Here is a 55,761-nt window from a genome sequence, read left to right as displayed (position 1 = left end):
GGGACGTGCTCATGCTCGTCTGCGACGGCCTGAAGGGCCTGCCCGAGGCGGTCAACACCGTCTTCCCGCAGACGGTGGTCCAGCTCTGCATCGTTCACCTCATCCGCACCACGCTGAAGTACATCTCGCGCGCCGACTGGGACAAGGCCGCCCGCGACCTGCGGCCCGTCTACACCGCCGCCAACGAGGACGAGGCCCTCGCCCGGCTCGCCGAGTTCAGCGAGAAATGGCAGGCCAAGTACCCGGCCGCGGTCCGTGCCTGGGAAAGGTCCTGGAGCGAGGTGGTGCCCTTCCTGGGCTTCCCACCGCCGATCCGGAAGATCATCTCGACCACGAACGCGATCGAGAGCCTGAACGCGCGCTACCGGCGCTCGGTCAACGCCTGCGGGCATTTCCCGAACGAGACCGCCGCCCTCAAGCGTCTCTACCTCACCACCCTCGCCCTCGACCCGACCGGGAAGGGCCGCAAGCGGTGGACCAGCCGCTGGAAAGAGGCCATGAACGCCTTCGACATCGCCTTCGACGGCCGCCTCTCGGCCGAACGTGTGTGAGCCAACCAGACCAACGAGAAACCTCTACGCCAACCGAGTGGTGAACACCGCTTTCGTGATACTCCCCGACCCCGGATGCGTCGATGACGGCAGGCAAGCCGTTCGGTCCGGCCTGTGCCGGGGTTCCCGCCGAGGGCGCCGGCTCCTTCGACGGCATGGCCAAGGACCCGGTCGCCACAGCTGCGTCCAACAACCCGGCGCTGTCCACGCTGGTCGCCGCAGTCAAGCAGGCCGGGCTCGTCGACACCCTCAACAACGCCAAGAACATCACGGTCTTCGCACCGACCAACGACGCCTTCGCGAAGATCCCGAAGACCGACCTCGACAAGGTCCTCGCCGACAAGGCCATGCTGACCAAGATCCTCACCTACCACGTCGTCGGCGAGAAGCTCACGCCGAAGCAGCTGGAGAGCGGCTCCTTCGAGACCCTGGAGAAGACCAGGCTCACCACGCGTGGCTCGGGTGAGTCCTACAAGGTCAACGACACCTCGAAGGTCGTGTGCGGAAACGTCAAGACCGCCAACGCCGACGTCTACATCGTCGACACCGTCCTGATGCCGAAGTAACTCTTCCTTTGTGACGTCCGGTCAGTGCTTCGTGAGCCGGACCCCCCGTCCCCCGGGGGGTCCGGCTCACGGGCCTGTTCCGTCCGCTGCGGACAGGCCCGCGCCAGACGCCCCTGGCGCTCCAGCGCTGTCTTCCCGGTGGACCCGTCTCCTCGCTCACGGAACCCCGCCCATGCGACTGGCACCCTGACTGGGTGTGAGAACGTCCCGAGGCCTTCACCCAGGGAGCGGCTCCTGGGCCGGAGCCGATTCGGATGCGCGCCGCCCTGGCCGCCCGACCGCGGGCACCGGTTGCGATGCCAGTAGCGTCCCTTCCATGATCGCCCTCGATGCCCTCGATGCCCTCGTCCGCCTTTGCCCGCCGCCCGCCGACTTTCCACCCGGTGTGGACTGGGCACAGGCCGAGCGCGCCCTGGGTGCGGCTCTGCCCGCTGACTACAAGCAGCTCGTCGAGACATACGGCGACGGCATCTTCGACGACACGATCTGGCTACTCGTCCCCGATTCCGCCTTCAGCGAGTGCGACCTGCACGCGCAGACGACGGAACGGGACGAGATCTTGGCCGACCTGTGGGAGTTCGAGGCGAAGCCTGCCGGCCTGCTGGAGGCGGGGGCCCGGGTCCTTCCGTGGGCATTCGAGGAGGGCACGGGGGCCTTCCTGTACTGGCTGGCGAGGCCCGGCCAGCAGCCCGATGAATGGACCGTGCTCTACAACGAGGGGCGCGGCCCACTGTGGGAGCACCACGACATGGGGTGCTTGGCCTTCTTGCTGGCAGTGCTCACAGGAACGGCGGAGACGGAGTACTTCGGCTACCTCCACGACGTGCCGAAGCCGACGGAGCACCGCTTCGCGACGGCCGACCAGACTCTCGGAACGTCCCGCCGCTGACGCCGTCCGAGCGCCACAGTTGGTTCGACCGCGCTTCCGTGACGAGTGGGCCAGAAAGAAGGCCCGTGTCCAGGGGCGGCCAGCCTGAGCGTCTCCCCGCTCGACGCTACGGCCTGCTGCGGGCCTGTCACTGCTCCTGGTAAGCTCACCGATCTCGATCCGCAGCCTTGGTTCTGCGTCCACGCTGCACGGCAGAGGCCGTCCGTGCCCGGGCCAGGTGCAAGATCCACGCTCACGCGTTGAAAGGTCTTGCTGTGAAAGGGTTCGAGCAGAATTCAGACGGTGCCGAAAACCGAAGGTGTCTACCTGCTGACCGCCGTCAGCCCGCGTAGGGACGAAGGCAACAGCCCGACCGGGATCGTCGGCCGGCGCCTGGCACGGCAACTGCTTACCTCGGGCCGGCATGTGCGGGTGATCGCCGAGCCGGACCAGTGCGGCGGCTGGCCCGACACGGTCGAAGTCGTCGAAGGCTCCATCACCCGGCCGCTGGAGTGCGCCCGAGCCTTCGACGGTGTCGAGGCCGTGTTCCTTGCCGGCGCCCATCCGTCCACGGTCCAGGACGCCCTGACCCTGGCGCGGAACGCCGCCGTGAGGAAGATCGTCCTGTTGTCGTCTCATGGACCGGAGTACGAGGAGGCGAATCCGCCGGAGACCTGGTTCTGGCTGGCGATCGAGAAGGCGGTGGAACGCTCGGACATCGCCTGGACGCACATCCGGCCGTCGGCCGTGATGGGTGCCGTCATCGAGGGGACCTACCCGGCGACAGGGTCGGACTGGCCTGATACCGTCCGCGCCGACGGGGTGGTCCGAGAGGCTTTCCTCAACCAGGGCCACTATCCCTTCATCCACGAGGAGGACCTCGCCGCCGTAGCGGCTGCGGCCCTGATCGGCGATGACTACGCGGGGACGGTCATCGAGGCGGTGGGCCCGCCGCTGAGCACACGATCACGCGTACGGAGCATCGCCGCCGCTCTCGGCCGCGACATCGGTACCGTCGAGCTGACGCCAGACGAGAGCCGGACCATCTGGCAGCATCTCGGCTGGCCCGGCGGTGCGGTCGACGTGACGCTGTTCGCTCTTGAAGAGTACGGTGCCCGATTCGCCGAACTCGCTCAGTGGACAGCCGACCAACAGCCGTCCGTGCAGGACATCACCGGCCGTCCGCTGCGCACCTACGACGACTGGGTATGCGAGAACATCGACTCATTTCGCTGACCTCGGCGAGTCGCAGTATCCGCCTGCCGGGGCTTCAGACCCTGGTCGACTTCTCGCGAAGACCCGGCAGTTCAGTGAGTCCACTTACCTCAGCCCGCTCCTGCAACCCGGCGGCCGGCCGTGGCGGTGGCGGCCCGCCTCCAGCAGCTCGGCGACCTCGTCCAGCGTGAACCCGAGCCGCTGCGCGGCCTTGATCACCCGCAGCGCGGTCACCGCCTCCTCGCCGTACAGGCGGTGGCCGCCGTTGCTGCGTTCCGGCTCCGCCAGCAGGCCACGCCGCTCGTAGTACCGCAGCGTCTGGATGTTCACCCCGGCCGCCTCCGCGACCTGCCCACTGCGCAGCGCCGTACTCACCGCTGCTCCCCACTGCCAGCCGTGGTCCGTGCGGCGAGGGCATCCAGGACCGCCTCATGCAACTGGTCCACCGAGATGTCCAGACGGACCAGGCCCTTGCCGGGGGTGGTGGTGAAGGTGAAGAACGAGCAGCATCTGCTCTCACGCGCCACCAGGTCCCGCACCCGTTCCTCGGCACACGGTCCGCCGGTCAGGTCAAGGCGCAGCCGCAGAGGCTCGGGCCTCGACAGCGAGATCAGCCGCTCGGAGAGCAGCGCATCCCACTCCGCGACCCGCAGCGGCCGCTCCTCGGTGGGCAACGCACAGGACTGTGTGACTGAGTGCTGTAGTTGGCCGGACCGGCCAACTACGGCGCTCAGCTCCCGTGGGGCGTGCACTGCACGGCTTTGTGCGGCCCCGCCGGTCAGGCCGCGGGGCCGAGGTCTCCCGCGAGGAGCGTTTGTACGATCTCGGGCCGGTCCCAGAGGGCAAGGATCTCGTTGGCGAGGGCCACGACGGGCAGGTGGTCTTGATCCCGCACCGTGATGGCTGCGGCTTTCAGGGTGCGCGGGACAGCTCCGGCGTCCAGGAGGACGCGCCATTCCTGCGCGCCGAGTTCCAGAAACTCCAGTGCGGTGAGCCCAGCGACCTCCAGGGGGTCGGCCAGTGTGCCGGGCGCGGCGGTAAGAGTGCGCAGTCGGGGCAGTCCCGTGACAGGTGCGAGGCTGAACGGTGTGCCGTCCCAGGCCCCGATGGTCAGGACTTCCAGGGCGGGATGGGCGGCGGCCTGGATGCTCTCGAGGCACCCGGTGCCGACTCTGGCCACGGCCGGAAGCTCGTCTCCGCGGCGGTCACGGCGTTCCTCCCGCATCCGGCCCATGACGAAATCGGTGAGGGAATCGGCCACGAGCTCGGCACCGAGGCTCTGCTCGTGATCGACCAGGATGACCTGCCCGAAGTGTCCTGCGGGGCCGGGAGTCAGGTCGACGGCGAACTCGTCGCCGCCGTTGCTCCCGAAGCCGATCCAGCCCGGTGAGCCGGCCAGGCTCTGCACCGCCGCGTCGGGCGCGCTGCTGACCGCACGCTTGGCGCCGAGGCCCCAGCCCGTGTGACGTACCGCCCCGTCGACGCTGCACAGGTGTTCCAGTCCGGAGAGCTCGCAGCCGACCGCCTCGCCGGCGCGGTCCGCCTCGTCGAGGTCGAAGTCGTCGCCCGCGTACACACGTGTCACCCGGTAGAGCACCTTGATCTCCTCGGACAGCGTGACACCGAGGCGTGCTTCAGCGGCAGCGATCTCCTCTTCCGTCGCGCCGATGGCGCCCGGCAGCCGCTCGCGCAATGTCCGCTCCAGCAACTCCGGGTTCGCCGAAGGCGCCGGTACCGCCCGGAACGCGGGATCGGGGCGGCGGAGCCAGGGCTCGGGAAGGAAGCCGTCGGCCAGGATGAGCACTCCCAGGTCCGGGTAGCCAAGTGCCGGTTCCACGACTGGGGTCGGCCAGACCAGCCCGAGCGTGGTCCTTCCGTCTGGGTGGACCTCTGCCCTGAATGCGATCTCCTGGACTCTGCCGCGCGCGAGCGCCCGCTGTATGTCCTCCACCGCGGTCCGCGCCGTCGGCGACATGGATCCTCGATGCGCAAGGCTCGTGCCGTATTGGCTGATGCGTCCTGCGACCCGCGCCGACCGGGCGGCACGCCGATCCCTGTCGTCGGCCAGCATGAGCCGCAGAACGGGCTCCCAGGTCGCGAAGTCGGATACCGATGACAAGGGGGGTCTCTGATCAACCATGCGTAGACCGTACGAGGAGGCAATGACAGTGGAGGCGGCCGGGCTGCCTTGCCGACAGGTCACCTGACCATCCATCAGCATCAACCTCAGGAGCCACACGATGCGCCCCATCAGAGCAGCTTGTCCCGGCACGGCCAGTGCGCTGGACCGGCGGCACTGCACCACCACCCGGGTCGAAGACGGCGGAGCGGAGGAGTGCGTCGTGACCTGTACCCTCCCGGGCGGCCGGCTCTCCGTGCACGGATGGTCTTCGGCATTCTCAACCCGGCCCTCCCCCTTCGTTCGACAACGGGATCACCGGCGGCACCGGGGTACTCGACCGGGCTCGCGGATCGGTCCATGCACAAGGCCGCCGCACCGGCGTCGGCGAGAAGGTCGAGCGCCGGCCACGCCGCCGTCTTCCCGCCTGCGGCGGATCCGAGCGGAGCGGCGGCGAAGACCGGCAGCAGCAGGCTCCGTACGACCCACACGTCGTCCGCTGGTCATCAGGTGCAGCGGAGCTGGACACGCGCCAGTTTCCATGGAGCGGGAGCCGGGCCTGGCGCTCTGCGGGAGGGCAGTTGCCGGGGCGGGCGTGACGCCTCAGCCGGGGTAGCCGATCTCCGAGATGTCTTCGGCCAGATCGGCGAGCCCGACCTCCGGGTTGAGCACGGCGACGAGCTCCGGCGTCAGCGGGCGCTGGGCCAGCAGGGCACGGACGGCCTCGACGTTGACGGGTGTCTCGTAATACTCCGACGCCCACGCCGCGTAGGCATCCGGGGAGCGGTCGACGAGGAGCTCGAAGAGAATGTTCGCACCGTCGGGGTCGCCGTCGCCCTCCTCGGGAAAGGTGATGCTTCCAGTCCTCCAAGCGGTGTCGATGGCCTCGCTGCGTCGGCCGTGACGGGCCAGGAGCTCGGAGAGGTGAAGCGCCACGTGGGGATTGCCTGAAACGTCAGCCGCGCGAAGGGTGTCAACGGCATCGTCGATCCTTTGCCGCTCCTCCAAGTGGTCGGCCAGGGCCGCCAAGGCGTACTCCTCGCCTCCGTCTGCGGCGAACTCCCGCAGTTCGGCCTCGCGGCCGTGGCGGGCGAGGAGGCAGGCGAGCTGCTGTGCGTGGTCGGCATACATCACGCCGTCGACGTATACGTGACCGTGCAGGAGGCTGACAGCCTCGTCGACGCGGCCCTGGCGTTCCAGCAGGGTGGCGTGCAGAGGGACAGTGTCCCAATCGTCCGACCGCCACGGCTCGAAGGGATCCGGCGGCCCGACGCTCACGGCAGGGAGCAGCGCAGCGATCTCCTCGTCGCGGCCGTGGTCGGCCGTCAGCTCCACCAGACTCTCGGCCAGCACCAGGTCGGTGGCGCGCGGTCCCAGGAGGGCGATGACCTCGTCGATACGGCCTTGCCGGGCAAGCAGGGTCGCCAGCTGGCGGAGGGCCTGCCGGTGTCCGGAGTCGGCGGGCCGGCGGAGCAAGGCGATGGCCTCGTCGAGGCGGTCCCATTCGGCGAGCAGTCCGACGACCGTACTGACCGCCTTCATCCAGCCCGTGGCAACGAACGGTTCGAGGAGCGCAAGCGCCGTCTGCCGGCCTGGGGGCTCAGGGTCGTCCTCAAGCGTGGCCTGCGCGAGGCGATGCGCGCAGAACCAGTCGCCTGCCGCGGCCTGGCTGTGCAGGATGCCGAAGTGGCCCCGCTCCATGAGCAACGAGGCCACGGTCGGAGGTAACCGCAGACGACCTGGCCGTTGGCTCTGGGCCGAGGCGGTCATCGTCCCCGGCTGTTTGGGGGAACCGCGGTCCACCCCGGCTCTTCTCCCACCCGGCGCGGGGCATCCATGGGGGAAAACGAAAGAGAGACACGATGACGCTCTATCTATCGAGGTTCAGCTACACGCCGGAGACCTGGGCGAGGCTGATCGGCCACCCCGAGGACCGCGCAAAGGCCGCTCAGTCGTACATCGAATCCGTCGGTGGAAAGCTCCACGGCTTCTGGTACGCCTTCGGCACGCACGACGGCTATAACCTCTGGGAAGCTCCGGACAACGTGTCCATGGCCGCGGTTGCGCTGGCGATCAGCGGAGGTGGCGCGCTCAGCTCCTTTGAGACGACCGTTCTCCTGAGCGTCGATGAAACGCTGGATGCGCTGCGCAGGGCGGAGCAAATCCAGTATCGGGCTCCTGGCGAGTAGGGCCCGCAAGCGGGCCTGCCAGTCCTGCGCAGGATCACCGCCGCCGACGGACCGCAGGCCCAGTAGCCGACCGGTCCGGCCGGCGCCGGTTTGGCGACCAGCGTGCGGTCCAGGGCGTTTTCGGGCCAGAGCCCAGGCGGCGGGCTGCCTGGCGGTCACTCTCGTCGAGGAAGGCGTGGGGTGCGTATGGCGCGCGTGATGGTCCCGGCCCCGGCCACCAGGGTCGCGGAGGCGAGGACGGCGAGGACCGGGTTCACACAGGCGGGGACGAGGTCGTTGTCGGCGTTGCAGGTGTTTGACAGCGGGAGCAGCGTCGAGACGTGTTCGTCGGGGTCGAAGCGGGTGTGCACGGTGAGCTCGCACATCTCGCGGACGTCCAGGACCAGGAGGTGGGTCAGGCCCACCAGGTAGTGGACGCCGGTCACGGCGGCCAGCAGGAGGGCCCCGAGGGCCCACCGGTCGCCGCGGGCCGCACGCCTGACGGCCGCCACGAAGCACCAGAGCACGCCTACGAAGGCGCCCACCTGCAGGAATTCACTCAGCATGTCGGCACAGTATGCGGATGGTGTGAGCATCATTCGGACATACCGTTAGTTCTCATCCGTCAGTGAGTGATCGGTGACCGAACCAGTACACGGAGCGGCGCGCGGGGAGCGTCGAGCCGGCGAGTCGGAATCGCCGTTGATGGCGCGCTGGCGGGTCTTGCATTGCCCAGGCCGCGGTATCCCGCTCGAAGGCCCCGGAGGCGCTCTTGGGGGCCGCGGCAGGGGCGCGGCGCCGAGCCGCCCCAGGCGTTCGCGTTGCCCGGTCGGCCCGGACATCTCCGGTGGCACCGTCCCTGGCCGTGACCGAGCCGCTTTCCGTATGCGCCTCGCCCATCACCCGGATCCCTGTCTCCACCGGTCCCGTGGTGCGCTCGCAGACGGTGTGCGCATGCTGTGAGCAGACGCTTGGCGGACGCCCCGTAGCCGCGCCCCGGCACGGGTAATTCGGAGGCTGCCGCGGCCCGCGGACGCATAGGCTCCACCCATGCCCGGATCAGAACTGCAGCGGATCAACACCTTCTTGTCGGCCTTCGCCCGCCGCCAAGCCGCGCGCTCCGTCGACCTGCCCGGCGGGTTCGCCGTGTACGACGACGCCCTCGCACACTCCCGTGCGAACAACCAGGTCGTCATCGACGTGCCCGCCGTCGACATCGACCCCGAGGCGGTGCCCGCCCTCGTGGAGGAGGTACTGGGGCACCTGCCGCACCGGCTGATCTCCGTCCTGGACGACGAAGCCGGAACAGTGTGTGCGGAGCCGCTGATCCGCGCCGGATACACGCACTCCACCTACCTGGTCATGCTGCACACCGGCCCGGCGCCGGTAGGCGGCGGAACCGCGGAGGAAGTGGACCTCGACGCCCTGCGCGCCCCGCTCACCCGACGCTGGCAGGGCTTCCTCCCGACCGTCGAGGACGAGGTCCTGCGCCACCTCGTCGACCGGCGCGAGGTCCGCCGCCGCGGGGCCGACGGCGTCCACTTCATCGGCGCCCGCACGGCGCGGGGCGAGGTCGCCTCATGGGCCGACCTCTACCTCGACCCGACGACCGGCACCGCCCAGATCGAGGACCTGATGACCTCGGAGGCCCACCTCAGGCACGGTTACGCCGACGCCGTCCTGAACACCGCCCTGCGCCTGGCCGCCGCCCAGGGCTGCGATACCCGCTTCTTGACCGCCGATGCGGCGGACTGGCCGCGCCACTGGTACGAGCGCCGGGGCTTCTCCGTGATCGGCCAATCGCACTGCTTCGAACGCGGCTGATCGCGCAACAGCCCGGGTCGGAATTCGTGCTTGAGTCGAAACGCGCGCCACGGTCCGGCCGTGGTGTGGCCGGAATGTCGAGCCCCTGTCTCGGAAGTGGCGAGCTGGAACGCGCCACGGAGTTCCGCCACCGAAACCGATTCCCCTTTGTCAGCAAGACGGGTGCGGGTGTCAACAAGGCGTGATCGGGCCATTGGTGGGTCGACCGCTTGGCGGTGCCACGTACCCCCTGGAGAATCCTTTGCATGACAATTCTGCGTAGCACTACACGCGTCGCCGCCGTGGCTGCAGCAGCCGTCGGCATGTTCGTCTTCGCGGCATCGCCCGCGAGTGCGTTCTCGCAGTCATGGGGATCGGGTTCCTATCACGCCAGCGGGGATTTCGTGCCCTCCTCCGGCAGCATCCGGATCGGTGGCAGCGGCTGCTCGGGCGGCGCCGCCCGAAGCTTCTACACCCAGCTCGTCAAGACCAGCGGAAGCTCGAAGGTGTTCTCCAGCTACAGCTACGCGGCGGACGGGCAGTACCAGACCGACCCCCGCGGCATCGGTGTGAGCACCAGCACGTCCTACTACCTGCGGTGGTACGGCAAGAACAACAGTGGCGGCGACGCCTCCGCTCCCTGCGCGTCGGCGCACACCGCCTGACCAGGCCAGTCGGGCAGCAGGCCGCCCCCGGCCCCGGGTCGTAGCCCAGGGGCGGGGCCGGGGCCGGACGTGCTCCACGGATGCGGGAGGGAATGCAGTGACTTCGCGCGGGCGCCGCCTCGCCGGCTCGCTCTGTCTCCTGTCGGCTCTTACGGGTTGCACGGAGGCGGGTTCGGCGTACATGCCGCCCGCTGCCCGTACCGGCCCGGGGCAGACGCATGTCGCCGTGATCAGCCAGGGCGCCATGGAGGGCACCACCTGGCGCGTGGACTTCGTCTCCGTCGACGGGAAACTCTGCACACAGGCCACCGTCGGGGGAAAACCGGCGGGCAGCGGATGTGAACCCCCGGTTTCGAAGGAAATTCCGGTGAACATTGCGCTGGACGGGCTGGATCCCACGGTGCTCCTGATTTATGGAGCGGCGGATCCCGGCGTCGCTCGCCTTGTGGCACGATCCGCGTCCGGAGAATCGCAGGCCGTCGCCATCACCGCACACCAGGGAAAAGCGTTCTTCGCCTACGCGTTGAAGCCCGGGACCGCAGAGGATCTGATGGCTTTCGAAGCGGGCGGGCAACAGGTATTCTCCGCCGCCGACAAGATCCGGGAGTTCGAAACCCCGGCCGGGTGACGTGTACGGGCGCCTTGAACGCGGACCGCACCCGACTGCCGGGCGTCGAACCGCCCCCCCGCTCCTCAGGCTGAGGGCACCTGGGGGCAGCGCACCTGGGGGGTTAGCCCCACCTGGGGCCCGGCGGGTAGCAGGATCGATGCGCGCGGCCGAACGCGGGCAAGCTGGGACCGGCACATACCGCTGGTTTCCCAACGATTCCGTAGGAGTTGACGCGTGCGCGAGCAACAGGCATGGCGAAGGTCTGGTTCGTCCCGGCGACAGCGGAGGGACCATGGCCGGCGCAGAGCCGTGCCGGCCACGGTCGTCGTTGCGGCCGTAGGCGCCATGACGATGGGTGTGCTGGCGCCGCCGGCGGCGTCCGCCTCCGCCAGGCCCGACACCGTCCAGCAGGGCCTGAACGCGCTGGTGCACTCCGACGGCCTGCCCGCAGCGCTGGCGAGCGTCAAGGACCGTGAAGGCCGCACCCGTACCTACACCGCAGGGGTGGGCGACCTGGCCACCGGTTCGAAGGTGCCCAGGGACGGCCAGGTGCGGATCGGCAGCAGCACCAAGACGTTCACCGCCGTGGTCGCGCTGCAACTGGCCGGTGAAGGGAAGATCGACCTCGACGCCACGGTCGACACCTACCTTCCGGGGCTCGTCCGAGGGGAAGGTTTCGACGGGCGTCACATCACCGTCCGCCAGCTCCTCCAGCACACCAGCGGACTTCCCGAATACGAAGACCTCGTCGAGGACGACATCCTTCAGCACCGGTACTTCGAACCCCGCGACCTCCTCGACATCGCCTTCCAGCGCAAGGCCGTCTTCGTCGCCGGGAAGGACTGGGGGTACAGCAACACGAACTACGTGGTGGCGGGCCTGATCATCCAGAAGGTCACCGGCCGGCCCCTTGCCGAGGACGTGGACCGGCGCGTCATCAAGCGCATCGGGCTGCGCCACACCTACTTCCCCGCCACCGGTGACATGGCCGTCCGAGAAGCCCATCCCCGGGGGTACCACCGGGATTCGGCAGGCGCTCCACTGCGTGACGTCACGGAAATCGACCCCTCCGCTGCCTGGGCGGCAGGTCAGATGGTCTCCACCAACTCCGACGTCAACCGGTTCTACGCCGCGCTCCTGGACGGCCGCCTCCTCCCGGACGCCCAGCTCGCCCAGATGCGTACCACCGTCCCCATCGGGGACACCGGCGCCGGCTACGGACTGGGGCTCATGAGCAGGCCGCTGTCGTGCGGCGGTGTCTACTGGGGCCACGGCGGCGACATCACGGGATACGAGACCCGGGGCGGAGTCACCGAAGACGGCCGCGCCGCCAACATCGCGGTGACCAGCATCCCGACCGACGGGGCTGCCACTAAGCACCTCGAAAGCCTCGTGGACACGGCCCTCTGCCGCTGAGCCTCGCCTCCCGCGCTGCTTGGGGACCGTCCCTCGGGCCGGGGCGCGCTCACCGGGCCGGGTGGAGGGCGAGGGTCCAGGTGTGGAGGGTGCGCCGGGCGGGGTGGTCGGGGTGCCGCTCGGTGAGGGAGACCGTGACCTCGTCACCGGCGCGGTGGAGGTGGCCGTGGTAGCGCCAGGCCTCGCCGGGGTCCACGGGAAGCAGTTCGGCGAGGACGGTGTCCTCCAGCCGGCGGCCGACGGCCCGTAGCATTCCGGCGTCGAGGACCAGGATGGTGCCGTCCGCCAGGACGAGCGGCCGCGGGGCCTGCGGGTCGGTGAGCAGCGGTCCGCGTTCGATGGTGCCGCCCGGAAGCAGCCGTACCACCCGGCTGCGGGTGGGGAGGTTGCGGTCGGTCTCGACGACGCGGATGCCCGTACCGATGACGTAGTGACCGTAGCTGCGCCAGGAGTCGACGAGGGTGCCGTCGCGGTCGTACTCCCAGGTGTCGAAGGCGTCGTAGCCCTCCAGCCCGAGGAGGAAACGGCCGCCGCCCAAGGCCGCCCCGCGTTCCCCGCGCAGCTCGGTGATCAGGGTGCCGTCCGTCAGGTCGAGGAGCAGGGCGGGGCCGAGGTTGCCCCAGGCGGTGTACGCGAGGGAGTCCGTCGTGACCAGGACCCGGCCGCGGGATACGTGGGCGGCGTTGGGCTTGCCCGAACAGGGCGCGGTCCAGAGGGTGCGGCCCGAGGGGTCGATGCAGCTGATCTTCCCGGCGGTGCCGTGGACCCGGAGGCCGTCCCGCCGGGCGAGCGGCTGACCCTGGCGGTGCGATGGCTCGTGCGGCGGCGGGCCGGCCTTGCGTCGCCCCTGCTTCAGCACGGTGACGCGCCAGGCGCCGGAAGCCGCCCCTGGGGTACGGCCGTTCTCCTCGGGTCTCACCATGGACGCAGATGCTAGCCCGCGCCGCCCTCGCCGCCGAGGGCCCTTGGCCGACCGCGTCCGGCGGGTGGCGCGCCGAGTCCTTCGTGGTGGACTCGGGAAGACACCGTCACCAAGCTGTGAAGCTTCTGCGGGACGCTGGTGCTCAGCACAACCCCGGCACCACCCCTGGCACACCGGCTCACCCCCGGGACAGCCCCAGCTCGCCCCAGCTCAGCCCAGCCCGGCGCACCTTGCGCTTCTCATTGGGGGACCAACGCCATGAGCACCGTACGCAGAGCCGCAGTCGTCCTCGCCGCCGTATCCGCACTGGCCCTGACTGCCTGTGGGCCCACCGATGACGACGCGGGCGGCGGGGCCGGAGGGTCGACCGCGAGCCCGACGAAGTCCGCGACGCCGTCGGCCGAGCCGTCCGCCTCCTCCAAGCCGTCGACGACTGCGAAGCCGTCGAAGTCGTCGACCGACCCCGACTTCGACGTCTTTCCGTGCAGCACCTTCGACGTGAAGTTCACCGCGACCCTGGCGGAGCCCACGACCAGCAGCTACCTGCTGAAGATCACCAACAAGGGCACCAAGGCGTGCAGGGTGCTGGGGCATCCGGTCGTGACCTTCGGCGGCCTGGACGGCCAGGCCACCGAGCGCGGTACGGCTCCCGGCATCGAGGACGCGATCAGGCTCGACCCGGGGGAGTCGGCGTACGCCGGGCTGATGGGCGGCGCCAACGACGGCAAGGGGAAGACCGTCGCCTCGATCGAGATGACCATGAACACGGAGTCGGATCTGAAGCAGACTCCGCTCAAGGCGTCGACTCCCGGCCTGTACGTCTCGCCCGACAAGAATTCCGTGACGGCCTGGGTGGACAACGCGGAGGACGCCCTCAGCCTCTAGGCGCCCGCCCCGTCCTTCCCCGCTCGGCGCCGAACCTCAGGCGAAGCGCCAGCGGGTCTGGCTGTACGGGGCCTTGCCGAAGCCGAAGACCGTGCGCGGGGAGACCGTGAAGACCACGGCTTCCCCGGCCTCGGGGTTGACGAAGACGCCGTCGCCGACGTCGAAGTGCCATTGCGAGCCGTACTTCGTCTCCCACGCCGTGGCGAGCGCGCGCAACCGCCCGGAGTCGGTCACGCGCGTCGCCTCGCCCTCGACGACCAGGTCGAGGCCCTTGTGGAGGGAGTTGCTGCCGGTGGTGAGCACGACGTTCGGATTGGCGCGGAGGTTCTCGGCCTTGCGCTCGTGCGGACCCGTGCAGAAGTGCAGCGCGCCGTCCGCCCAGACCCCGATCAGCGGCGTGACGTGCGGGCGGGCGTCGGGTCGTACGGTCGTCAGCCAGTACAGCTCGGCCTCGGTCAGCTGCGTCACGGCCGTCGGCCACGGGACGGCCACCGCCTCCTTGTCGCTGTAACGCTCGTCCAACTGGGTGTGGGGCATGCGTGATGTGCTCATGGATGGTGTGCTCACATCGAGTTCCGGTCCGGGCAGTGCCTCCAGCCTCGACGGTGGGGGCCGGGTGCGCACGGCCGACATGCCCTTGCCCTCGGACGTCACCCGATCGGTTGCGCGGCACCCCGCGGGGTAGGTTCGGCGGGTGATCAGCCTGTGAACGCACGCCACCGCCTCGCCCCCGTCCAGTGCGGCGGAGCCCAATGCGAAGGCGGCCGTCTCCTCGTACGACCCGAGGCGGTGGCCCCCTGAACCGGCCCACTCACGGCACGTTGCACCACGTCGAGCTGTGGGTCCCTGACCTCGACCGCGCGGTCGCCTCGTTCGGCTGGCTCCTGGAGGCATTGGGGTACGCCCTCTTCCAGCACTGGGACAACGGGCGCAGCTGGCGGCTCGGGCCGACCTACCTGGTCCTCGAACAGTCCCCGGCCCTCACCGCCGACCGGCACGACCGCTGCAGGCCGGGGCTGAACCACCTGGCCTTCCACGTCGAAGACGACACGGAGGTCGACAGGCTGGCCCGTGAAGCGACCGGGCACGGCTGGCATCTGCTGTTCCCCGACCGGCATCCGCACGCGGGCGGAGCGCAGCACTATGCCGCGTACCTGGAGAACGAGGACGGCTTCGAGGTCGAACTCGTTTCGATCGACCCCGGGCGCCCGGCCACCACTCCCTGAGCGGGGCGTGCCCCAGGGCACGCCGGTGGCGCAGTGGGGGCCGACCGAGCGCGGCGAGTCGATCACTGGGCTCCACACCATGACCAGTGATCTCGGAATCACCTGCTCGTGCTGCGGCGCCCACCACCCTGACCTGCCCATGAACTGCACCGCCGAGGCCCCGGCCGTGTGGGATCCGGCCTTCGCCGACGCCGAGGACCGCCTGCTCTCGTCCGACCAGTGCGTGGTCCGTGCGCAGCACTACTTCGTCAAGGGTCTGATCGAGATACCGGTCATCGGCAGCGACGAGGTCGAGATCGGTCAGATCCGTTCCGTGGGAGGACGGGCGCCACGTGCGGACCGTGGGCCGCCGCAGCCGGTCGGTGAGCGGCGCGCGCGCCCCGGTCGTCCCCTTCGTGACCCCCTACGCCACTTCCTCGGCGACGCCGATCCCGACCTCCGGCATACGCCGACGGACGCGACGGCGGTGCTGGGCTGCTCCTGCGGCATCTGGGATTGCCGGCGCCTGTTCACCCGCATCACCCCCACCCCCCAGACGGTCACGTGGTCCGTCTTCCGCCAACCCCACCGCCCGGCCTGGGGCGATCTGGCCATGGGGCCGTACGTCTTCCCGCGCCCCGTCTACGAGGAGGCGCTCACGCACGTCGTCCACCTCGCCGAGGACCCCCTGACGGCCCTGCCTCCGTCCGGCGCGGTCAGGGGGACGTGACCACGGTTCCGGTGCCGGTTCTGGTTCCGGTTCCGGCCCCCGTGATGCGCCCCACCCGCGCCCTTCTATATCCAATCTGTGTTGTTTCTAGAATGGTCGGATGAAGGATATCGACGCGATTGCCGTGCTGCAGGATCCGGTGCGCCGCCGCCTGTACGAGTACGTGGTGGCACAGGGCCGTGAGGTCGGCCGCAACGAGGCTGCGGAGGCGGCCGGGGTGGCGCGCACGCTCGCCGCGCACCATCTGGACCGGCTGACCGAGGCCGGGCTGCTGGAGAGTGGTAGCCGCCGCCTGACGGGACGCTCGGGGCCGGGGGCGGGCCGTCCTGCCAAGGTGTACACGCGGGCGCGGGTCGAGCGGTCGGTGTCGCTGCCCGCCCGTGACTACCGCACTGCCGCCGAGTTGCTTGCCGAGGCCGCCGAGCAGGCCGGACTGGACGCCGGGCTCTGCGCTGCCGCGCGCCGCAGGGGCGAGGCCCTGCGCGGCTCGGCGGGGCCCTGTGGCGGCCTCGAAGAGGTCATGGAGATGCTTGCCGCCCGCGGCTATGAACCGCACCTGGAAGCCGTCGAGGGCGTCCAGGGTGCTGAAGGTGCTGAAGGTGCTGAAGGGGCTGACGGCGCCGAGGGGATGACCGGAGGAGCCGCACGCGTCGTCCGTATGCGCAACTGCCCCTTCCATACCGTCGCCGAACGCTTCCCGCCCCTCGTCTGCGGCATGAACCTCGCCCTGCTGGAGGGCCTGTTGGGGGCCGGCGGTCCCGTCCGCGCCCGGATGGACGCCCGGCCGGGGGAGTGCTGCGTGGTGGTCGAGGCTTCTAAAAACAATGGTGATTGACATAGAAACGGGGGTCGTGCTGGGATGAGGCCATGACCGCATCCACGCACGCCGCCCACCTCGCCCAGCTCAACGTCGCCACGCTCAGCCACCCCTTCGACGACCCGCGGATGGCGCCGTTCGTCGAGATGCTCGATCCGGTCAACGCCGCCGCCGACGCCGCGCCCGGCTTCGTGTGGCGGCTCGTGGAGGAGGGGGAGGCCGACGCCACCGGCCTGCGCCCGGCGGGCGAGGACGTCATCGTCAACCTGTCGGTGTGGGAGACCCAGGAGGCTCTGTGGGACTTCGCCTACCGCAGCGGGCACCTGGAGGTGGTGCGGCGGCGCCGCGAATGGTTCCAACGGCACGTCGAGGCGCACCTGGTGCTCTGGTGGGTCCCCGCCGGGCACGTCCCGACCGTCGGCGAGGCCCTGGAGCGGCTGGCGGATCTGCGGGCGCACGGGGCGTCCCCCCGCGCGTTCACCTTCGCCTCCGCCTACACCGCCGCCGAGGCCGCCCAGCACCCTCGGGCCGTGCGGCCGGCGCAGACCGCGGAGGTCGCCCGGACACCTTAGTACTGCAACCGCATGCGTGGGTCGTGGCCTCGGCGTTGGTAATGGCAGCGGCGGGCTCGGGCCTGGCTGCGGCGCCGGAAGCGTGACCAGTGCAGACGGTGCTCGTTGCTGTGGCAGCGGGGCGTGACGACGACGTGCCCGATCATCCGGCGGATCTCCGGGACGCTGAGGGGTATGAGGTCTTGCTCGTCATCTCCGCTGCCCCTTTTGCGGCTTCTGCGGCACGGATGGCCGTGAGGTAGGCCAGGACGGCCATGGCCAGGGTGATGTGCCGGTACCAGGCCCGGTAGAGCCGCACCTGGTAGTGATCGAGCCCGCATTCACCCTTCGCGGTCTGGAAGCACTCCTCCACCGCCCACCTGGCTCCGGCGGTCCTGACCAGGTCTTTCAGCCGGGAAGTGACGGGGCCGTAGCAGACGTAGTAGGCGATGTCGGTGGGGTCGGACAGGTTGCGGCGGGCGAGCACCCAGTGCCCGGATCCGCCCTCCCAGGCGGGCCGGATCGCGACGCGGGCCCAGTGGTAGATCCGCTGGCCGTGGGCGCCTGCTCCGGCGGAGATCCGCTTCCATGCCTGCTTCGGCAGGGCCGCGATCAGCTCGTCGACGCGGGCGTCCCGGCCGTCGGCGGTGATCACGGTGTCGTTGACCTTGGTGGCCAGCACATACGCGGCCTGGCGTTCTTCCAGCCAGGCGCGGAAGTGCTTGACCTGCCCGTATGCCTCGTCCGCGGTCACCCAGGCGAAGGGAACAGCCGCGTCGATGGCGCGTTGCAGCATCCACTTGAGGTGCTCGATCTTCGTGGCGAACGGCACGGTGTCGTCGATCCCGGCTGCCCGGCAGCGGTCGCGGTCGTCCGTCCAGGACTTCGGGACGTAGAGTTCCCGGTCGATCAGCGCCCGCCCTTTGGCGGATGCGTAGGCGAGGAAGGTGCCGATCTGGCAGTTCTCGGTGCGGCCAGCGGTGCCGGAATACTGCCGCTGGACCCCTGCTGACCTGGTGCCCTTCTTCAGGAACCCGGTGTCGTCCCCGATGAGCACGCCATCCTTGGCGCCGATGGTCTCCACGACGAAGTCCCGGACATCGTCGCGGACCGCGTTCTCGTCCCATTCGGAGTGGTTGAGCAGGCGTTGCACACCGTCCGGGCGGAGCTGGCCGACCTGCTCGGCCAGCGTCCACCCGTTCTTCTTCTCTAGCGGCGCAAGCAGGCCCGTCATGTAGTCCAGAGCCCGATCACGTGGCTCCGACCTGCCAAAACGATGCCCGAACCGGGCATGCAACCCCGCTACACCCTCGGACCACGACTCGATCTGCTCAACCGTCAGCGATTCATCACACAGTCACAACAACGAGCAACCTCACCGACCGTCACGCCACATGCGGTTGCAGTATTAGAGGGGCCCGGGATTCCACGTGCCGCTTCCGGGCGAGGCTTCCAGGCGGGCGGAGCGCCCGGCCGCCGCCCCGCCGCGGGGCCGAACGGCCCAAGGGCGGAGGTCTGCGACAGGCCCGACCTCCCTGGTCGCACCTATCGTGGGAGCAGACACATGACGGTAGGGACGCGCGCGGACAGGTGGATCGTGAACGGATCCGGGATCGACTACGAGGCGGTCTTCCAAGCCCTGCCGGGCGCCGTCGCGCTGCTGACCCCCGATCTGGTCTACGTGGACGCCAACGACGCGTTCCTGATCGTGTCCGGCCGTACCCGCGAGCAGCTCATCGGCCGCTACCTGTTCGATGTCTTCCCCGACAACCCCAGTGATCCGGACGCCAGCGGCATGCGGAACCTGCGCGCCTCTCTGGAAAGGGTCGCGGCGACCGGGGAGCGGGACACCATGGCCCTGCAGCGCTACGACGTGGAGCACCGCGGTCGGCCCGGGGTGTGGGACGAGCGGTACTGGAGCCCCGTCAACGTCCCCGTCCTCGCTCCCGACGGCAGCGTGGCGCTGCTGCTCCACCGCGTGGAGGAGGTCACCGAACTCATCCGGGCCCGCGGTGGCACCCGTACGGGTACGGACCGTGCCCAGGAGCTGGAAGCGGATCTCTACACCCGCGGCCGGGAGCTGCAGGAGGTCAACGCACGCCTGCGGCAGGCCCACGCCCGCGAGCGCGAGGTGGCCCTCCACCTCCAGGAGGCGATGCTGCCCGCGCCCCAGCCCCTCGGACACCACGAGGCCGCCGTCCGCTACCGGCCCGCCACCGAGGCCTTGAACGTGTGCGGCGACTGGTACGACCTCGTCGACATGCCCGGCCGCACCGCGGTCGCCGTGGGGGACGTCGTCGGCCACGGGCTCCGGGCGGCCGGCGTCATGGGCCAGCTCCGCAGCGCCCTGTCGGCCGCCTCCCGCGTCGTCGGCGGTCCCGCCCAGGCCCTCGAAGTCCTCGGGCTGTACGCCCGAGCCGTCGAAGACGCCGAATCCACCACGGTGGTGTCGGTCTTCATCGACTGGAGCGACCGCACCCTCACCTACAGCAGCGCCGGTCACCCCCCGCCCGCACTCTGCCGCCCCGACGGCACGGTCAGCTTTCTCGACCAGGCGACCGACCCCCCGCTCGGCGCCCGGCCCGAACACACGCGCCGCCCCCAGGCCCGGACCCCCTTCACCGACGGATCCGTCCTCGTCCTCTACACCGACGGCCTCATCGAACGCCGCCGCGAGGACATCGACGTCGGCCTCCAACGGCTCGCCGACGCGCTCGCACGACACCGCGCCGCCGACCCCGACGCCCTCGCCTACGCGCTGCTGACCGACCTCGTCCCGCCCGTCGGCGTCACCGACGACGCGGCCCTGGTCGTCCTCCGCCTGTGACGGCCGGGCCCCACCCCGCGCACCGGCGCGACGCCCCCGCCGGTCAGCGCGGGAGCTCGACCGACACGTACGGGGACAGCGCCCGGAGGAAGTCCGCAGCGTCGAACATCGCGCCGGCCGAGGCCACGCCCGCCGTTCGTGTGTGCCCGGCCAGGATGCGCTCGACGGCCTCCACCGCCAGCGGTGCGGTGACCGCGTAGATGTCCTGGCCGCGGGCCGAGGCGCGACGCTCGACGCCGCCCGCGCACACCACGACGTCGACGACGAAGGTCTGGTTCGACCGCCCGAGGGCGTCGACCGGCTCCGGCGCGGGCGTGTCCTCCCCGGCGAGGTCCTTCGCGGCTTCGACCGTCATGTACGTGCGCACCTCCGGTACGGACACGTGGCTGGGAACGGTGACGACATCGGCCATCGTGAACTCCGCGATCACCGCCCGTCGGCCCACGGGCTCCGGGAAGAGCCAGTCCTGCTCCCACGGCTTGTCGTCGTGGTACTGCAGTGCACCCTCCGCGAACCGCACCCGGCGGCCGGCGCGACGCTCGTGGGACACCCGGCCCGCCACCCGGGTGCCGGGCGTGGGGTGCCAGCCGTTCAGCCCGTACGCGACGTGCACCTCGTCCGCGGCGGTCCATTCCCCCATCGCCGCGGTCACCAACAGGTCGCCGAGCCCACCGTAGAACGCCATCGCCGGCACCACGGGCACGTCCGCCTTCCGGGCTGCTTCCGCGTGGTCGGCGAACATCGAGACGTTCGCCTCGATCTCCGCCGCGACGTCGACGTACGGGATCCCCGCGCGCAGGGCCGCTTCCACGACCGGGCCCGCGGTCAGCGCGAAAGGTCCCGCGCAGTTGACGACGGCCGCCGCGCCGGCGAGGGCCCGGTCCAGCGAGCTCGCGTCGTCCACGGTGGCCGGCCGCACCTCCACGTCTCCCCACTCGGCGGCCAGCGCCTCCAACCGGTCCGCGTCACGGCCGGAGATGACGGTGGCGAAGCCACGCCTTCGTAGTTCGGCGACGACGAACCGCCCCGTGTGCCCGGTCGCCCCGTAAACCACCACTGCCGCTGTCGTGCTCATCGTTCCCCGCTCTCGATGTCCTGGTGGATTCAGTCTCGGTGCGGGCGGCGTCCGACGGTGATGGTCTGGAACGACAACATGCGTACACTTTCGGACATGCCCACTGTCGCACTGCTGGCCGCCGGTCACCTGCTGCACTTCGAACTGGCGGTGGCCTACGAGATCTTCGGCAACCCCCCGCGCGAGGCCACGGAGGGCTGGTACGACGTACTGCTCTGCGGGCCCGGGCCGGTGCAGGTCGGCCCTTTCATGGTCGAGCCCGACCACGGGTTGGAGCGCGTGGCCGGCGCCGACACGGTGATCGTGCCCGCGTGCGCCGACATCGACGATCCGCCGCCGGCGGAGCTGATCGAGGCCGTGCGCGCGGCCCACGCGGCGGGGGCCCGGGTCGCCTCCTTGTGCACCGGAGCGTTCGTACTCGGCGCCGCGGGCCTGCTGGACGGGCGGCGGGCCACCACCCACTGGGCTCATGCCGCGGAGTTGAGCGCACGTCATCCGCTGGCCGTCGTCGACCCGGACGTCCTGTACACGGACAACGGAAGCGTCCTCACGGCTGCGGGCAAGGCCGCCGCCGTGGACCTCTGCCTCCACCTGATCCACCTCGACCACGGCGCCAACATCGCCAACTCCGTCGCCCGGCGCCTGGTCATGCCGCCCCATCGGCCGGGCGGTCAGGCCCAGTTCGTGGCCACGCCGGTGCAGGCCGGGGGCGACCACGTGCTCGCCCACCTGCTCGCCTGGGTCCAACAGCGACTGGACCAGCCGCTGACGGTGACCGACATGGCGCGCAAGGCGAACACGAGCCCGCGCAATCTCGGCAGGCAGTTCCGGTCGGTGATCGGCCAGACGCCGCTCCAGTGGCTCCTGACCCAGCGCGTACGCCGAGCCCAGGAACTTCTGGAGGCCACCGACGAGACCATCGAGGCGGTGGCCCTCGCCACCGGCATGGGGACCGCCACGACACTGCGGCGCCAGTTCAAACGGATCGTCGGGGTCCCGCCGGACAGCTACCGCCGCTCGTTCCGCAGCGCGGCTCCCGGGGCCCGGCCGATGCCGTTGCGGTGAGGCGGGGGAGTCGACCCGGCGTCACTTCGTCCGTCAGATCCCGCCGCTGCCGATGGGGTCCGCGATGGTGACGTCCGGTCCGTGCTCCTCCTGCATCCGTTCGGACCACGCGGCCGTCTGCGTACCGGCGCGGGTGGCCGTCCCCGGCGAGACGCCCGGCCGGAAGCTTCCCGGGAGCGACCTGCCCTCCGATGCGTGGGGGAGGAGGTCCAGCGGCGCCGGGCCGTCGGCCGCGTACACGACGCGGTCGGCCGAGACCGCCACCGGGAAGAGGCCCGCTGCCCGCGCCAGGCCGAGCATCTTGCGGTGCGTGGTGACCCGGGCGGTCGCGGCGACGCCGGCGCGGATGTCGGGTCGCGAGGTCGGGCGTCGCGGGGCCGACCACGGTCGCCGAAGGCGCCCTGCCTCGGGCCGGCCTTCACCGAGCTCGGCGAGGCCGCCCTCGGCGGTGGCCGCGATGGCATCGAGCACTCCGGCCGGCCCGGGACCTCCCTGCCGGTGAAGGGCCGTGGCGTCCAGGAGCTCCTGGACGCCGAGACCTGCGCTCACGCCGAGGTCGGCCGTGGTCGCCAGGTGGCCGTCGCGTATCCGCTCGTACCAGGGGTCCAGGCAGGCGCCGCCGCCCGCCGGGCGCCCCCCACTTCACCCGGCCCTGCCGGACTTCAACTCCCCTCCCCGTACGGTGCGGTGATCCGGCGTACGGCCTCCACCACCGCCGTCCGGTGGCGGGCGAGCTGCTCGGGCGCCCAGCCGCTACCCGTCTCGCCGGCCGCCGCACCGACGGCGCCCGTGCCGTCCGCCGCGGTACTGCGCACCGCCGGACCGCCGAACGCGCCGAACCATGCCTGCGACATGGCCACCACCAGCGTCAGCACGTCGGCGGCGTCCAATCCGGCGTCGATCCGGCCCGCATCCTGCGCCCGCCGCACGGCTGCGATCTTGCCCTGGTAGGACGCCGCCTCGGTGTCCGTGCTCCCCGGACGTTCCAGCTGCTTCCACAGCACCAGACGCATCAGCGACGGCCGCTCGACGAGGTGGTCGAAGACGGCGCCCGCGTAACCGGGCAGGTCGTCGACGTCGAAGGGCACCGACTCCGAGCCCGTCTCCAGCGCCCGCTGGAGCACGGCGTCGAAGAGCTGCTCCTTGTTGCCGTAGTAGACGTAGATGAGCCGCTTGTTCGCCTGCGCGGCCTCGGCGATGCGGTCGACCCGCGCGCCGGCGATGCCGTACGTCGCGAACTCGGAGAAGGCCGCGTCGAGCAGCCGTGCCTTGGTCGCGCTGGAATCCCTTGCCATGGGCCGCAGCCTAGCAAGTAACTATCTGGTTATTGACATCCAGTGCGCGTGCGGTGCATGCTCTACCTATCCAGTTAGTTACTTATGAGGGAGACCGCGATGGACACTGCGATGGAGATCCGCGCCCTGGGCGGCCAGGGACTCGAGGTCGGCGCCGAGGGGCTCGGCCTGATGGGCATGAGCGCCCACTACGGAGCCACGGACGAGACAGAGTCGCTGGCCACGATCGACCGGGCCCTGGAGCTCGGCGTCACCCTGCTCGACACTGCCGAGGGCTACGGCCCCTTCCGCAACGAGCAGCTCCTCGGCAAGGCCCTCACCGGCCGGCGCGAAGCCGCCGTGATCGCCACGAAGACCGGCATCGAGTTCAGCGACGAGGGAGCCTTCCTCGGTCACAACGCGACCCCCGAGTACATTCGCCGCTCGGCCGACCGTTCCCTGCGCCACCTGGGCACGGACCGCATCGACCTCTACTACCTGCACCGCATCGACCCGAACGTGCCCGTCGAGGAGAGCGTGGGGGCCCTGGCCGAGCTCGTGGCCGCCGGCAAGGTCCGCCACATCGGCCTGTGCGAGGCCGCGCCCGCCACCATCGCCCGCGCGCACGCCGTCCACCCGCTGGCCGCCGTGCAGACCGAGTACAGCCTCTTCGAGCGCGGCATCGAGTACGACGGCGTCCTCGACACCCTGCGCGAGCTCGGCATCGGGCTCGTCGCGTACTCCCCGCTCGGCCGGGGGTTCCTCTCCGGCGCGATCACCAGCCCGGACGACTTCGCCGCCGACGACTTCCGCCGCACCGACCCCCGTTTCCAGGGCCGGAACTTCGACCGCAACCTGGCCGTCGTCGACCAGGTGCGCCGTCTCGCCGCAGAGAAGGGCGTCACGCCTTCGCAGCTCGCGCTGGCCTGGACCCTGCGCCAGGGTGCGGTGCCCATCCCGGGCACCAAGCGCCGCCGCTACCTCGAGGAGAACATCGCCGCCACCGCGGTGACGCTCACCGACGCGGACCTGGCCGCCATCGACGCCGTGGCCCCCCACGGCGTGGCCTCGGGCGACCGCTACGCCCCGGAGCTGATGCAGTCACTGAACGGCTGAACCACTGAACGGCCAACCGGCCAACCGGCCACCGGCCTACGGGCCCGGGGCGGTGTCTCGGCGCGCGACGGGATGTATCAGCCGCCGGTCGGTTGCCGGCCCGGGCCGAGGAAGCGCGTGACGGCCGAGTCCAGGAGGTCGCCGAACTCCTCGCGGCCGACGACCCGCGGGCCTTCGGTCACGACCTCGTCCGCGGTCAGCGCATCGACGTCGGCCCAGCCGCCGCGGTACAGGACGATCTGCAGTTCGCTCCACGCGTCGGCGCCCAGGATGCGCAGGCCGACCGAGTCCGGGTCGGCGACGAGGGTGCGATTGGTCTCCAGTCGCTGAGGCCAGGGAGCCTGTCCGTCCCGCCAGGTGAGCGGCCCGGGGCTGTGGCCGGACGTGGTCCAGGTGGGGAGGCGTGCGGTGATCTCGGCCGCGGCCTGATCGAGGTCGATGACGTGGTCCATGGAGCGATCTTCTCTGCCTCCGCTGTCTATGTATATTAGATTTATGCCTAGAGGCCCTAGGCATGGAGGGAGGGGGCGCATGGCAGCGCGCGTGGGACTGACGGCCGACCGGGTCACCCGGGCCGCAGCCGATCTCGCCGACGAGGTGGGCTTCGACAACGTCACCGTGTCCGCGCTCGCGCGGAGCTTCGGCGTGAAGGACGCGAGCCTGTACTCGCACGTCAAGAACGTCCAGGACCTGCGCGCCCGAGTGGCCGTGCTCGCCGCCGGCGAGATGGCCGACCGCATCGGCACGGCCGTCGCGGGACGCTCCGGGAAGGACGCGCTCGCCGCGTTCGCCGACGCGTACCGGGACTTCGCACTGCAGCACCCCGGGCGCTACGCGGCCACCCAGATCCAGCTGGACCCGGAGCGGGTCGCCGCCTCCCCGGGACACCTGCGCAGCATCGAGCTGACGTACGGGATGCTGCGCGCCTACGGCCTCGGCGAACCCGACGTGACCGACGCGGTCCGGCTCCTGCGCAGCACCTTCCACGGCTACAGCAGCCTCGAAGCCACCGGCGGATTCGGGCACTTCAGGGACACCGGCGCTTCCTGGAGGCGGACGGTAGACGCCCTTCACGTGACCCTCACGCACTGGCCGTCGACGGATGAAGAGGACAAGAAGTCATGAGAACGGCAACGTTGCAGGTCCCCGGAGCCGCCCTCCACCACGAGATACACGGCAGTGGGCCCGTGCTGCTCCTGCTCCCGGGCGGCGGAGGGGACGCCGCCGTCTTCGACGGAATCGCCGACGTCCTCGCCGAGCGGTACACGGTCGTCACCCTCGACCCGCGCGGCTACTCCCGTAGCAGACTCACCACTTCCGGCCCCGTGGACCAGCGGGTCGACGTGCAGAGCGAGGACGCCTACCGCCTGCTCGCCCACGTCCTGCCGGCCGGCGAGGAGGCGTACGTCTACGGCAGCAGCTCGGGCGCGATCGTCGCCCTCGACCTGCTCGCCCGCCACCCCGAACGGCTGCGCATGGTCGTCGCGGACCAGCCGCCGTGCGCCCGGCTGCTGCCGGACGCCGAGGAGCAGGCGTTCTTCGACCGGGAGACCGAAGGGGAAGAGGTCCAACGGCCGGGCGACGACGAGTTCTGGGCGCGACTGCGCTACGCTGTCGTCTCGTGCCAAGCGGGACTCCTGGAGGAGCAGCCCGTCGAAGGCGTCTCCCGCTTCCACCGCCTCACCCACGAGAACCTTGACGCGGTGCGCGCCGGACTCGCTCCCCGCGCCCGGTTGTCCGTGTGGCGGGACCTGTCCTGCGACATCGACGCCGTCCTGGGCGCTTTCCCGGTCGACGGCCTCATCGAAGGCGTCTGGCAGGACGAGGAGGGCCGGATCCACAGCGCCGTCGTCGACGAGGAGGAGTTCCCGGAGCTGGCCGCCCGGATCTCCCGTTCGGGTGCGGCAGCGCTCCTGCCCATGTACGCCGACGAACGCGTGCCCTTGTTCACCGCCGTCATGCCCGACGGCGACGGAGTGGTACGGGCCCGCTGGCGGACCGAGCCCACACCGAGCGACCGCAACTGGGCCTTCCTCAAGACCCGGGCCCTTCGACGAGGCCAGGTCGTCACCGGCACCATCACCCACATCGCCGACTTCTGCGTCACGTTCGTGGACATCGGCGGCTTCACAGCGATGATCAACATCCCCGAACTGTCATGGCACCCCATCGGCCACCCCTCGGAGGTCGTCTCCGTCGGCCAGGAGATCACCGCGGAGATCCTCGACGTCGACCCGGTCCGCGAACGCGTGTCACTGTCCCTCAAAGCCCTGCAAGAAGATCCACGACGACCGTGACCAGCGCGTCGTAGGGTCTTGATGCGCCGGGGGAGTCGAGCGCCGCAGCCCAGCAGGGTGGAAGGATGCCGATGCCGATGCCGTGGCCAACGTCGCAGCCGGTCCGCTCATGACGGAGTGGAGAGCGAACGCCGCCTTGCGGGCGGTGTGGAAGGGCCGTTCGCGATTCCCGCGGAGCGGGACCAGCCGTCGTGGCCGAGGTCTTTCGTCACGCTCAGCAAGGCGAACGGAAGGGAGGACGGGCCGACCCGGGTGGCAGCCTGCAAGCACCGCTAGGCCTGGCTTTGGAACGTCTCGGGCAGAGCCCGCTCCAGGGCGTCGAACGCCGCGTTCACCCGCATGCGGTGGTCCTCGGCCACGTCCGCCGCGCGCTCGCCGGCGAGCAGCCGGCCGGCCGTGGTGACGTAGACGGCCCGGTACGCGGCCACGGTCAGGGCCGCTGTCAGGCGTGCGCCGGGGCCGCCGATCGCTTCGGCCAGCGCGTTCTCCACCTCCTCCACGCCCTCGCGTGCCCGCGCACGCAGTGCTGGGGAGCCGAGCACGATCCGCCAGAAGTGCGGGAAGGTGTCGCCGACGCCCGCCAACGGGTGGCGCTGGTCGAGGAGTCGGAGCAGCAGCAAGCGCAGGCCGGCGAGCTGGGACTCGCCCTCCGCGCGGTCGCGCACCGCTGCCGTGAACAGCTCTACGGCTTCGGGGATCCGGTCGAGGAAGAGGTCCTCCTTGCGCGGGAAGTGGTTGAACACCGTCATCGCCGAGACATGGGCGGCCTTGGCGACCTCGGCCACGGTCACGTGGTCGAAGCCCCGTGCCGCGAACAGCATCGTCGCCTCGTCGGAGATCCGCTGCCGGGTCTCCCGCTTCTTGCGCTCGCGCAGGGAGAGCGGTGCTTCCTTCGCGTCGTTCCCTTGAATCATGGGAATACTATAGCGGCTACAAAATTTGAGTGACTATAGTGAAGGTATGAACGCGAACTTAGAGCTGGACGTGGATGTGGACGTGGTGGTGGCCGGCGGCGGCCCCGTCGGACTGATGCTGGCCTGCGAACTCCGCCTCGGCGGGGCCCGCGTGGTCGTCGTGGAGCGACGTACCGACGTGGACCAGACCATCAAGGCGGGGGCGATCAACACGCCGACCGCCGAAGCCTTCTACCGACGTGGGCTGCTGCCCGCGATATCGGAAGTGCAGCAGCGCACGCTCGACCAGTTCCGGGCCTTCATGCGCAGCCGGCCGGGTGGCGCATCGGACGGGCAACCCCCGCGCACGCCGCCCAAGTTCGCCGGCCACTTCGGCGGGATCATGCTCAGCAGCGCTCTGCTGGACGGGGCCGACCCCGACTTCGCGCAGGCCGGGCCGGCCGGTGACGTGGCCCTCGTACCCCAGCAGGAAGTCGAGCGGCTGCTCGCGGAACGCGCCGCACACCTCGGCGTCGATCTGCGCCGGGGCGTGGAGTTGACGGGCTTCGACGCCGAGGACGACGGGGTAAGAGTCCGCACGGCCCCGCTCGGCGGCGGGGTGGACCGGACGATACGCGCCGGCTGGCTGGTCGGCTGCGACGGCGGCCGCAGCACGGTGCGCAAGCTCGCGGGCTTCGCCTTTCCCGGAACGGATCCGCAGATCACCGGCCGCCAGGCCGTCGTCACCATGACCGGCGCCGAAACCCTGAAGCCCGGCTGGAACCACACCGGCACCGGAACGTACGTCCACGGCCCGGTCCCCGGCCGCATCCTCACGGTCGAGTTCGAAGGCCCGCCCGCCGGCAGGGAGGCACCCGTCACCGCCGAGGAGTTGCAGACGAGCCTGCGGCGGGTCACCGGATCGACGGACATCACGGTCACCGAGGTGCACACCGCCACCCGCTTCACCGACAACGCCCGCCAGGCGGCCGACTACCGGGCCGGCCGGGTGCTGCTCGCGGGGGACGCCGCGCACGTCCACTCGCCGTTCGGCGGCCAGGGGTTGAACCTCGGCATCGGTGACGCGCTGAACCTCGGCTGGAAGCTCGCCGCGGTGGTCCGGGGGCGGGCCCCCGAGGGGCTCCTGGACTCGTACACGGCCGAGCGGCACCCGATCGGGGCCTGGGTGCTCGAATGGACCAGGGCGCAGATCGCCCTGATGCGACCGGAACCCCATTCGCGCGCCTTGCTCGATGTCGTCACCGAGCTGATCGGCACCGTCACCGGCACCACCCATTTCGTCAAGAAGACCTCCGGCGTATGGCAGAGGTACGACCTTCCCGGCCGTCACCAGCTGGTGGGCCGCAGTGCCCCGGACCTCGAACTCGTCGAGGGGCGCCGCCTCGCGGACCTCATGCACGACGGGCGGGCGCTGCTCCTGGATCTCGCGGACGACGCGGAACTCAGGGCCGTGGCCGAGGGGTACGGAGACCGGGTGCGGGTGGTCACCACCACCTGCCCCGCCGGGCCGGCGCCGGCCGGACTGCTCGTGCGTCCCGACGGATGCACCGCCTGGGCGGCGGACGCGGCCGACGACCGGGCGGACGCGGCGCAGGGCCTCGCCGCGTCCCTGGCGCAGTGGTTCGGAGCCCCCGCATCCGTTGGGGGCTGACGGGCAGGGCACGCGGCCGGGGGTCGCGCGGCCTTGCCGCACCCGATCGCGCAAGCCCTACTGTCGCTTTTTGTGACCGAACTCTCCGCGCACCTCCGTGCGATTTCAGATCGGTGATGCCCGGCCCCTCGAAGCGCGCGATGGCGCCGTCCAGGGCGAGTTCGTGGGGCGCGCGCCCGTAGTCGAAGCGGGGCCGGCACTCCAGGGCGAAGCGCACGGAGCCCCGTACCGCCCGCAGCACCCGCACGACCTGGTGCCGGTCGGTGGCGGTGTGCGGATCGCGGACGGGCATGAAGTCGACCACCTCGCCCACGCCCTCACGCGTGAGGAAGCGGGTGATCAGCACGGCGGTGTCGGCCAGGTAGAGCCGGCGGGTGACGACCCCCGCCTCGGCCCCCGGCCCACCGCCCGCGACGCCTTGGGGCGCCTCCGCGGTGATGGCGAAGTATCCGCCGTGCCCGTGGTCCAGCAGTCCCGCGAAGACGCTGGGCGAGTCGAAGCGGGGCGAGCAGAACCAGTCCATCACGCCTTCGGAGGAGACGAGCGCACAGGTCTGCAGGTCTCCGATCAGACCGTGCGTCGTGCCTCTCCGGGGCCACAGGACGCTCGTCCGGGCAGATCTCATTCGTGTTCCCCGCCGGTGATCGCCATGCGGGCGGGGCGGGGCAGGGAGCGGTGGCGGTGGTCGCGAGCTCAGATCTCGACGGCGGGGTAGGACTCGGTGTAGCCGTCGCCATCGGCTCCGTAGTAGGAGCAGGTCCGCGCGTTCAGGTCGACGTCGTACCAGACGACACTGACGGTCGGACGGTCGGACGGTCCGGTCCGCGGCGGCCCGTCAGGCGGGCGGGAGGTGGGGGGTCGTGCCGATGCGGGCGGCGAGGAGGGCGATGTCGTCGTCCGCGGATGCCGGTACCAGGTGCGCGATCAGGGTGTCGCACAGGTGGTCCAGCGGCTGGTGTGGTTCGGTGAGCAGGCTGGTGAGCTCGCCCAGGCGTTCGTCGATGTCACGGCTGCGGGCTTCGATCAGGCCGTCGGTGTAGAGGACGAGCAGGCTGCCGGGGGGCAGGGTGATCTCGGTGGTGGTGAAGGTGATGCCGCCGACGCCCAGCGGGACGCCGGGCGGGGTCTTGACGAGATACACGGTGCCGTCGGGCTCGGCCACTGCCGGTGGCGGGTGTCCGGCGCGGGTGACGGTGCAGTGGCCGGTGGCGGGGTCGCAGACCGCGTAGAGGAAGGTGGCGAGCATCGGTTCGGCGAGGTCGGCGAGCGTGGCCTCCAACTGGTGCAGCAGCGCCGTCGGGGACATGTCGAGGCGCGCGAGGGCGCGCACGGTCGCGGAGAGGCGCCCCATGACCGCGGCGGCCGCGATGCCGTGCCCCATGACGTCCCCGATGAGCAGCGCGGCCCTGCCTCCGGTGAGGGGGAGGACGTCGTACCAGTCCCCGCCGACTTCGTTGACGTCGCTGGCCGCCAGGTAGCGGTGGGCGATCTCGATGCCCGGGGGAGGTGTGACGTGCTGGGGGAGCATGCTGCGCTGGAGGACGACCGCGGTCTCGTGCTCGTGGTGGTACAGACGCGCGTTGTCGATGCTGATGGCGGCCCGGGCGGCGAGTTCGGCGGCGAGCGTGACGTCGTCGGACCCGAAGGGGGCCCCTCCGGGCCGGGCGCGGTAGAAGGTCGCGACGCCGAGGACCACGTCCCGTGCGACGAGCGGGATCATCATGAACGAGTGCACGCCCGTCTCGAGCAGTTGCGCGGGTTTGGGGGTGTGGCGGGCGGCCGTGGCGGCGGCCGGTTCGTCGAGGTGGGCGATCAGGAAGGGCTGCCGGGCCGCGAGGGCCTGGGTGTACGGGGCGGCCGAGGGGAAGGTGAGGGTCCTGCCGAGCGGCGCCAGGATCTGGGTGACGGGGGAGCCGGTCAGCGGTGCCTTGCCCAGCCGTCGCAGGGCAACGCCCCCGGCCAGTCCAGGGCCCGGCTCGTTGCCGCTCGCGAGGGAGTCCAGAACGTCGACGGTGACGGCGTTGGCGAGGTGCGGGACGGCGAGGTCGGCCAGCTCCTGCGCCGTGCGCTCCAGGTCGAGGCTGCCACCGATGCGGGAGCTGGCCTCGCTCAGCAGCGCGAGCCTGCGGCGGCCCGCCTCGGCCTCGGTCTGATCGCGCTGCTGCCTGGTGATGTCGAGGAGGGAGGCGATGATGCCGATCGGCCGGCCGCCGGGGTCCTCCACGCGCACGTACGAGCACGACCACACGTGGTCGTGCTCCGGGTCGGCCGGGGTCCGGCCGGAGCGGCGCCGGTCGAGGACCGGTTCACCCGAGTCCAGCACCTGGCGCATCGCCTCTTCCATCTCGGCGGCGTTCACCTCGGGCAGGATCTCGGCCAGGCGCCGGCCCACGTGGGCGGATTCCGCGAGACCGTTCATCGCTTCGAGTGCCGGGTTGACCTGCAGGAACCGCAGCTGTGTGTCGAGGACCGCGATACCGACGGGGGAGCGGGCGAACAATCCGTCCCACACCGCCGAGGACCCGCGGATACGGCGGGCGGCATGGGCGTCCGCGGCGAAGACCAGGACCGCCGAGGCGCCGTGGCGCCGGTCGGGAACGGGACAGGCCCAGATCTCGAGCTCCAGCGGGTGACCGCTGCGGTGCCAGGCGGTGACCGTACCCATCACCCCGCGACCGGTGGCGGTCGTCTCCCACAGGGACCGGCCCAGGCTGCGGTCGGCACCCGGATGCAACAGATCGGCGATGTGCCGGCCGAGCACCTGGGGCGGGGTGTAGCCGAGCAGTTCCTGCGCGCCGTGGTTCCAGCGCACCACCAGGCCCTCGCTGCTGGTGGCGATCAGCGCCACCGGCAGCGCGCCCAGCCATCCGCCGGCGTCCTGGGCGGCGCCGCTGATCAGATCCTCGAACGGCATCTCCTCATGCATCCTGCACCCGCTCCTCCTGGGAGGCCCCGGCCCTGCGGCGCGCAGACCCCGGACAGCGGCAGACGGTACCGGTGCCCACGGAGCGGGAGGGCGCCCAGGTCGGGGCCTGCGGCCGCTCACCCGGTGCGTGCTGCGGCTGCGCTTCGTCCACACCTCTCATCGTCGCCCTGACGGCTCTGCACCGCCCCCCGACCGGCTCCGTTCTACGGCCGACCGGTGGTCGCGGTGGTGGTCGCGGCTGCGGAGCCGCCGGCGCAGCGGAGGCGGTCGCCGGTCACCGGGGCGCCATCGGCGATGTTGCGGTCGTAGGTGACGGTCTTGACCGGGACGGGCTGCGTGCCGATGGCGACATCGAAGATCGCGCCGTGATCCGGGCGGGCCTCCAGGCGGGAGCCGGGCAGGGCGGCGGCGAGGGTCGCCGCCTTCTCCTCCTGGCCGGCGGCGAACCGGATGACCGCGGGGCCCACAGGGCGTGGGGACGGTGCGGACTGAGAGGTGTCGGTGACGACGAAGCCGTTGCGGCGCAAGGCCGCGGCGACGGCGGAGTCGTCCACGCGGACCGCGATGCCGGCGGGGTCGGTCGGCGCCGGGGTTTCCGCGACGGGCTGGATGCGGGTGTCGCCCGTGAGGGGTCGGTCCGCGCCCAGCGCGTCCCACAACGCGGCGGAGCGGGCCTCGTCCCACACCAGCGAGGAGCCCACCCCGGGGACGCGGTGGTCGAAGAGCCGGATCGGTACGGTCGCGAACTCGATCCGGTCCGCACGGAGGCGGCCGAGCGCCCAGCCGATGCGGACCAGGTCGCCCGGCCCGGTCCGCGCGTCGGTGCGTACGGACTTCAGCAGGGCGTGCACGGTCCGCGCCGTGCGCACGGGGCTGGCCAGGGCCCCCTCGAAGGTGAGGCGGGCCAGTAGGTCGTTGACCACGCGCTGCTGGCGACGGACGCGGCCGAGGTCCCCGGGCCGGAGGTTGACGTGCCGGGCCCGTACGTAGCGCAGGGTGTCGTTTCCATCGGTGTGGTGGCGGCCGGCTCCGATGTCGAGGCCGGAACTCTCGTCCGTGAGGGGCCGGTCCGTGCAGACGGTCGCGCCGCCGAGGTTGTCGATCGTCTGCTCGAAACCCCTGAAGCCCGTCTCCAGGTAGTGGTCGATGTGGAGACCGGTGGCCTTCTCGACGGTGGCCACCGTGAGGGCGCCGCCGCCGAGCGCGTACGCACCGTTGATCTTGCCGCGGCGGGCGGTGGTGGTGTCGCCGGCGTACTCGACGTAGGAGTCGCGCGGGATGGAGACCACGCTCGCGCGCTGCCCGCTCTCGGAGACGTGCACGAGCATCATGACGTCCGTGCAGTTGCACCCTTTGCCGCCCACGTGGAGCCGGTTCTTCTCGGCCGCGGAGAGACCGGCGCGGCTGTCGATGCCGACGATCAGGATGTTCGTGCCCCGGCTGCCGCCTGCCGAGCCGCTCTCGGCCGAGACGGCCGCAGAGACGGCCTGCGGGCCCAGGAGGGAGCCGCAGGAAAGGGCGGTCAGCAGTGCGAGGGCAACAGTGAGACGACGCAACGTACATCCCCGAAATAGGACGAACCGGCTCGAAATGTGACTCTATGTGGCCTCTGAGCGAGCGACGGGGATGTACGCGCCGGTTTCACCCTTTGCGAGGGGACGTCGGGCCTTTCGGAGGGGACGTCGGGCCTTCCGGAGGGGACGTCGGGCCTTGCGGACGGGACGTCGGCCGACGGCACGGATGAACGTGCCGTCGGCCGACGACGTGGACGAAGCCGCTAGTAGTAGTGGCGCCTTCCGCCGACCTCGTGTCCGACGGCCCCGAGGATCCACAGCACGGCGCCGATGACGAGCAGGATGATGCCCAGCGTCCACAGGATCGAGATACCGAGCAGCCACCCGACGATCAGCAGAATGATTCCGAGCACGATCATGAGGGTCTCCCATCTCCCTAGCCGCCTCTCGCCCGATGCCGGACGCGCGATGCGTGCGACGGCGGGTCCTACCGGAACGCGGCGCACAGGGCGTCTCACCGTTTTCCACCAGCGCAAACACCCGAACGGCCGCCGGTCCTGGTCCCGGGTTCCACGGCCGGATAATCCGGTTGTGACGGCAGTCCGCGCCGCCTACCTTCCCGAGCATGCTGCCTTTGGTGGAAACGGACGAGGAGTGGGACGCGGTCGTCCCCGACGAAACGATCATGCGGCCGGGTGCGGAGGACCTCTGCGGCCGTCTGGGTCTGGGCGGAGCGCCCCTGGTCCGTTTCAAGGACGGTTCCCAGCCGGTCTACGCGGTCGGTGACGAGCACGTCCTGAAGCTGTTCCCGGCCGCTGCGGCCCGGGACGGCGTTGCCGAAGGACGGGTGCTCGCCCACGTGCAGGGACGGCTGCCGGTGGCGACACCACACGTCCGGGAGTCCGGCGCCTACGAGAACGGTTGGCGCTACGTCCTGATGTCGAGGCTCGGCGGCGAGAACCTGGCACATGCCTGGCCGCGGATACCGCAGGCCGACCGGGAACGACTGGTGGCCGAGGTCGGCGAGGCACTGGCGGCGCTGCACGCACTGGACCCCGAACCACTCGCCGACGTCCTCGGCCCCGGAGACTGGGGCGCCTTCGTCGACGGACAGCGGGAAGGCGCCGTGGAACAGCAGCGGGGCCACGGACTCGCCGGCGCATGGCTGGAACAGATTCCCGACTTCCTCACCTCCGTTCCCCTCCCACGAGAACCCCGGCGCTCCCTGCTGCACACCGAGGTGATGCGGCAGCACCTCCTGGTGGACCCCGACGGCTGGCGCCTGACCGGATTCTTCGACTTCGAACCGGCCATGATCGGCCACCGCGCGTACGACTTCGTGGGCGTCGGGCTGTTCGTCACCCGAGCCGACCGCCACCTGCTGCGCAGGCTCCTCGCGTCCTACGGCAGTGGCACCGGGACGGGCTTCGAGCCGGCCGAACTGCTCGCGTACACACTGCTGCACGTGTACAGCAACCTGCCCTGGTACATGCGGGAGCTGGGTGCGCCGTCGGACACGGAGCTGAACTCCCTCGCCGAATTCTGGTTCGGTCGGGACTGACAGCGAGCTCACTCATCCGGCACCCCCCACCGACCCGCCCGCCCGCCCACTCACTCGCCGTTGGCGGAGAAGTGCTGGTAGTCCCGGTTGGTCCAGCGGCCGCCCCAGCGCCAGCCGACCTCGCGGAACGCCGCGGTGACGGCGTCGCCCGGGTGGATCTGACCCGGTTGGTTCAGGGACCGTTTCAGGTGGGGGCGGCCCTTCGGGGGGTGGACGACGCCGTGGATGTCGACGTACGGGTTCTCGACGGGGTTGATGTCCACCGCGTCGCCCCACGCGTGCTGCGACAGGCGCCGGGGATCACCGGTGACCGGGCGGCAGCTGAAGGCCGAGGTGTTGTCGTCGGCCATGGCCTCGGAATCGTCGCGGTACCCGGCCATCACGCGCATCCGGCGAATCGGGAAGCGTGCCTCGAAGGCCCGCTGGAACACGTGGAGGAGGGGGCGGGCGGCGTTCTCGTGGACCACCATCTCGCCCGCGTGGGTCCGGCCGTCGAAACCCCAGTGGTTCATCCGGATCAGCCTCAGCCGCTCGGGCGGGACCGGGCAGCCCTTCCGGTAGGAGGCGCCCAGCTTCTCCGCCGGTACGGCCGTGACCCGCGCGGAAAGCCGAACCGGCGGGTCGGCCGGCCTGGCCTGGAAGCGCGGCGGACCGGCCTGGGTGGAGCAGGCCAGCGCGGCTGCGCACAACGTGGCCGTCACGGCCGCGACCGCGGTGGTGTGGCGCACGGGAAACACGCTACGGCGATACCCGGGGACGGGCATGCCGGGCGCGGCCGGATGGGCGGCCCGCCGGCCCCGGCCCCCGCGGGCCGCCCCGGCCTCCCGAGCGGTGGTCAGGGGAGGGTGGTGACCGGCAGGTCCTGCAGGGCGCGGAACCGGAAGGTGCTGTGCCACCGGAGCCGGTCCGCAGGGCGGGCGAGCCTGAGGTGGGGGAGCCGTTCGACGAGCGAGCCGAGGGCCAGGGTGAGCTGGAGCCGGGCCAGGGGCGCTCCGAGGCAGTAGTGCATGCCGTGGCCGAGGGCGAGGTGGGCCTTGTCGGCCCGGTCGATGTCGAAACGGTCGGGTTCCGGGTAGCGGGCCGGGTCCCGGTGCGCGGAGGCCAGGCTGAAGAGGACGGTGTCCCCGGCCGGTATCCGTACGCCGCCGATCTCGACGGCTCCGGTGGGGAAGCGGCGGATCGCGGTCTGGTTGGGGCTGGTGTACCGCAGGAGTTCCTCGACCGCGTCCGCCATGCGCGCTGGCCGTGCCCGCAGTTCGGCCAGCTGCTCCGGGTGCTCGACGAGCGTGAGCACGCCGGCGCTGATGACGTGCTGGACGTTCTCGCTGCCGGCCCCGAGGATCAGGAAGGCGAGCGAGACGAGTTCGTCCTCGGTGAGCCGGTCCTCCTCGTCGCGCGCCGCGATCAGGCTCGACAGCAGGTCGTCACGGGGGGCGGCGCGCCGCAGGGCCACGAGGTCGACGAGGAACCGGTGGATGTCACCGATGGCCTGGACGAGGCCCTCGCGGGAGCGCGGGCTGAGCATGGTGGAGACCCAGGCGGCGAAGCGCTCCTGGTCGCCGGCGGGAATGTCGAGCAGGGCGCCGATGACGCGTAGCGGCAGTGGTCTGGCGAACCCGGCCACCAGGTCCGCCTCGCCGTTGTCCGCGATCTCGGCCGCGAGCTGCGCGACCTGGCCGTCGACGGCTGCCCCGATGCTGTCGCGGAGCACCTCGACGTGCCGGGCCGTGAACCCCTTCGCGACCAGTCGGCGAAGGCGCAGGTGGTCGTCCGGGTCGATGTTCAGCAGATTGCGGTCGAGCGCGGGCGGGAGCGAGAAGCCGCTGAAACCGGTGGACGAATGCCTCTTGTTGACCGACAGGCGCTGGTCGGACAACCCGGCGCGCACGTCCGCCTCGTGGGTCACCAGCCACACCGGCGAACCGTCCGGCAGTGCCACCCGGTGCACCGACCCCGCGGCGCGCAGTTCCGCGTAGACCGCGTGGGGGTCGCGTGAGAACGACTCCCCGAACGGCTGGGCCAGGGAGACGTCTTCAGATGTTCCGGTCATGCGCATTCCCCTACGTGCTGAGCGGCCGATCGGCGGCGACGGGCTCGTTCGCAACCTTGATCAAGATAGTCAACTCGGCCCGGGTTCCAAGGGGCCGGGCTCCGCGTTCTCGGGCAGGCCGTCGAGGATGCGGGCGATGGTTTCGGTCGTGCCGGTGGTTTCGTGCACCCGGCCCTCGTGCGTCCGCACGCGGTAGCGGCCGTTCCCGATCGCCCGGGCCATCGGCAGGTCGGTGCAGAGGGGACCGGTGGCGCGGCGGCCGAAGCGGAGCCAGTCATGGCTGGTGCCGGGAGACAGGGCCCGCAGGCGCGGTTCGGTGAAGGCGGCCTCGACGAGTTCGTACAGCGGGGCGTACAGCGGGCCGGCAGCCGAAGCACGCAACCGCCGCCACCGGACCGGCACCGCGTCGCCGGGCTCCCCGGCCCCGGACGGCTCCCCGGACCTGAGGAAGGGCCACTGCGCGGTGAGGTCGGGCACGCTCAGCCCCTGTAGCCAGGAATGCAGGGCGCCGGCGGCCTCGGACAGGTCCGCGGTGCCGCCCCGGGCCATGTGGGTCCCGTCGGCACGGCAGTTGACGGCGAAACTCCGCCGGCCGAGGGTCATCGAGACGATCACGGACCGGTTGCCGCTCCGGGCCCGCGCAACGACGTGCCGCCAGCGGGGCGGTGACATGAGTGCGATCGCGAATCCGTACCCCGCACGGTCCGCTGCCGCCTGCAGCGCATGCCGTAGGGATCCGGCCCGGACGACCTCGGGGTAGAACTCCGCGTACGCGCGCAGCGGATCCTCCGGCTGCGCATCGGTGTGTTCCTCGGGCATGGGCCCGAGTCTGCCAGCGCCGCGTAGCCGCGCTCCATCGCCTCGGAGAGCGTGGCGAACCAGCGTGACGGCAGCGGGGGCTCGCTGACCGGCGCGCACACCCCGATCCACCATGACGGAGGGCAGGCGCCGGCGGGGCGGATCGGGTCGGTGGGCTGAGCGGCGCCCGGGTGCGGGGCGCGGGCGCCGCTCACGGGTCATTCGCTGGGGCAGACCGCCGTGATCGCCTGGAGGGTCGAGATCTTGTTCCGCAGCCCGTCGCTGCCCGCCAGGGCCGCGATGACGTCAGGGTGAGGGGGGTACTTCACGTTCATCCGTTCGTTGTTCTCGCGCACATCGGCCTCCGTCTTGGCATCGAGGTCGACCGCGTGCTGGTTGAGTTTGGTCCGAATGTCCGCCTCGGACGCCTCCGCAGCAGCGGCCCTGAGCTCCGAGGTCAACGCCCGTGTCTCCGCCGCCAGTTCGTCATACGTTCGCGTCTTGTCGCCGGTGTCGTACGCCTCCACCGCCGCGTACGCCGGTTCGCAGCCCGCAGGCATTTCGTTCGCATTCGCCACCACGACCGCTGTGGTCGCCGCCAGAACCACGGCACCGGCAGCCACGGAGGCACCCGTCTTGGTGGAGACGGTGGCGGCGATCTTCCCGAAGAAGCCGAGCGCCTTGCCGCTCTCGACCGCGGCCGCCCCGAGCGCCGGGGCGAGCAGCACCGCGGCGGCAACGGTCGTGCCTGCCTTGTCGCCGTCGAGGAGGTCGCGGGTCAGCTTCTCGGCCTGGTCGTAGAACTCCACGTCCTTGGTCACGCCGCCCCGAACGGCCGCCATCCGGCCCAACACGTAAAGCTGGAGCGCCAGTTGACCGCGTCCTTCGGTCAGGGCCCGGGGTCCGGCGATCCGCACGAATCGTGAGGCGAGCGCCCACTGCTCCTCGCGGACCAGCGCGCGGGCGACGGCCAGGAACAGGTGCGCGTCCGGCTCAGGGCCTGACGGCCCGTCCTGCCGCGCGAGCGCCGCGAGCAGGCCCTCCGCCGCGGTGGTCGCCGCGGCCGGAGCCCACTCCTGGCTGTGGACGGCCGCGGCGGCGTCCTCGGTGATCCAGTACGTCCCGCCGAAGTGCCTGACCATGCGCCGGTCGTGCAACTCCGAAGCGGCGGCGCCGTCCTGTGGATAGCCGGTGACCGGAGCGATCCAGGCAGCGGGAAGCGCGGTGCCGAACGTCGCCAGGGCGAGCAGTACGCGACGCGCAGGCTCGCTCAGGGCGACGGCCAGCGCTTCCGCCTGGCGTCGTGGACTCAGCAGCGCCGGATCGACGGGAGCCGGTTCGTCCCGCGGTTCGTCGGTCCCGCGGACGCGCCGCTCCCACTGGTCGGAACCCTTGATGAACTGGGCGTACTGGCAGATTCGTTGAGGCGCGCCGCCCGACTCGTCCCACACGTGGTCGAACTGCAGGTTCTGCAGCCCCGCCGGGCCGAGCGGGAGCCCCACTTCGGCGCTGAGCAGTTCGACGGCGGCGGTACGGGACAAGGGCCGGACGAGATGGGCCGCGTCGGTGTCAGGCAGCGTCGCGTAGGGGGAGGTGAACAGGAACGTGCAGCCGGGGAAGGTCTCGAGGAGCCGTGTCAGATCGCTCTGCGGCAAGGCGCAGTCGACGACGGTGACGTGCGCACCGGAGAGGTCCGCGGCGGCCATGGCCGCACGCAGCTGCGTCTCGTCAACGGCCCGCAGGAAGTGCGTACCGAAGAACGCCCCGGCAAGCCGCCCGTACAGCGCCTGCAGTGACTCCTCCTCGTCCGCCCCGGTGCGCGGGTACAGGACGTGGCCCCGACGCCCCCGGGCGGCCAGCTTCCGGTGCACCGCCGCGGCCACGGCCTTCTTCCCGACCCCCGGCTTTCCGTGCAGCTGCACGCTGGAGCCGCCGTCGAGCTGCGCGACCACGTCGTCCACCAGTGCGTCCCTGCCGAACAGCGTGCTCCGGCCCGCGGCCGGCAGCAGCGGCGGCTGATGCGCGGTGAGGTCACGGAGGCTGGTGATCTCGACGAGGGCGTTGCCGTCGTAGATGACGTTGATGGTGTGGGAGCCGGTGGTGACGATGCCCTTTACGTCGCCGTGCACGACGACTTTTGCGTGGTCACGGTCGGCCTTCGCGCGGCCGCCGGCGGACGTGGGGCCATCGCTCCCGACCGTCGGCGCGGCGGCGCCGGGTTCACGCGTCGGGTAGGGCGGGATCACCGGCTTCTCCGGCACCTTGCTGTCGCCCGTCACCGGCGCTGGATGTTCATCGCACCGTCTCCGGTCGAGACGATTCCTGAGACGTTCCCGCTCACCGCCACACTTCCGGCTCCGCTGCTCCGAGCAGGTCCGGGCGCGGGGAGCAGCGCGGCGATCTCGTCGACGAGCGCGGGGTCGGCCGCGAGCGCGCGCCTGATCTGCAGGCGCAACGCGGCCAGCGCGTCCGGATCGTCAGGATCGGCGGCGAGGTCCGTCACGGCCCCGTCGATCGCGGTCGGATCGGCAGCGCCGCCCCGAATGCGGGCGAGTAACCGCTGGCCGAGCCGCACGGTGGCTCCTGCCGCCTCGTCCTCGACCCGTCGCAGCACAGCAGTTCCGTACACGGCCACTGCCGCTCCCGCGGCCGGAACGATCTGACCGAGCATGACTTCGATGTCCGACACGTACACCCCCGTCTGATGGCGCGTTCACTGAGTTCTGATTGCGCACGCGCTGAGTGAAGTCGCCCTGTAATCAATGGTGTTCACCAGTACAGCCGCTCGCGCGCCACCATGCCAGCCGAAACGCCCAACACAGGGAGGCCGCCGCCGACGAAGAACAGCACCAAGCCCGCCGCCGCGGCGACGGACAAGTCCTCGTGGTGACGAGCCGGAGCCGGAGCCGACGCCGGGCAGCGTCCGCGGCGACTCACCGGACGGGTGCTAGCAGGCGCCCGGTCCCTTGTGCGGCTCCCCGTACTCGGCGGCGCAGCTCCGGGTGAGCTCCGTGTACAGGGCGGTCTCCACCTTGCCCAGCAGGCGGGCCAGTTCGGTGCGTTCGGCGTCGTCGAGGCCGTCCAGGGTCTGGCGCTCCAGTTCGCCCCACGCCTTGCGGACCTCGAGCAGGAGCCCGCAGCTGGCGTCCGTCGCCTCGACCAGGGAGGCGCGCCGGTCCGACGGGTCGGGGCGGCGACGGACGTGGCCGGCTTGTTCGAGGCGCTGGAGCATCTTGGTCACCGTGGAGGGGTCGAGGCCGACCGCCTTGATCAGCTCGGACTGGCGCACGGCCCCGTTGTCCCACAGGTGCATCATCAGGAACTCCTGCCCCGGGTGCAGCCCCAGGTCCCGCAGGGCGCGGCCCGCCGCGATCCGGTGGAGACGGGCGACCCGGCTGATCGCATGACTCACCGGCCCGTCCAGCACGGCGCTGGGCGCCGCCGTGCACTGCGAGGTGGTGCGCGGTTCCTGAGCGGCTTCCGCAGTCATGGGGGCGCTCCTCCTGGGGCGGGTGCGGCAGGGTCCGGTCGGCGGACCACGCCTTGACCTGCGTCGTCCGTCCACGGATCCTACCCGCCCTCCAGATTTTACCTTGGCCGGCCAAGTAATGGGGTACGCTGCATCTCGTAACCAATGCTTGGCCGACCAATTATCTCTGTGAGGCGAATATGGCCAGCGCTTTCGAACCGGTTCGCATCGCCGGCTCCACCCTCTCCAACCGCATCGCCCTGGCGCCGATGACCCGCAGTCGTGCAGGTGAGGGAGGTGTCGCGACCGCCCTCGTCGCCGAGTACTACACGCAGCGCGCCTCGGCCGGTCTGATCATCAGCGAGGGGATCCAGCCCTCCGTCGTCGGCCAGGGCTACCCCTTCACTCCCGGCCTGCACAGCGCCGAGCAGGTCGCGGCCTGGCGTGAGGTCACCGACTCCGTGCACGCGGCCGGCGGCCGGATCTTCGCCCAGCTGATGCACTCCGGCCGGATCGGCCACCCGTCGCTGCTGCCCGACGGCCTCGTCCCGGTGGCCCCGTCGGCGGTCGCCGCCCAGGGGCAGCTGTTCACCGGCGAAGGCATGAAGGACTTCGTGACCCCGCACGAGCTGACCGGAGCCGAGGTACGGGCGACCGTCGCCGCCTTCGCAGAGGCAGCCCGCAACGCGGTGGAGGCCGGCTTCGACGGGGTGGAACTGCACGGGGCCAACGGCTATCTGATCCACCAGTTCCTGGCCCCCGGTTCGAACCTGCGCACCGACGAGTGGGGCGGCCCGGTCGAGTACCGGATCCGCTTCGCGGTGGAGGTGGTCAAGGCGGTCGCCGCCGCGATCGGCGCCGAGCGCACTGCGCTGCGCATCTCGCCCGGGAACACGTACAACGACATCTCCGAGCCCGACCCGCAGCCCGCCTACGAGGCGCTGGTCAAGGAGATCGACGGGCTCGGGCTGGCCTACCTGCACGTGCTGGAGCCCACCCCCGAGACCCGTGAGACCACCCTCGCCCTGCGCAAGCAGTTCTCCGGGCTGCTCGTGCTGAACCCGGCGACCGAGGGCCCCACCGACCACCGGGCCCTCGGGCTGATCGAGGACGGCACCGCCGATCTCCTCGCGTTCGGCGCCCTCTTCCTGGCCAACCCCGACCTGCCGGACCGCCTGCGCACCGAAGGTCCGTACAACACCCCGGACCCGGCCACCTTCTTCGGGGGCGACGCCCGCGGCTACACGGACTACCCGGCCCGCTAGCGGTTTCGGCACGCGGTGGGACATGGGTGCGGCGTGCCGCGGCGAGGTTGCCGTGGCACGCCGTTCCCGTACGGCGGCGGTTCACCGGCCCCGGTCCCGGTCCCGTTGTGGGTGGTGCGGCTGCCGTTGGGGGTCAGCGGCGGGGCTGGTGGTGGCCGCCGCGGCCCCAGGACTCGGTGTCGACGACGTTGCCGCGGTTGTCGCGGAGGGTGGCGGTGTCGCGCTCGTTCCAGATCTGGTGGCGGCGGTCCTGGTAGACGTCGCGGTGGGTGTCGCGGCCCTGCCCGGTGTGGACCTTGACGCTGGAGCGGCCGTCCAGGCGGAGGTTGGCGAAGCGGTAGCGGTTGCCCTGCTTGTCGGTGAGGGTGAAGCCGCGCAGGTCGACGCTGCGGCGGCCGGTGTTCTTGACCTCGACCCATTCCCTGTTCAGCGCGCGGTTGGAGCGGTCGTTGCGGGCCGGGCTGTCGTACTGGACGTCGCCGATGACGAGGGAGGAATGCGAGTTCCGGTCGCGTCGGTGGTCGTCGGCGGTGGCCGGCAGGGCAGCGGCGCCGACCAGGGCGACGGCGGCCAGGGCCGCGGAGAGGGCGCGGCGGGTGGCGAGAGAAGCAGACATGAAGCTGACCCCTTCAACAGTCAGCCCGGACCGGCGCCGTTCGAGCCGGTCGGGCTCCGTGCGGTTCCCGGCGTCCTGCCGAGGAGCCACACTTTGGCCTCCATCCACCATGAATCGCCACAATTAAGGCTCGTGTTGCCCAATTCGGATATATCTGTAACTCTCCCGTGTAATCGACGCCGGCCCGGACTCCGCGCCGGCGATGAGCGCATGTATCCGGTCAAGGTGAGTGGCCGTTCGGTGAACCGTGCACGGCCGACAGCAGGTCAGTGGGCTCAAGGGTGCACGTCACGGTGTGTGTCGCTCGCGGTCGCGTCCCGCTACGGCGCGGGTGTGCCCCCTCCGAGCTGCCCGAACGACCATTCGGTCGCGCATATGTACACGCTCTGTCCGTAAATCGGCCATGGATGTGCGACGCGTCTCCATGTCGGACAGTCTGGGCTTGCAAGGACGCGATCGAAAGAATATGTCGCGTTCAACCTTTGAATCGAAAGCGAGTCTTGTCGTGCGTCACCGCATCGCAGCTGCCTCCGCCGCTGCAGTCCTCAGCCTGATCGGAGCCACCGGAAGCGCGGCGGCCCAGCCCGCCGGCCTGTACGCCCCGTCCGCGATGGTGTTCACCGTCGCGCAGGGCGACGACGACGCGTCGACCGTCGTCCGGGCATCCACCCTCAGCTGTGCGCCGACCGCCTCGGGCACCCACCCCGACCCCGGCTCGGCCTGCGCGGCCCTGAACTCCACCGACGGCGCACTCGACCGCCTGCTGGCGTCCCCGGACCCGGACCGGGCGTGCCCGATGCACTACGCCCCGGTCACCGTCACGGCCGATGGCGTGTGGAAGGGCAGCCGCGTCGCCTGGAAGCACACCTTCTCCAACAGCTGCGTGATGTCCGCGACCCTGAACGGCAACGCCGTCTTCGCGTTCTGACCCTCCGCCGGCACGCCCCCGCGCCCGGCGCCCCGCCCGCGAACCGCGAGCGGGGCGCCGGCATTCGCCCGGAAGCCGGAAGCCGGAACAGACGGCCTATGCGCCCCTCTCCCGGGCCGACACGGTGACGTGGTCGACCCGCATCGGATGGCCCGGTTCGGTGGCGGGGCCGACGGTCGCGCCGTCGGCGAGCGGGAGCTTGCCTCCGACGGCCACGTTGAGGATCAGGAACAGCCCGTGGTCCACGGCCCGCTGCCACGTCCCGGCGTCCATCCGGCCGGCCGTCACCCGGTGGTACACACGGCCGTCCAGGTACCAGCGCACCTCCTCCGCGCCGGGAGCGAGGTCGACCTCGACGGCGTACGAGTGGAACGCCGTCCGGCAGCCGGAGCAGGGCTGCCGACCGGAGGTCAGGCCCACCGGCTCCTCGCACGGGCCGCCTTCGAGGACACCGCAGTGCATCGCGGCGAAGACGGTGTCCCGCCCGTTGACGGACTCCATGACGTCGAGCTCTTCGACCCCCGGCCACCCCGTGAACCCGTCGCGCAGCGGTGCCCCCAGGGTCCAGAACGCCGGCCAGTAGCCCGCCGCCTTCGCGCCGGTCACCTCCGGCAGGGCGATCGACGCCTCGATCCGCAGGATCCCGCCGGGCGGAGGCGCGAAGTCGGAGCGCCGCGTCTCGATGCGCCCCGAACTCCACTGCCCGTCCTTGCGGGTCGGGACGATCTCCAGCGCACCCTTCCCGTCGAGGCGCACGTTGTCGGTCGAGTCCGTCATCGTTTCGATCTCGCCGGTGCCCCACTGCGGCGCCGGGCAGCCCGGATAGCAGGTGCCGAGGTCGTGGATCCAGTGGGCGGCCGACGGGGGACTGCCCGCCGGGCCGTCGAAGTCGTCCCGCAGCAGCTGCTTCCACCCGTTCGCGCCGGGCGGCGGCGTCGCGGACGCGGCCGGAGCGGGCAGCGCCCCGGCCTCCGTGAGCAGCCGCTCCAGCCGGTTGGTCAGGACGACGGCCGCCACGTTGGTCAGGTGGGCGTCGTCCCGGTAGAGCAGGATCCGGTCGAGCACGGCCGGGCAGGTCGGCCCGTCGCCCGGACACAGGACCGGGTTCACGCTGACGCTCCGTACGCCCTGCAGTGCGCCGGAGGAGATCCGTCCGGCCAGCGGATCGGGCGGCAGGGCGTCCTTCCGGCTGAACGCGCAGGCGCCGGCGGACTCGGGGCTGCCGGAGACGCACGCCGGGACGTCCGTACCGGGTACGGGGGTGTCCTCGACGTAGACGATCGGCGCGCCCAGCGCGCTGAGCTGCCGCAGCGTCTTCTCCCAGCCCTCGGCCAGGAGCTTCGGGTCCGCGGTGTAGCGGTTGAGGGAGGCGATCACGATGAGCCGGGGCTTCGGCTGCTGCCTCAGCCTCTCCAGCGTGTCCGCCCGCCAGGTGTCGCACTCCCGGTAGGCGCGGCCGAGCTGGGGGCTGTCCACCGCCAGCTCCGGCAGCGGGCAGCCCTGCTTCACCAGTTCCTGCAGCGCCCAGCCCCGTCCGGCGGCCAGCGCCAGCATCGGGGAGAGCCACTGCCCGGCGTGCGAATCGCCGAGCAGCACGATCCGGTCCGGGCTGTCCACGGCGCCGAACAGGCAGTCCGGACTGCGGGTTTCGGCCGGGGCGACCTCGCAGGCCCCGTCCGGCGGGAAGTCCGCGCGCGCCTGGAGCGGGCTCGGCACCACCGGGCCGTCCGTGAGCGGGGTGCCGGAGGTCCGGGCGAGCAGGGTGGGGCCCGAGGCGGCGCCCGGGGGCAGCCCCTTCGGGTCGACCGGGGTGGCCGGGCCGAGCAGGTGCAGGGTCGTGGTGCCCGCCACCAGTGCGAGGACGACCGGCAGCACGATGGCTGTGACGCCCACCGACAGTCCGCGGCGGGGGAGTTCGGAGACCGTACGGCTGCGGCGCAACGGCTGCTCGACCCAGCGCGCAGTGGCGAGCGCGGGCAGCACGGCGGCCAGCGTCAGCGCGGTCTTCGCGGGCCAGCCGAGCGGGCCGGTCCGGGCCTCGGCGAGCACGAGGACCGGCCAGTGCCACAGGTACAGGTTGTACGAGAGCCGCCCGACGGCCCGGGGGGCCCGCCCCGCCAGCAACCGCCCGATCTCGTAGGTGCCCGGGGCGTTCCGCTCGCCCCGGCCGGGTACCGCGGCGAGGATCACGGCGGCGGTGGCCAGCGTCGGCACGAGCGCCGCAAAACCGGGGTAGGGGGTCGCGGCGTCGTACGACACGACGCACCAGCCGATCGCGGCGGCCCCGGCCCAGCCGCACAGCAGCCGCAGCGGTCTCGGCCCGCGCATCAGGTGCCAGGGCAGCAGGGCGAGCAGGGCGCCGACGCCGAACTGCCAGACGCGCGAGGGCGTTCCGAGGTAGGCGAGGGACACGGAGTGCCGCGTCCAGTGCAGGGCCAGGGCGAACGACGCGAGGGTCAGCGGCGCGGCGACCAGCACCACGACGTGGCGGACGGCCCGGCCCCGGCGTACCGCCCGGGCCGTGCAGAGCACGAGCACCGCCAGCAGCGGGGCCCAGAACAGGTAGAACTGCTCCTCGACGGCGAGGGACCAGAAGTGGAGCAGCGGGCTCTGGTCGTGCCGGGCGGCGAGGTAGTCGGTCTGCTGCGACACGAACCGCCAGTTGGCGACGGACAGCGCCGCCGCGACGACGTCGTGCTCCACGTCGGTGCGGCGCAGCGGTACGGTCAGCCAGGCTCCGGCGACCGCCACCGCGCCGAGCACCACGGCGGCCGAGGGCAGCAGCCGTCGGGCGCGCCGGGAGAAGAAGTCGCCGAGCCGGATCCGGCCGGTGGTGATCGCCTCGCGGACCAGCAGACCCGTGATCAGGTAGCCGGAGATGGCGAAGAAGACGTCCACGCCGACGAAGCCGCCGGTCGCCCAGGGGATCCCGGCGTGGAAGGCGAGGACCGAGAGGACGGCGACCGCGCGCAGACCTTCGATGTCGGGCCGGAAGGCGGACCGGTGCGGGCTGGGCCCGGACTCGACGCCGGAACGGGATCCGGACGGGGGCGCGGCAGGGCTCTGCCGGCCGGGCGTGAGGAGGAAGGACATGGTGAGGGTGCCTTTCAGCCCAGCCAGGGAAGCATCGGGTCGACCCACCCCGAGGCCAGCAGGCCGGTGAGCAGGAGGACGGCGGACGCGGCGACGGTCTCGGGCCAGCGGCGCGGCAGCATGCCGCCTCGGGGGCGCAGGGCGGCCCGAACGCGTGCGCGCAGCGGTCCGGCCGCCGGGTGCAGCTCGGCCAGCAGGTCCCGGACCAGCGGAACGTTGATCTGGCACTGCACCAGGAGGTAGAGGAGGAGGCCCCAGTTGGGCTCCCAGCCGTTGCGGGCCACGGCCAGCGCGAGTCCCGCGGCGGCCGCGCCGTTGGAGAGGACGAGCCAGACCAGTGAGACGGCCACCCCCCGGCGGGCCATCCCGCCCGGAGCCGCCGCGCTCCGCGTGCCGGTGGGGACCCAGGCGGCGCTGCGGCCCCGCAGCGTGTGCAGGAACGCCGTCGCGGCGGCCACGCTCGTCAGGACGTTCGCCCGGATCACCTCCACACGCCAGCGGGTCCGGCTGATCCGGGGCAGCAGCACGTGCCAGAGCCACAGCGGGGCGAGCAGCGGCAGCACGTGCCAGGGCCGGATGCGGTCCGGGTACCAGAACATCATCACCAGCGGCGGCAGGGGCGCCGCAAAGGTGTTCACCGCCGTGGTCAGGTAACCGACGATCCCCTCGTAGAAGCACAGCCGCATCCGCCAGGGCGCACGCATCCGTCCCAGCACGGGCGCGCCGAGCAGGTGGAGGTTGCCCATCGCCCACCGGTACTGCTGGTTGACGAAGGCGGTGACGTGGTCGGGGGAGGTGCCCTTGGCGACCAGCACCGGTACGTACAGGGTGCGGAACCCCTGCGCGTGGAGGGCGAGTCCGGTGTAGAGGTCCTCGCTGTGGTCGAGCCGGGCGAAGCCGCCGGCCAGGTCGATCGCACTGCGCCGGTAGACGGCGTTGCTACCGCAGCAGATGGCGGCGTCGCTGGCGTCCCGGGACGGCTGGATCCACCGGAAGAACCACTCCTGGGCGGAGCCGGCGGCGCGCTGGATCCAGCCCATGGACTCGTCCGTGTCGAAGCACTGCGGGCTCTGCACGATGCCGACGGCGGGGTCGGCCAGGTACGGGACGAGATGGCGCAGGAAGTCCGCCCTGGGCGCGAAGTCCGCGTCCAGGATCGCGATGAACTCGGCGCCGCTCAGGGCGAGCGCGTGGTTGAGGTTGCCGGCCTTCTTCAGGTGCCCCCGGTCGGGACGCACGACGTACTCGTAGCCGTACGAGGAGGCCAGCGCGGCGACCTCGGGCCGGTCGGCGTCGTCCAGGATCCAGACGGTCAACGCCTCGCCGGGCCAGTCGACTTCCGCCACCGCACGGTAGGCGTTGGCCAGGACGGGGAGCGGCTCGCCGCACGTCGGCAGGTACAGATCGACGCCGGGCAGGGCGGCGGGCTGCCAGGCGTGGACGAGCACCTCGTGCGACTGCCGGGTGAGCCGGCGCTGGCGCAGGCTGTTGACGGAAGAGAGCGCCAGGGCCACGAGGTTGAGGCCGAGGACGGCGAGGAAGGCCCAGAGCGCCGGTGTGCGCAGGGCGAAGGTGAACATGGTCGCCGCCGTGAACACGAAGGCGAGCGAGGTGGCGACCAGGACCCAGCGGCGTTGCGGTCCGAAGTACCAGTAGAGCTCTTCGTCGGAAGGTGGCTGCGGAAGATGATGAAAGGTCATAAAGCCTCCCACGGCTGTTCATGTGCCCGTTTCAGATGACCCAGCCTAGTGTTAAAGGTATAGACCACTGTCACGTGGGGATGAACAGTCCTGGAACTCGAGGCCCTTGCCGCTGTGCGTCATCGGCCCCGGTCGAGGACCGGGGCCGACGACGCGTGCCTGGTGAGGGACCGCGCGACCGCCTAGTGTCCTGCGCCAGTAGTTGATCGTTAGTTGTTGTGTGACTTCTGCTGCTGGTGCGTCTGTTCCTCGTCGGGGCCCGAAGCTGGAGCCGTTGCTGCTCTCTGCTGATGAGCGGGCGGCGTTGGAGCGGTGGACTCGTCGGGCGACATCGGCCCAGGCTCTGGCCCTGCGTGCTGGGATTGTGCTGGCGTGCGCCGGGCCGGAGGTGCCGCCGATCGTCGCGGTCGCACGGGATCTGCGGGTGACCGCGGACACGGTCCGCAAGTGGCGGCGACGGTTCCTGGCCGACCGGCTGGACGGGCTGGTCGACGAGCCCCGGCCCGGCCGGCCGCCCACCATCAGCGTCGACCAGGTGGAGAACGTCGTGGTCACGACACTGGAGGAACTCCCGAAGAACGCCACGCACTGGTCGCGCAAGTCGATGGCGGACCGCAGTGGCCTGTCGAAGTCGACGGTCGGCCGGATCTGGCGGAAGTTCCAGCTCAAGCCGCACCTGACGGACACGTTCAAGCTGTCGACGGACCCATTGTTCGTGGAGAAGGTCTACGACGTCGTCGGCCTGTACTTCAACCCGCCCGAGGGCGCGGTGGTGCTCTCGGTGGACGAGAAATCCCAGATCCAGGCCCTGGACCGGTCCCAGCCGGTCCTGCCGATAATGCCCGGCATGCCCGAGCGACGAACCCATGACTACGTCCGCAACGGCCTGACCACCTTGTTCGCTGCGTTCGATGTTGCCACTGGTGAGGTCATCAGTGCCCTGCACCGCCGACACCGGGCTGCCGAGTTCAAGAAGTTCCTGATCAGGATCGACAAAGAGGTGCCCGCGCATCTCCAGGTCCACCTGATCGTGGACAACTACGGCACCCACAAGACCCCGGCGATCAGGGCATGGCTGGCCAAACACCCCCGGTTCCAGCTGCACTTCACCCCGACCGGCTCCTCGTGGATCAACCAGGTCGAGCGGTGGTTCGGCTTCCTGGCCGACCAGATGATCCGCCGCGGCGCACACAAGAACGTCCAGGCCCTCGAAGCCGACATCCGCAAATGGGTCAAGAACTGGAACGAAGACCCCAAGCCGTTCATCTGGACCAAGACAGCCGAGGAGATCCTCGACTCCCTAGCCCGTTTCTGCCGACGAATCTCCGGCGCAGGACACTAGCGGCGCGCGTCCACCACCGCGAGGAGCTTGCCGCTGGTCGGGCTCCGGTCCAGCGACGCGCCGTCGACCGCCTCGACCACCAGGTCCAGCAGCCGCTCCGTCACCGCCGAGCGGAGCTCCGGGTAGCCGGTCAGGAAGACCTCCCGCAGCCGCTCCGGATCCGTCGTCCCGGCCCGCTCCACCCGTACGGTCAGCAGCTCGCGCGCGTCCGCACCGTCGAGCCGGACCTGCAATTCGCCGCGGTGTCCGCCCTGTTCCCCGGCCAGGTCCAGGAAACGCCGGTGGTTGAGGAAGTACGTCGCCACCCGCATCACGTCACCGGTGCGCCCCCGCAGCTCGAAGCGGGGCGCGTGCCGGCCGCACGGGCAGCGGCCGGGGACCTCCCGGCCGAGGTCGCCGATCACGTACCGGCCCAGGTGCTGGCCGCGCCGGGCGTGCGTGGTGAAGACCAGCCGGCCCGTCTCGCCCGGAGCCACCGGCCGGTCCACGGCCAGGTCCAGGACCTCCATCGTGTGGAGGTCGGCGTGCAGGTGGTGGACGCCGCCGGAGCTCTCGGTGCACTGGTAGCCCAGCGGGCCGAGGTCGGTGCTGCCGTAGGTGATCGAGCGGACCGTCTCGATCCCGAACCTCTCCTTGAGCGTGCGCTGTTGCTCCTCGGTGAAGTGCTCGCCGCCGTAGAAGACCTTGCGCAGGCCTCCGTACGCGCGCAGCGCTTCCTCCTGCGCGTGCAGCAGCTGCCACAGGTAGGAGGGCATCCCGAAGAGGGTGTCGGCCCCCAGGTCGATCAGCGCCTGCGCCGTCGCCCGGTGGTCCGGTCCGGCGGACAGCGGCAGTTGCACCCCGCCGAGCCGCTCCAGCACGGAGAAGAAGCTGATGAAGCTGCCGTACATGGCGCCGCAGTAGAAGAGGTTCGCCGTGCGGTCCCCGACCGGGTCGTAGCCGGCGGCGAGCAGGCCGCGGGCGGCGGCGTGCATCTGGGTGTCGTAGTCGTCGTAGCTGAAGATCGACAGGGCGGGCGCGCCGGTGCTGCCGCCGCTGCGGAAGTACAGCTCGGCATCGGCCCGCGCCACCTGCGGGCCCAGCTCCGGCACGTCCTCCTTGCCCAGCAGCGGGCCTGCGGGCCGCGGCAGGACGACGGGCCGGGCCAGGTCGTCCAGGCAGGCGGTGGTGGCGAAGCGGGCCGGGTCGGCCTGGACCGCGACGCGGCGGCTGTAGCGCTGCAGGGCGTAGACGCCGTCGTGCGGCTCGCCCGCGTAGCTGCCCAGCATGGCGCCGACCGGCGTCACACGGGTGACGCCCGCCGCGAGGGCGGTGCGGGACAGCTCGGCGATGTCGGTCCGGCTGCCCGCGAGGCCGGCGGTCTGCAGGTAGCGGCGCATCGGGCGCAGGGTGGCGATCAGCCGCTCGCGGGGCAGCGGCTTGACCCACACGCTGCGGTGCAGCGGCGAGGCGGTGAGCGGGGACCGGGTGTCGGCCATGACCCGCCACGAGCCGTCGGGCGCGGCGAACACCCGCGTGAGGCCGAGGTGTTCCTCCAGGCGTGCCATCAGCTCGGTGGTGGTCAGCTCGGCCTCCCCGGCGGGATCCGGCCCACCCGCCGCAGCGGCGGTCACGGCCGGCGGCCGCGCCGCGAGCACCGCGGCGAAGCGCTCGGCGAACGCGAACACCTCGCCCTCATCCTCGGTGTCGAGGTAGACCACCTGGGGGCTTGAGCACGCCTGCTGCTCGTGCAGGCACACGTCGTCCGCGAGGGCGTCGAGCGTCCCGGCGTCCGACCAGGCGTCGCCCGTCAGGTACGCGAAGGAGATCCGGTGCCCCCACTCCACCAGCCGGCAGCCGGCCGGCACATGGGCCGCCACCCCTTCGACGGCGCCCTCCCCGCCCCATACGGCGACGGCGTCCGCGGGCGCGCACATCAGGCGCAGCCACTCCTGCCTGGAGGACGGGAAGCGCAGCACGACGATGCGCGCGGCCAGCGTGCCGCTGGGGTCCAGGGCCGCGAGCTCGGCCATCAGGTGCTGGGTGAGGAGGGTGTCGGCGCTGCTGGTCTTGAGGACGTTGACGTTGCCGGCGAGCAGGCCCTCGACGATGCTCAGCGGCGCCACCGTCGAGGCGTTGCCCGGGGCGATGTGGGCGACCAGGCCGACGGGCGCCCAGGCCTCGTAGACCGTCTCGCGCGGATCGGCCCGGTTCAGTCGGCCGGGAGCCGCGCCGCCCAGTTCCCGGCGCAGCTTGCGGGTCAGCTCCCGCCGGCCGAGGAGGCCGCCGAGCTCGGCGAGGACGGACGGGTCCTCGCCCTCGGGCAGGTGGGGGGCGAGCCGGGCGTGCACGGGGTGGGCCGGGTCGCACAGGGCGCCGGCGAGGGCGTCGCAGGCGGCCAGGACGGTCTCGGTCGCCAGCCCCTCGGCCAGCGCGGCCTCCACGGCGGCCGGCAGACCGGCGAGGCGGCGCCCGGCCTCCTCGTCGCCGATGAACGCGCCCTGCCAGTAGTGGTGCGCGGCGCCGTCGCCGTGCTGCTCGTACGCGGCCTTGGTCTCCGTCACGGTCACGCCATGTCCTTCATCAGTTCGGCTGCGGCCACCGCGCAGCTGCGGTTGCGGCTCACCCCGGCACGGCCGTGGACGGTGAACCAGGGGGTTTCCAGCTCGCACCCGCAGGCGTCGCCCGGCCGGAGGGAGGCGAGGTCGCCCATGACCACGCTCTGCGCGGGCACCGAGGTGATGTACGGCGACACGAGGTGGAGGTAGCCCGGCTCCCCGTACGGCAGCGGTTCGAGCGTGCGCGTGGAGCGGATCGTCACCCGGGACCAGACGGGGGCGTGCAGCCGGTGGTGGTCGCACTCGATGTACGGGATGCAGTGCTCCACCGACCCGAAGGTGTCCCGGATCCGCTCGCCCGGGATGCCCAGCTGCTCGGTGACGCGGGAGTACAGCTCCTCCTTGCCGATGCGCCGGTCGGCGTGGCCCTTCCAGCCGCCGCCGAGGACGACGAGGGAGCCCTCGGGCAGGCGCAGCGGAGGCAGCCCCCTGGAGCGCATGCGCTCCAGGGTGAAGAAGAGGAAGGCCGGGAAGCCGAGGATGCGGACCGGGGCGTCCTCGCGCTCGAAGCGGCGCAGCGCGGCGATGCAGCCGAAGGGGTCGAACTCGTGGTCGCCGCCGGTGTTGCGCAGTGCGTACTCGACGCTGCGCGCGGGGGCGAAGTCGCACAGGTAGTTGTCGGTGAAGGCGGTACCGAGGTTCAGGGACGGGGCCGGCTCGTAGCTGTAGAGGAGGTAGTTGACCTCCTGGTCGGGGGTGATCCAGCCGTTGCGCTCGAAGATCCGGGCGACCATGCGCTGGGCGGAGCGGATGGTCCAGTGGTCGAAGAACATCTGCGACTTCTGGCCGGTGGTGCCGGAGGAGGTCAGGTGCAGCTCGACGTCCTCGTGCGGGATGGAGAGCACCTCGTGGCGCTTGAAGAAGTTCGCGTGGACGAGTGGCGTGCGGTACGGCTCGGCCGGCGCAGTGGCCTCGTACAGGGAGCGGAAGAACGGGGAGCGCTCGGCGTGCCAGGCGTTGGTCTCCGCCATGGCGGCGGCGAACAGTGCGTCCTCCGCGGGCCCGGAGGCGTACGGATCGGTGAGGTCGCACAGCTGCTGTACGTGCGGCAGGAGAGCCGGATCGGGTACGGAGACCGGTGCGAGATGGGGGTTCATGTGGTTCGTGGTGTTCATGGGATTCATGAGGCGACCTCGGGTGATGTGGGCAGATGGGTCGACGCCCAGGCCGACGTGTAGCAGTCCAGATAGGGCTGGAGAGGCGGTTCGACGGCGACGCCGCGGAAGTCGATCCGCTCGCTGGACCGGGACAGGACGGCGTAGTCGTGGAAGCCGTCGCCGTCGGCGCGCATCGCCGGGTAGAGGGCCCCGGCGACGAACCCCTGGGCGAGGAAGGCCGAAAGGGCCTCCTGGTGTGCGAGCGGCACCAGGGCCTCGACGTAACCGGCACCCGCGCGGGCCAGGGCCCGGGTGACGGGTTCGAGGTACGCGGCCGCGGCGGCCGGGTCGGGGTGGGCGGTCAGCAGGGAGGCGTACCCGCCGGCGCGGTTGAGGTAGGCGTAGACCTCGAACCGGCCGTCCTCCGGGGTGAGCAGCACGTTCGGGGTGTGCAGCGGGTAGAACCAGCCCTCGGCGCAGGGGAACTGCTCGCGGAAACGGCGGCGTACGAAGGCCGGAGCCTCGATCATCTCCAGCCGTTCGGCGGCCCCTTGCGGCGCGGGCGCCGGGATCGGGCCGGTGGAGGCGCGGACCCCGGGGTAGCGGATGCCGAGGGCGGCCTCCGCGGTGCGCAGCAACGGCAGCAGCGGAGCGGGCACTTCGGTGACCGGCATCCGGCGGTCGAGCACACCCTCGGAGTGACGCGCGTAGAGCGCGAGGCTTTCGCGGCTGCGGAGATCCACCGCGTTGGGCAGGATGCCCAGCGGGCGGAAGCCGTTGCGCGCGACGACGCGCTGCGGTCCGGAACCGACGGTGCGTACGGTCGCGTAGACGGAGTCCAGCCGCCCCGTGTCCAGCATCCCGGCGCACAGCGCCTCGGTCAGGGCGGCGGCCAGGCCCCCCGAGCGGTGCCCGGGGTGGACGGCGATGCCCTCCAGACGGCCGATGCGGCTGCCCGGCTCGCCGTGGATGGCGGCGGACGCGGTCAGGGCCCCGGTGCCTGCGCAGCGGGCGACGAGCCACAGGGAGTGCGGGTCCTCCATGAGCCGGGCCATCTCGGCCGGGTCGGTGCCGAGGGCCACCGGGTAGTGCGGCCCGTAGACGGCGTAGTAGAGCTGGCGCAGTTCGGCGATGTCGGCCGGGGTGGCCGCGGTGATGACGGGGTTCACCGGGTGCCTCCGACGGGTTCCGTGCCGTGGTCCGCGTCCGCTGCGGGCGGTTCGGGCGTACGGGACCCGAGCAGGGCCAGCGCGATGGCGGCGGGGACCAGGCCCGCCCCCTGCACCAGGCACAGCGTCCGGGGCGAGAGGAAATCGCCGGCGGAGCCGAACACGAGCGACGCCACCGGAAGGGAAGCGCCCAGTACGGCCTGCATCACGGCGAAGAAGCCGGGCTTGTCCGCCGTCGGCACCAGCCGCTGGAAGAGGGCCACGAAGCGGACGCTGACCGCCCCGGCACACCATCCGGCCACGGCCAGGCTGCCCGCCACGACCGG

General features: G+C 71.4%; 51 protein-coding genes and 4 pseudogenes (2 of these 55 only partly in view). 25 read left to right on the top strand and 30 right to left on the bottom strand.

The genetic code is table 11. From position 1 onward, the window contains the following. From OG332_RS03710 to OG332_RS03695, 4 genes and pseudogenes are all read left to right on the top strand, one after another. Window positions 1-551 (top strand): annotated as a pseudogene (locus tag OG332_RS03710) (IS256 family transposase) (its annotated part extends 244 nt beyond the left edge of the window); the annotation flags it as partial. A gap of 62 nt (window positions 552-613) precedes the next feature. Then, window positions 614-1,117, top strand: a pseudogene (locus OG332_RS03705) (fasciclin domain-containing protein); the annotation flags it as partial. Between the two features lie 316 nt (window positions 1,118-1,433). After that, window positions 1,434-2,006, top strand: coding sequence for an SMI1/KNR4 family protein (locus OG332_RS03700; RefSeq protein ID WP_327412065.1), 573 nt, complete (start codon window positions 1,434-1,436; stop codon window positions 2,004-2,006). Between the two features lie 282 nt (window positions 2,007-2,288). Further along, window positions 2,289-3,221, top strand: a complete 933-nt coding sequence (locus tag OG332_RS03695; RefSeq protein WP_327412064.1) for an SDR family oxidoreductase — start codon at window positions 2,289-2,291, stop codon at window positions 3,219-3,221. An 84-nt stretch (window positions 3,222-3,305) separates the two neighbouring features. On the opposite strand, the gene OG332_RS03690 is transcribed toward OG332_RS03695, so the two are convergent. The 4 genes from OG332_RS03690 to OG332_RS03675 all read right to left on the bottom strand — a co-directional run bounded on the left by OG332_RS03690 (window position 3,306) and on the right by OG332_RS03675 (window position 7,035). After that, on the bottom strand, window positions 3,306-3,575 hold the full coding sequence (locus OG332_RS03690) for a MerR family transcriptional regulator (protein WP_442816102.1): 270 nt from the start codon (window positions 3,573-3,575) through the stop codon (window positions 3,306-3,308). After that, on the bottom strand, window positions 3,572-3,874 hold the full coding sequence (locus OG332_RS03685) for a hypothetical protein (RefSeq protein ID WP_327412063.1): 303 nt from the start codon (window positions 3,872-3,874) through the stop codon (window positions 3,572-3,574). Before OG332_RS03685 ends, OG332_RS03690 begins: the two co-directional genes overlap by 4 nt. A gap of 104 nt (window positions 3,875-3,978) precedes the next feature. Next, window positions 3,979-5,037: an SMI1/KNR4 family protein gene (locus OG332_RS03680; RefSeq protein WP_327412062.1), complete on the bottom strand. Its 1,059-nt coding sequence runs from the start codon at window positions 5,035-5,037 to the stop codon at window positions 3,979-3,981. An 885-nt stretch (window positions 5,038-5,922) separates the two neighbouring features. Then, entirely contained in the window at window positions 5,923-7,035 is a 1,113-nt protein-coding gene (locus OG332_RS03675) for a hypothetical protein (protein ID WP_327412061.1), read from the bottom strand. Window positions 7,036-7,181: 146 nt separating this feature from the next. Between OG332_RS03675 and OG332_RS03670 the strand changes: the two genes are divergently transcribed. Continuing rightward, the gene (locus OG332_RS03670) at window positions 7,182-7,508 is read left to right on the top strand and encodes a GYD domain-containing protein (protein ID WP_327412060.1); all 327 of its coding nucleotides are present in this window, start codon (window positions 7,182-7,184) and stop codon (window positions 7,506-7,508) included. A gap of 155 nt (window positions 7,509-7,663) precedes the next feature. Here OG332_RS03670 and OG332_RS03665 read toward each other — a convergent pair whose 3' ends face one another. Next, the gene (locus OG332_RS03665; RefSeq protein ID WP_327412059.1) at window positions 7,664-8,053 is read right to left on the bottom strand and encodes a hypothetical protein; all 390 of its coding nucleotides are present in this window, start codon (window positions 8,051-8,053) and stop codon (window positions 7,664-7,666) included. A 484-nt stretch (window positions 8,054-8,537) separates the two neighbouring features. Here OG332_RS03665 and OG332_RS03660 point away from each other — a divergent pair, with 484 nt between their 5' ends. The 4 genes from OG332_RS03660 (at window position 8,538) to OG332_RS03645 (ending at window position 11,981) form a co-directional block, all read left to right on the top strand. Beyond that, window positions 8,538-9,311 (top strand): GNAT family N-acetyltransferase, encoded by a 774-nt coding sequence (locus OG332_RS03660; RefSeq protein ID WP_327412058.1) that lies wholly within the window; start codon window positions 8,538-8,540, stop codon window positions 9,309-9,311. A gap of 245 nt (window positions 9,312-9,556) precedes the next feature. After that, window positions 9,557-9,955: a hypothetical protein gene (locus OG332_RS03655; protein WP_327412057.1), complete on the top strand. Its 399-nt coding sequence runs from the start codon at window positions 9,557-9,559 to the stop codon at window positions 9,953-9,955. 244 nt (window positions 9,956-10,199) lie between these two features. Beyond that, the gene (locus tag OG332_RS03650; protein ID WP_327412056.1) at window positions 10,200-10,583 is read left to right on the top strand and encodes a hypothetical protein; all 384 of its coding nucleotides are present in this window, start codon (window positions 10,200-10,202) and stop codon (window positions 10,581-10,583) included. Window positions 10,584-10,910: 327 nt separating this feature from the next. Then, entirely contained in the window at window positions 10,911-11,981 is a 1,071-nt protein-coding gene (locus OG332_RS03645) for a serine hydrolase domain-containing protein (RefSeq protein WP_327412055.1), read from the top strand. Window positions 11,982-12,030: 49 nt separating this feature from the next. Here OG332_RS03645 and OG332_RS03640 read toward each other — a convergent pair whose 3' ends face one another. Further along, window positions 12,031-12,903: a hypothetical protein gene (locus OG332_RS03640; RefSeq protein ID WP_327412054.1), complete on the bottom strand. Its 873-nt coding sequence runs from the start codon at window positions 12,901-12,903 to the stop codon at window positions 12,031-12,033. A 258-nt stretch (window positions 12,904-13,161) separates the two neighbouring features. Here OG332_RS03640 and OG332_RS03635 point away from each other — a divergent pair, with 258 nt between their 5' ends. After that, on the top strand, window positions 13,162-13,788 hold the full coding sequence (locus tag OG332_RS03635; protein WP_327412053.1) for a DUF4232 domain-containing protein: 627 nt from the start codon (window positions 13,162-13,164) through the stop codon (window positions 13,786-13,788). A gap of 36 nt (window positions 13,789-13,824) precedes the next feature. Here the strand turns inward: OG332_RS03635 and OG332_RS03630 are convergent, their stop codons facing one another. Beyond that, window positions 13,825-14,340: a pyridoxamine 5'-phosphate oxidase family protein gene (locus OG332_RS03630; RefSeq protein WP_327412052.1), complete on the bottom strand. Its 516-nt coding sequence runs from the start codon at window positions 14,338-14,340 to the stop codon at window positions 13,825-13,827. 200 nt (window positions 14,341-14,540) lie between these two features. Between OG332_RS03630 and OG332_RS03625 the strand changes: the two genes are divergently transcribed. The 4 genes from OG332_RS03625 (at window position 14,541) to OG332_RS03610 (ending at window position 17,112) form a co-directional block, all read left to right on the top strand. Further along, a complete protein-coding gene (locus OG332_RS03625) occupies window positions 14,541-15,014 on the top strand; it encodes a VOC family protein (protein WP_327412051.1) in 474 nt (157 codons plus the stop codon). Window positions 15,015-15,093: 79 nt separating this feature from the next. Beyond that, window positions 15,094-15,723, top strand: coding sequence for a DUF2199 domain-containing protein (locus tag OG332_RS03620; protein WP_442816101.1), 630 nt, complete (start codon window positions 15,094-15,096; stop codon window positions 15,721-15,723). Window positions 15,724-15,823: 100 nt separating this feature from the next. After that, window positions 15,824-16,558 carry a helix-turn-helix transcriptional regulator gene (locus tag OG332_RS03615; RefSeq protein ID WP_327412050.1) on the top strand — a complete coding sequence of 245 codons (735 nt, stop codon included), beginning with the start codon at window positions 15,824-15,826 and terminating at the stop codon, window positions 16,556-16,558. Between the two features lie 32 nt (window positions 16,559-16,590). Continuing rightward, complete coding sequence (locus tag OG332_RS03610) at window positions 16,591-17,112, top strand: DUF3291 domain-containing protein (RefSeq protein WP_327412049.1); 522 nt, start codon at window positions 16,591-16,593, stop codon at window positions 17,110-17,112. A 142-nt stretch (window positions 17,113-17,254) separates the two neighbouring features. On the opposite strand, the gene OG332_RS03605 is transcribed toward OG332_RS03610, so the two are convergent. Then, window positions 17,255-18,418, bottom strand: a complete 1,164-nt coding sequence (locus OG332_RS03605; protein WP_327419097.1) for an IS701 family transposase — start codon at window positions 18,416-18,418, stop codon at window positions 17,255-17,257. 237 nt (window positions 18,419-18,655) lie between these two features. On the opposite strand from OG332_RS03605, the gene OG332_RS03600 reads away from it, so the two are divergent. Beyond that, on the top strand, window positions 18,656-19,918 hold the full coding sequence (locus OG332_RS03600; protein WP_327412048.1) for a PP2C family protein-serine/threonine phosphatase: 1,263 nt from the start codon (window positions 18,656-18,658) through the stop codon (window positions 19,916-19,918). A 43-nt stretch (window positions 19,919-19,961) separates the two neighbouring features. Here the strand turns inward: OG332_RS03600 and OG332_RS03595 are convergent, their stop codons facing one another. Continuing rightward, a complete protein-coding gene (locus tag OG332_RS03595; RefSeq protein WP_327412047.1) occupies window positions 19,962-20,993 on the bottom strand; it encodes a saccharopine dehydrogenase family protein in 1,032 nt (343 codons plus the stop codon). A 96-nt stretch (window positions 20,994-21,089) separates the two neighbouring features. Here OG332_RS03595 and OG332_RS03590 point away from each other — a divergent pair, with 96 nt between their 5' ends. Beyond that, window positions 21,090-22,058, top strand: a complete 969-nt coding sequence (locus OG332_RS03590; protein ID WP_327412046.1) for a helix-turn-helix domain-containing protein — start codon at window positions 21,090-21,092, stop codon at window positions 22,056-22,058. Window positions 22,059-22,091: 33 nt separating this feature from the next. Here OG332_RS03590 and OG332_RS03585 read toward each other — a convergent pair whose 3' ends face one another. Next, a complete protein-coding gene (locus OG332_RS03585; protein ID WP_327412045.1) occupies window positions 22,092-22,607 on the bottom strand; it encodes a hypothetical protein in 516 nt (171 codons plus the stop codon). 113 nt (window positions 22,608-22,720) lie between these two features. Continuing rightward, on the bottom strand, window positions 22,721-23,353 hold the full coding sequence (locus tag OG332_RS03580) for a TetR family transcriptional regulator (RefSeq protein WP_327412044.1): 633 nt from the start codon (window positions 23,351-23,353) through the stop codon (window positions 22,721-22,723). A gap of 111 nt (window positions 23,354-23,464) precedes the next feature. On the opposite strand from OG332_RS03580, the gene OG332_RS03575 reads away from it, so the two are divergent. After that, window positions 23,465-24,448, top strand: a complete 984-nt coding sequence (locus OG332_RS03575; RefSeq protein WP_327419096.1) for an aldo/keto reductase — start codon at window positions 23,465-23,467, stop codon at window positions 24,446-24,448. Between the two features lie 77 nt (window positions 24,449-24,525). On the opposite strand, the gene OG332_RS03570 is transcribed toward OG332_RS03575, so the two are convergent. Next, the gene (locus tag OG332_RS03570; RefSeq protein WP_327412043.1) at window positions 24,526-24,900 is read right to left on the bottom strand and encodes a hypothetical protein; all 375 of its coding nucleotides are present in this window, start codon (window positions 24,898-24,900) and stop codon (window positions 24,526-24,528) included. 79 nt (window positions 24,901-24,979) lie between these two features. Between OG332_RS03570 and OG332_RS03565 the strand changes: the two genes are divergently transcribed. Together OG332_RS03565 and OG332_RS03560 are read left to right on the top strand one after the other, a co-directional pair. Further along, the gene (locus tag OG332_RS03565) at window positions 24,980-25,573 is read left to right on the top strand and encodes a TetR/AcrR family transcriptional regulator (protein ID WP_327412042.1); all 594 of its coding nucleotides are present in this window, start codon (window positions 24,980-24,982) and stop codon (window positions 25,571-25,573) included. Continuing rightward, window positions 25,570-26,745 carry an alpha/beta fold hydrolase gene (locus OG332_RS03560; RefSeq protein ID WP_327412041.1) on the top strand — a complete coding sequence of 392 codons (1,176 nt, stop codon included), beginning with the start codon at window positions 25,570-25,572 and terminating at the stop codon, window positions 26,743-26,745. Before OG332_RS03565 ends, OG332_RS03560 begins: the two co-directional genes overlap by 4 nt. A gap of 272 nt (window positions 26,746-27,017) precedes the next feature. On the opposite strand, the gene OG332_RS03555 is transcribed toward OG332_RS03560, so the two are convergent. Further along, window positions 27,018-27,659: a TetR/AcrR family transcriptional regulator gene (locus OG332_RS03555; protein ID WP_327412040.1), complete on the bottom strand. Its 642-nt coding sequence runs from the start codon at window positions 27,657-27,659 to the stop codon at window positions 27,018-27,020. A 46-nt stretch (window positions 27,660-27,705) separates the two neighbouring features. Between OG332_RS03555 and OG332_RS03550 the strand changes: the two genes are divergently transcribed. After that, a complete protein-coding gene (locus OG332_RS03550; RefSeq protein ID WP_327412039.1) occupies window positions 27,706-29,310 on the top strand; it encodes an FAD-dependent monooxygenase in 1,605 nt (534 codons plus the stop codon). Window positions 29,311-29,425: 115 nt separating this feature from the next. Here OG332_RS03550 and OG332_RS03545 read toward each other — a convergent pair. From OG332_RS03545 to OG332_RS03530, 4 genes and pseudogenes are all read right to left on the bottom strand, one after another. Next, window positions 29,426-29,935 (bottom strand): annotated as a pseudogene (locus tag OG332_RS03545) (trehalase-like domain-containing protein); the annotation flags it as partial. Between the two features lie 210 nt (window positions 29,936-30,145). Then, complete coding sequence (locus tag OG332_RS03540; RefSeq protein ID WP_327412038.1) at window positions 30,146-32,236, bottom strand: SpoIIE family protein phosphatase; 2,091 nt, start codon at window positions 32,234-32,236, stop codon at window positions 30,146-30,148. 203 nt (window positions 32,237-32,439) lie between these two features. Then, window positions 32,440-33,792, bottom strand: a complete 1,353-nt coding sequence (locus tag OG332_RS03535) for an LCP family protein (RefSeq protein ID WP_327412037.1) — start codon at window positions 33,790-33,792, stop codon at window positions 32,440-32,442. Window positions 33,793-34,013: 221 nt separating this feature from the next. Next, on the bottom strand, window positions 34,014-34,169 hold the full coding sequence (locus OG332_RS03530; protein WP_327412036.1) for a DUF6131 family protein: 156 nt from the start codon (window positions 34,167-34,169) through the stop codon (window positions 34,014-34,016). A gap of 206 nt (window positions 34,170-34,375) precedes the next feature. Here OG332_RS03530 and OG332_RS03525 point away from each other — a divergent pair, with 206 nt between their 5' ends. Further along, complete coding sequence (locus OG332_RS03525; protein WP_327412035.1) at window positions 34,376-35,311, top strand: phosphotransferase family protein; 936 nt, start codon at window positions 34,376-34,378, stop codon at window positions 35,309-35,311. A gap of 50 nt (window positions 35,312-35,361) precedes the next feature. Here OG332_RS03525 and OG332_RS03520 read toward each other — a convergent pair whose 3' ends face one another. The 3 genes from OG332_RS03520 to OG332_RS03510 form a co-directional block, all read right to left on the bottom strand. Further along, window positions 35,362-36,039, bottom strand: a complete 678-nt coding sequence (locus OG332_RS03520; RefSeq protein ID WP_327412034.1) for a M15 family metallopeptidase — start codon at window positions 36,037-36,039, stop codon at window positions 35,362-35,364. 107 nt (window positions 36,040-36,146) lie between these two features. Then, window positions 36,147-37,361 (bottom strand): cytochrome P450 family protein, encoded by a 1,215-nt coding sequence (locus OG332_RS03515; protein ID WP_327412033.1) that lies wholly within the window; start codon window positions 37,359-37,361, stop codon window positions 36,147-36,149. Window positions 37,362-37,430: 69 nt separating this feature from the next. After that, the gene (locus OG332_RS03510) at window positions 37,431-38,180 is read right to left on the bottom strand and encodes a DUF6193 family natural product biosynthesis protein (protein WP_327412032.1); all 750 of its coding nucleotides are present in this window, start codon (window positions 38,178-38,180) and stop codon (window positions 37,431-37,433) included. A 33-nt stretch (window positions 38,181-38,213) separates the two neighbouring features. Between OG332_RS03510 and OG332_RS03505 the strand changes: the two are divergent. Next, window positions 38,214-38,339: pseudogene (locus tag OG332_RS03505) on the top strand (XdhC/CoxI family protein); the annotation flags it as partial. A gap of 38 nt (window positions 38,340-38,377) precedes the next feature. On the opposite strand, the gene OG332_RS03500 reads toward OG332_RS03505, so the two are convergent. From OG332_RS03500 to OG332_RS03490, 3 genes are all read right to left on the bottom strand, one after another. Further along, window positions 38,378-40,438: a hypothetical protein gene (locus OG332_RS03500; protein ID WP_327412031.1), complete on the bottom strand. Its 2,061-nt coding sequence runs from the start codon at window positions 40,436-40,438 to the stop codon at window positions 38,378-38,380. After that, a complete protein-coding gene (locus tag OG332_RS03495; RefSeq protein WP_327412030.1) occupies window positions 40,435-40,848 on the bottom strand; it encodes a hypothetical protein in 414 nt (137 codons plus the stop codon). Before OG332_RS03495 ends, OG332_RS03500 begins: the two co-directional genes overlap by 4 nt. 258 nt (window positions 40,849-41,106) lie before the next feature. Continuing rightward, a complete protein-coding gene (locus tag OG332_RS03490) occupies window positions 41,107-41,649 on the bottom strand; it encodes a MarR family winged helix-turn-helix transcriptional regulator (RefSeq protein WP_327412029.1) in 543 nt (180 codons plus the stop codon). A gap of 179 nt (window positions 41,650-41,828) precedes the next feature. On the opposite strand from OG332_RS03490, the gene OG332_RS03485 reads away from it, so the two are divergent. Beyond that, window positions 41,829-42,893, top strand: a complete 1,065-nt coding sequence (locus OG332_RS03485; protein ID WP_327412028.1) for an alkene reductase — start codon at window positions 41,829-41,831, stop codon at window positions 42,891-42,893. 133 nt (window positions 42,894-43,026) lie between these two features. Here the strand turns inward: OG332_RS03485 and OG332_RS03480 are convergent, their stop codons facing one another. Continuing rightward, window positions 43,027-43,509: a lamin tail domain-containing protein gene (locus tag OG332_RS03480; protein WP_327412027.1), complete on the bottom strand. Its 483-nt coding sequence runs from the start codon at window positions 43,507-43,509 to the stop codon at window positions 43,027-43,029. Between the two features lie 505 nt (window positions 43,510-44,014). Between OG332_RS03480 and OG332_RS03475 the strand changes: the two genes are divergently transcribed. Beyond that, the gene (locus OG332_RS03475) at window positions 44,015-44,437 is read left to right on the top strand and encodes a subtilase-type protease inhibitor (protein ID WP_327412026.1); all 423 of its coding nucleotides are present in this window, start codon (window positions 44,015-44,017) and stop codon (window positions 44,435-44,437) included. Between the two features lie 96 nt (window positions 44,438-44,533). Here the strand turns inward: OG332_RS03475 and OG332_RS03470 are convergent, their stop codons facing one another. Further along, window positions 44,534-47,530, bottom strand: coding sequence for an acyltransferase family protein (locus OG332_RS03470; RefSeq protein WP_327412025.1), 2,997 nt, complete (start codon window positions 47,528-47,530; stop codon window positions 44,534-44,536). Window positions 47,531-47,544: 14 nt separating this feature from the next. Beyond that, window positions 47,545-49,230 (bottom strand): glycosyltransferase family 2 protein, encoded by a 1,686-nt coding sequence (locus OG332_RS03465; protein ID WP_327412024.1) that lies wholly within the window; start codon window positions 49,228-49,230, stop codon window positions 47,545-47,547. Between the two features lie 220 nt (window positions 49,231-49,450). Here OG332_RS03465 and OG332_RS03460 point away from each other — a divergent pair, with 220 nt between their 5' ends. After that, window positions 49,451-50,572 carry an IS630 family transposase gene (locus OG332_RS03460; protein WP_442816100.1) on the top strand — a complete coding sequence of 374 codons (1,122 nt, stop codon included), beginning with the start codon at window positions 49,451-49,453 and terminating at the stop codon, window positions 50,570-50,572. On the opposite strand, the gene OG332_RS03455 is transcribed toward OG332_RS03460, so the two are convergent. The 4 genes in view from OG332_RS03455 to OG332_RS03440 are tightly spaced (at most 23 nt apart) and all read right to left on the bottom strand, a layout consistent with a single transcriptional unit that may run on beyond the window. Then, window positions 50,569-53,121, bottom strand: a complete 2,553-nt coding sequence (locus OG332_RS03455) for an acyl-CoA reductase (RefSeq protein WP_327412023.1) — start codon at window positions 53,119-53,121, stop codon at window positions 50,569-50,571. The two genes, OG332_RS03460 and OG332_RS03455, sit on opposite strands and share 4 nt — an antisense overlap. Next, on the bottom strand, window positions 53,118-54,266 hold the full coding sequence (locus OG332_RS03450) for a LuxE/PaaK family acyltransferase (RefSeq protein WP_327419094.1): 1,149 nt from the start codon (window positions 54,264-54,266) through the stop codon (window positions 53,118-53,120). Before OG332_RS03450 ends, OG332_RS03455 begins: the two co-directional genes overlap by 4 nt. 23 nt (window positions 54,267-54,289) lie before the next feature. Further along, entirely contained in the window at window positions 54,290-55,435 is a 1,146-nt protein-coding gene (locus tag OG332_RS03445) for a GNAT family N-acetyltransferase (protein ID WP_327412022.1), read from the bottom strand. After that, window positions 55,432-55,761, bottom strand: partial view of an MFS transporter gene (locus OG332_RS03440; RefSeq protein ID WP_327412021.1) — the 3' portion only. It continues 1,011 nt past the right edge of the window; only the last 330 of its 1,341 coding nucleotides appear in the window; the start codon falls outside the window, past its right edge; its stop codon occupies window positions 55,432-55,434. Before OG332_RS03440 ends, OG332_RS03445 begins: the two co-directional genes overlap by 4 nt.

Source organism: Streptomyces sp. NBC_01233, assembly GCF_035989305.1.
Taxonomy (GTDB): Bacteria; Actinomycetota; Actinomycetes; order Streptomycetales; family Streptomycetaceae; genus Streptomyces.
The sequence above is the reverse complement of the archived record's forward strand: the minus strand, read 5'-3'. Positions and strand labels throughout refer to the sequence as shown.

Excerpts from the sequence above, each read along its gene's own strand:
- OG332_RS03490 (WP_327412029.1), bottom strand. The coding sequence starts at position 41,649 with ATGACTGCGGAAGCCGCTCAGGAACCGCGCACCACCTCGCAGTGCACG.
- OG332_RS03580 (WP_327412044.1), bottom strand. The coding sequence starts at position 23,353 with ATGGCAAGGGATTCCAGCGCGACCAAGGCACGGCTGCTCGACGCGGCC.
- OG332_RS03610 (WP_327412049.1), top strand. The coding sequence starts at position 16,591 with ATGACCGCATCCACGCACGCCGCCCACCTCGCCCAGCTCAACGTCGCC.
- OG332_RS03670 (WP_327412060.1), top strand. The coding sequence starts at position 7,182 with ATGACGCTCTATCTATCGAGGTTCAGCTACACGCCGGAGACCTGGGCG.
- OG332_RS03590 (WP_327412046.1), top strand. The coding sequence starts at position 21,090 with ATGCCCACTGTCGCACTGCTGGCCGCCGGTCACCTGCTGCACTTCGAA.
- OG332_RS03620 (WP_442816101.1), top strand. The coding sequence starts at position 15,094 with ATGACCAGTGATCTCGGAATCACCTGCTCGTGCTGCGGCGCCCACCAC.
- OG332_RS03615 (WP_327412050.1), top strand. The coding sequence starts at position 15,824 with ATGAAGGATATCGACGCGATTGCCGTGCTGCAGGATCCGGTGCGCCGC.
- OG332_RS03555 (WP_327412040.1), bottom strand. The coding sequence starts at position 27,659 with ATGATTCAAGGGAACGACGCGAAGGAAGCACCGCTCTCCCTGCGCGAG.
- OG332_RS03700 (WP_327412065.1), top strand. The coding sequence starts at position 1,434 with ATGATCGCCCTCGATGCCCTCGATGCCCTCGTCCGCCTTTGCCCGCCG.
- OG332_RS03630 (WP_327412052.1), bottom strand. The coding sequence starts at position 14,340 with ATGAGCACATCACGCATGCCCCACACCCAGTTGGACGAGCGTTACAGC.
- OG332_RS03510 (WP_327412032.1), bottom strand. The coding sequence starts at position 38,180 with ATGCCCGAGGAACACACCGATGCGCAGCCGGAGGATCCGCTGCGCGCG.
- OG332_RS03655 (WP_327412057.1), top strand. The coding sequence starts at position 9,557 with ATGACAATTCTGCGTAGCACTACACGCGTCGCCGCCGTGGCTGCAGCA.
- OG332_RS03635 (WP_327412053.1), top strand. The coding sequence starts at position 13,162 with ATGAGCACCGTACGCAGAGCCGCAGTCGTCCTCGCCGCCGTATCCGCA.
- OG332_RS03470 (WP_327412025.1), bottom strand. The coding sequence starts at position 47,530 with ATGTCCTTCCTCCTCACGCCCGGCCGGCAGAGCCCTGCCGCGCCCCCG.
- OG332_RS03525 (WP_327412035.1), top strand. The coding sequence starts at position 34,376 with ATGCTGCCTTTGGTGGAAACGGACGAGGAGTGGGACGCGGTCGTCCCC.
- OG332_RS03485 (WP_327412028.1), top strand. The coding sequence starts at position 41,829 with ATGGCCAGCGCTTTCGAACCGGTTCGCATCGCCGGCTCCACCCTCTCC.
- OG332_RS03570 (WP_327412043.1), bottom strand. The coding sequence starts at position 24,900 with ATGGACCACGTCATCGACCTCGATCAGGCCGCGGCCGAGATCACCGCA.
- OG332_RS03480 (WP_327412027.1), bottom strand. The coding sequence starts at position 43,509 with ATGTCTGCTTCTCTCGCCACCCGCCGCGCCCTCTCCGCGGCCCTGGCC.
- OG332_RS03665 (WP_327412059.1), bottom strand. The coding sequence starts at position 8,053 with ATGCTGAGTGAATTCCTGCAGGTGGGCGCCTTCGTAGGCGTGCTCTGG.
- OG332_RS03640 (WP_327412054.1), bottom strand. The coding sequence starts at position 12,903 with ATGGTGAGACCCGAGGAGAACGGCCGTACCCCAGGGGCGGCTTCCGGC.
- OG332_RS03650 (WP_327412056.1), top strand. The coding sequence starts at position 10,200 with ATGGAGGGCACCACCTGGCGCGTGGACTTCGTCTCCGTCGACGGGAAA.
- OG332_RS03575 (WP_327419096.1), top strand. The coding sequence starts at position 23,465 with ATGGAGATCCGCGCCCTGGGCGGCCAGGGACTCGAGGTCGGCGCCGAG.
- OG332_RS03645 (WP_327412055.1), top strand. The coding sequence starts at position 10,911 with ATGACGATGGGTGTGCTGGCGCCGCCGGCGGCGTCCGCCTCCGCCAGG.
- OG332_RS03660 (WP_327412058.1), top strand. The coding sequence starts at position 8,538 with ATGCCCGGATCAGAACTGCAGCGGATCAACACCTTCTTGTCGGCCTTC.
- OG332_RS03530 (WP_327412036.1), bottom strand. The coding sequence starts at position 34,169 with ATGATCGTGCTCGGAATCATTCTGCTGATCGTCGGGTGGCTGCTCGGT.
- OG332_RS03550 (WP_327412039.1), top strand. The coding sequence starts at position 27,706 with ATGAACGCGAACTTAGAGCTGGACGTGGATGTGGACGTGGTGGTGGCC.
- OG332_RS03625 (WP_327412051.1), top strand. The coding sequence starts at position 14,541 with ATGCGAAGGCGGCCGTCTCCTCGTACGACCCGAGGCGGTGGCCCCCTG.
- OG332_RS03540 (WP_327412038.1), bottom strand. The coding sequence starts at position 32,236 with ATGCATGAGGAGATGCCGTTCGAGGATCTGATCAGCGGCGCCGCCCAG.
- OG332_RS03560 (WP_327412041.1), top strand. The coding sequence starts at position 25,570 with ATGAGAACGGCAACGTTGCAGGTCCCCGGAGCCGCCCTCCACCACGAG.
- OG332_RS03515 (WP_327412033.1), bottom strand. The coding sequence starts at position 37,361 with ATGACCGGAACATCTGAAGACGTCTCCCTGGCCCAGCCGTTCGGGGAG.
- OG332_RS03565 (WP_327412042.1), top strand. The coding sequence starts at position 24,980 with ATGGCAGCGCGCGTGGGACTGACGGCCGACCGGGTCACCCGGGCCGCA.
- OG332_RS03595 (WP_327412047.1), bottom strand. The coding sequence starts at position 20,993 with ATGAGCACGACAGCGGCAGTGGTGGTTTACGGGGCGACCGGGCACACG.
- OG332_RS03600 (WP_327412048.1), top strand. The coding sequence starts at position 18,656 with ATGACGGTAGGGACGCGCGCGGACAGGTGGATCGTGAACGGATCCGGG.
- OG332_RS03465 (WP_327412024.1), bottom strand. The coding sequence starts at position 49,230 with ATGACCTTTCATCATCTTCCGCAGCCACCTTCCGACGAAGAGCTCTAC.
- OG332_RS03450 (WP_327419094.1), bottom strand. The coding sequence starts at position 54,266 with ATGAACCCCCATCTCGCACCGGTCTCCGTACCCGATCCGGCTCTCCTG.